This is a genomic window from Methylobacterium indicum (genome assembly GCF_017347565.1).
Classification (GTDB): Bacteria; Pseudomonadota; Alphaproteobacteria; order Rhizobiales; family Beijerinckiaceae; genus Methylobacterium; species Methylobacterium indicum.
The window spans coordinates 1,682,362-1,737,254 of the sequence record NZ_AP024145.1 but is presented as its reverse complement, the minus strand read 5'-3'; the positions used below and the strand labels follow the sequence as shown (position 1 = coordinate 1,737,254).

Below are 54,893 nucleotides of genomic sequence, written 5' to 3'. Positions count from 1 at the left end.
GACTGGCTCGGCAAGGTCGGGCTCGCGACCTTCGTCGACCGCTATCCGCACATGCTCTCGGGCGGCCAGCGCAAGCGCGTGGCGTTGGCCCAGATGCTGATCCGCGACCCCGAGATCCTGCTGATGGACGAGCCCTTCGGGCCGCTCGACGCGCAGACCCGGCAGATCATGGGCAACCTGCTGCTGGACTTGTGGGCGGCCAACCGCAAGGCGGTGATGTTCGTCACCCACGACCTCGAGGAGGCGATCGCGCTGTCCGACCGGGTGGTGGTGCTCTCGGCCGGCCCGGCCGCGAGAATCGTCGGCGAGTTCAAGGTCGATCTCGCCCGCCCGCGCGACATCAGCGAGATCCGCCTCGAGCCGCAATTCCACGCCCTCTACAAGGAGATCTGGTCGTGCCTGCGGGTCGAGGTCTCCCGCGCCTATGCGAGCGGTCCGGCGTGAGGACCATGGCGTGACGCCTCATCGGAGATTCCTGTCGTGAACCGCCCCGTGAACCGCCTGGGCCTCCTCGCCCTGCAGATCCTCGTCGGCCTGATCGGCCTCGCGATCTGGCACGTGCTGACCGTCTATCCGATCCTCGGCGCCCCCAAGCAGATCCAGTTCTTCTTCTCGACCCCGGTCGAGGTCCTGAAGCGGACCTGGATGGAGATGACCAACCCCGAGATCTGGGGCCATCTCTGGATCACCCTGCAGGAGACGGTGCTGGCCTTCGTCTTCGGCGCGGCGGGCGGCATCGCCTTCGGGTTCCTGTTCGCCCGCAACGCGCTGCTCGCCGCCGTGTTCGACCCCTACATCAAGGCGGCGAACGCGCTCCCCCGGGTGGTGCTGGCGCCGATCTTCGCCCTGTGGTTCGGCCTCGGCATCTGGTCGAAGGTGGCGCTCGGCTTCACGCTCGTCTTCTTCATCGTGTTCTTCAACGTCTACCAGGGCGTGCGCGAGGTGAGCCCGGTGGTGCTGAACAACGCCCGGATGCTCGGCATGAACGAGCGCGGCTTGCTTCGCCACGTCTACTGGCCCTCGGCGCTGACCTGGATGTTCTCCTCGCTGCACACCGCCGTCGGCTTCGCCCTCGTCGGCGCGGTGGTGGGCGAGTATCTCGGCTCCTCGGCCGGCCTCGGCTACAAGATCCACGAGGCCGAGAGCGTGTTCGACGTCACCGGCGTCTTCGCCGGGATGCTGATCCTGACCGTGTTCGTCGTCGTGATCGACACGGTCGTCACCCTGATCGAGAACCGCCTCCTGGTCTGGCGCCCGCAAGCCGGCGGCCAGGGCTGAGAGAACCGGTCGAGACACCAGAACGGGAGGAATCACCCCCAATGCAACGCCGCAGCTTCCTCGCCGGCGCCGCCGCCCTGGCGCTCGCCCCCGCCGCCCCCGCCCGGGCCGACACCGTGAAGGTCCGCATCGGCGTCGGCGGCAAGCCGCTGCTCTACTACCTGCCGCTGACGATCGCCGAGCGGAAGGGCTTCTTCAAGGAGGAGGGCGTCGAGGCCGAGATCAACGATTTCGGCGGCGGCGCCCGCTCGCTCCAGGCGCTGATCGGCGGCTCGGTCGACGTGGTGACGGGGGCCTACGAGCACACGATCCGCATGCAGGCCAAGGGCCAGGACGTGCGCGCCGTGTGCGAGCTCGGCCGCTTCCCCGCCATCGTCATCGGGGTGCGCAAGGACCTCGCCGACACGGTGAAGTCCGCCGCCGACTTCAAGGGCCGCAAGATCGGCGTCACGGCCCCGGGCTCCTCGACCTCGCTCACCGCCCAGTACGCGATGATCAAGGCCGGGTTGAAGGCCACCGACGCGGCGCTGATCGGCGTCGGGGGTGGTGCCGGCGCCATCGCGGCGATGAAGAAGGGCGAGATCGACGCGATCTCCCATCTCGACCCGGTGATCGCCAAGCTCGAGGCCGACGGCGACATCAAGGTCATCATCGACACCCGCACCGAGGCCGGCACCCGCGCCCTGTTCGGCGGACCGAACCCGGCGGCGGTGGTCTACACCAAGCAGGACTGGATCGAGCACCACGCCGCCGCGACCCAGAAGGTGGTCAACGCCTTCGCCAAGTCGCTGAAATGGATCGTCGCCGCCACGCCCGAGGAGATCGCCGACACGGTGCCGCCGGCCTACCATTTCGGCGACAAGCCGCTCTACGTGCAGGCGGTGAAGAACTCGCTCGAGAGCTATTCCCGCACCGGCATCCCGACCCAGGAGGGCATGGCGAGCGTGCTGGAGCTGGTGCGCACCCTCGACCCCGACCTGCAGGGCGCCAAGATCGACCTCGCCACGACCTTCGAGGACCGGTTCGTCAAGCGGGCGATGGGCTGAACCGAGGGTCGGCTGGAGCGCACGAGGGGCGGCCGTCGACCCCGTACGGGCTTCCAGGCCGCTCCTCGCCGTGATGGTCCGTGCCGGGGCGCATTTCGCCCGGCTGGGTTCGCTCTCGGCGTCCGAATCCTGCCGGAACGGCGTCCGATCGTCACGCGATCGGACGCCGTTCCCGCTTCATGACTGTGCCGCACCGGCCGGCGACGAGCCGGCATCCGCGTGGCCGGGCGACGTTCCGGCCGACACACCGGCGCCGGGTGCCACGACCGCCTGTTTCGGATCTCCCAGGCCGAACGCCGTCCGGTACACCGTGGGCACGAGGTTCGGAGCCGACAGGACCTTGACGAGACGCCAAACGACGCGGCCGCCATCCGGAACCTGGACGTCGACGAAGGAAGAGATTCGAGGATTGGGGATGATCGGCACGCCGTTCGCACCGAAGACATAAAACTGCCAGACGACATAACTCGGATTTTCGACCAGGGACTCGGACAGAAAATATTCACCACGCGGATACTTCAGACCACTGGTCTGACTTGCAAAGCTGTCAGTATAATTTGCAAAAAACGCGCTGACGCTCGGTTTTGCATTGGCACTCGCAGGCGCAGCGGTAGAACTAACTATATATTTGAAATTGTCGCAGGGAAGATTTGGAGGCCTGGAATTTTTGACGGCGTAATCGAGAACATCTTTTACTGTTTGTTTACCTCTATCGGGAATGTCGGACCGATTGTAGAAAATGCCGACGACGCGGAGAGAAATCGACATAGATCGCTCCTCTATATGTATGATTTCTAACACTATCCATATTCAGGATGCGGCGAAGATAGTTAAAATATAAAATCAGTCAAGCCGATCTGCCGATGTGAATTCCGAAATAGCACATTTTTAGCGTCATGTATTTATTGCTCACAATGAAATTTTTTGGAAGTCAGATTTTTGATTTTGGCAAAATCGATCGTTATTGCTTGCCTTCGTGCGTCTCCATCGAGGTGATCGCAAATGTGCCGGGTGGTTCGTCACCCTCGTCCTCGCGTCGAGGATCCGGGCTCGTTCCCGTCGCTCGATCATCTCGGACCAGACCGCCATTCGAAGTGCGATCCTTGCTGCGTGCCGGACAAATCGATCGACAGAACACGCGATCGTCTTGTTCCGGTCGCCGACTATGACCCCACGGACCTTCTCTTCGTACCCGGGACCGCCGCGGGGGCATGGAATGACGAGGGAGATATCAGGAATGTCAATCCGATCAAAAATATCCCGATATTGCGCAAACAACCATCATCATGCAAATATAAATAGCTATTTATAAATATAAATGCGGAAAATCTCGCCAAACGGTCGTCCGCCCTGGGAGCAACGAACAGAAGGCACCCGAGCCGCGTTGCGCCGCACGGATCCGCTCGAAAACCTCACGCCCCCGCCCGCGGCACGGCGTTGACCCACAGCACGGCGGCCGGCCGGTCGGGGTGCGGGTTGCGGTAGCGGTGCGGGCGCCGGCTGGCGAAGCGGAAGCTGTCGCCGGCCTGGAGCTCCACCGTCGTGCCCTCGACCGTCAGGACGAGGGCGCCTTCCAGCACCAGCCCGGCCTCCTCGCCGTCATGGACCAGGGGCTCGTCCCCGGTGCCGGCGAGCGGCGCGAGCTGCATCAGAAAGAGGCTGAGCGCGCTGTCGCCCTGCGTCAGCAGCTGCTTGGTGATGCCGGCCCGCCAGAGGGTGAGGGCCGCCCGCTCCCCGGCCCGGGTGACGAACCCCTCGGCTCCGCCCGCGCCGGGTCCGTCGAACAGGACGCCGAGACCGATGCCGAGGAGATCGGCGACGCCGGTCAGCACCCGCAGGGACGGCGAGGACAGGCCGCGCTCGACCTGGCTGAGATAGCCGATCGACAGGCCGGTCGCCGCCGCCACCGTCTTCAGCGACAGGCCGCGGGTCTGGCGCAGCGCGCGCAGGCGCTGCCCCACCGCGAGGTCGGCCGCGATCGGCCCGGCTGCCTGCCGGGCCCCTTGCCCATTCTGTGGTCCGGCCGTCGCCTGTTTCATGTGCATGAAATCGGATTGCGTGATGCAGCGAATTATGCCCTGATGTTCATGTCAATGAAATTTCGCGGCGGCATCGAAGCCGCCCGGCACGGGAGCGGGGACGATGAAGCGTCTGATGATGGCCGCGGGCGCGGCCCTGGTGCTCGCGGGGGCCCTGTCCCGGCCGGCCCTGGCTCAGGAGACCGTCCGGGTCGGCTCGACGCCGACCGGGGTGCCCTTCACCTTCCTCGACACCAAGACCAACACCATCCAGGGCGTGATGGTGGACGTGATCACGGCGATCGGGAAGGAAGCCGGCTTCTCGGTGCAGATCGAGCCGTTCCAGTTCTCGACGCTGATCGCGGCGCTGACGGCCAAGAAGATCGACGTCATCTCGGCGGCGATGTTCATCACCCCGCCGCGCCAGGAGGTGATCGCGTTCTCGGCTCCCGTCTACACCTACGGCGAGGGGCTGGTGGTACCGAAGGCCGACACCAAGGCCTACACGGCGTTCGCCGACCTCAAGGGCGAGACCGTGGGCGCCCAGGTCGGCACCGCCTTCGTCGACGCGCTGAAGAAATCGGGCCAGTTCGGCGAGGTGAAGGTCTACGACACCTTCCCGGACATGCTGCGGGACGTGAATGCCGGGCGCGTCAAGGCGATCTTCGCCGACGCGCCGATCGCCGCCTACAACCTCAAGAGCGGCAACTTCCCCAACGCCCACCTCGTCGCGTCCTACAAGCCGGTGGTCGTCGGCTCGGTCGGCATCGGCGTGCGCAAGGACGACAAGGCCCTGCTCGCCAAGATCGACGCGGGGCTGTCCAAGATCAAGGAGAACGGCGAGCTCGCGAAGATCCTGGAGAAGTGGGGCCTGCAGCCCTCCGTGAACCCGTCCTGAGCGGACGCGCGATCCCATGGACGGCTTCCTGTCCGATGCCCGCGAGTTCCTGCCGATCCTGCTCCAGGGCGTCTGGCTGACGATCCTGATCACGGCGGGCTCGCTCGTGGTCTCGACCGCGCTCGGCCTCGTCTGGGCGATGATGCGGGTCTCGGGCGTGCGCGCCCTCTCGTTCTTCGCCGCCACCTTCATCAACGTGATCCGGGGCATCCCGATCATCGTGCAGCTGTTCTACATCTACTTCGTGCTGCCGGATTACGGGCTGTCGTTCTCGGCCGTGCAGGCGGCGGTGCTGGGTCTCGGCCTCGCCTACTCGGCCTACCAGGCCGAGAACTTCCGCGCCGCCATCGAGGCGATCGACAAGGGCCAGGTCGAGGCGGCGCAGACCATCGGCATGGGCTGGGGGCTGACGATGCGGCGGGTGCTGCTGCCGCAGGCCTTCCGCACCGCCCTGCCGCCCTACGGCAACGTGATGATCATGATGCTGAAGGATTCGTCCCAGGCCTCCACCATCACGGTCGCCGAGCTGGCGCTGCAGGGCAAGCTCGTCGCCTCGGCGACCTTCAAGAACACCAGCGTCTTCTCGCTGGTCGCCCTGATGTACCTGACCCTGAGCCTGCCCCTGATCCTGATCGTGCGCCACTTCGAGAAGCAGGCCCGCCGGCGATGATCGTGCTCGACGACGTCCGCAAGTCCTACGGGGCGCTCTCCGTCCTCAAGGGCATCACCGCGCGGGTCGACCGGGGCGAGGTGGTCTGCGTCATCGGCCCCTCGGGCTCGGGCAAGTCGACGGTCTTGCGCTGCATCAACGGGCTCGAATCCTACGACGGCGGGACGATCACCGTGAACGGCCAGAAGGTCGACCGCTCCGACCGCTCGATCCGGGCCGTGCGGGTCCAGGTCTCGATGGTGTTCCAGCGCTTCAACCTGTTTCCGCACCGCACAGCGCTCGAGAACGTCGTCGAGGGGCCGATCTACGTGAAGGGCGAGCCCCGCCGGGAGGCGACCGAGCGCGGCCGGGCGCTGCTCGCCCGCGTCGGGCTCGCCGGCAAGGAGGACGCCCTGCCGCCCCGGCTCTCGGGCGGGCAGCAGCAGCGGGTCGCCATCGCCCGGGCGCTCGCCATGCGGCCCGACGCGATCCTGTTCGACGAGCCGACCTCGGCCCTCGATCCCGAACTCGTCGGGGAGGTCCTGGGCACGATGCGGGGCCTCGCCGAGGAGGGGATGACGATGGTGGTCGTCACCCACGAGATGAGCTTTGCCCGCGAGGTCGCCGACCGGGTGCTCTTCCTGGACGGTGGCGTGATCGTCGAGGAGGGCGCCGCCCGCGAGGTGCTGGGCCATCCGCAGCAGCCCCGCACCCAGGACTTTCTGCGCCGCGTGCTGAACCCGCTGTGACGAGTATTGTCCGATGACCGACCCCTTCCCCCTCGGCCCCGCCCTCTGGGCGACGACCGCCCCTCCCCCGCCGGCGACCGCGCCGCTCGCCGAATCCGGCCGGGCCGACGTGGTGGTGATCGGCGGCGGGTTCTGCGGCCTGTCGACGGCGCTCCATCTCGCCGAGGCCGGGTTGAAGCCGGTGCTGCTGGAAGCCCGCGAGATCGGCTTCGGCGGCTCGGGCCGCAACGGCGGCCAGGTGATCCCCGGCCTCAAGCACGATCCCGACGAACTGGTGGCGATGTTCGGGGCGGAGCGCGGCGAGCGCCTCGCGACCTTCGGGGCCGGCACGGCGGATGCGGTGTTCGACCTCATCGCGAAGCACCGGATGGACGTGCCGCATACCCGCACCGGGTGGATCCAGGGCGCCCACACCGCGGACGGGCTGGTGCAGGCCGAGCGCCGGGCGGAGCAATGGGCGCGGCGCGGCGCGCCGACCCGCCTCCTCGACAAGGCCGAGGCCGCCCGGCTGATCGGCTCCGAGCGCTATCTCGGCGGCTGGCTCGACGGGCGCGGCGGCGCGGTGCAGCCGCTCTCCTACGCCCGCGGCCTCGCCCGGGCGGCACTGGCGGCGGGCGCCCGCATCCACACCGAGACCCCGGTCACCGGCCTGTCGCGCCAGGGGGCGACCTGGACGGTGCGGACGGGGCGCGGCCCGAGCCTCACCGCCGAGCGGGTGGTGCTCTGCACCAACGGCTATTCGGGCGACCTGTGGCCGAATCTGCGCCAGACCATCATCGCCGCCAACTCGTTCCAGGTCGCGACGACGCCGCTCTCCGACAACCTGCGCCGCAGCGTCCTGCCCGAGGGCCAGGTCTCCTCCGACACCCGCAAGCTGCTACTGTATTTCCGCCTCGACCATACCGGGCGGCTGCTCCTCGGCGGGCGCGGCCCGTTCCGCGAGCCGAAGGGCGCCGGCGACTGGGCGCATCTGGAGCGGATCGTCCCGAAACTCTTTCCGCAGCTCGCCGGCATCGGCTTCGACCATCGCTGGTGCGGGCGGGTCGCGGTCACCCGGGACTACCTGCCCCACCTCCACGCGCCCGAGCCCGGCCTCCTGATCGACATCGGCTGCCAGGGCCGCGGCGTCGGCCTCCAGACCCGGATGGGCCAGGCCATCGCGCGGTTCGTCGCCCGGGACGATGCCGACGCCCTGCCGATCGCCCCCACGCCGATCACCCCGCTGCCGCTCCACAGCCTGCACCGGCTCTACGCTTCGGCGGTGGTCGCCTGGTATCGGCTGCGGGATGGAGGGTTGTAGGACCGGGATTTCCGGTTGTTCCGGGCACCGCATCAATCATCCCATGCCCTACGGGGCGGGGACGAGACCGTGGTTTATCTTCCGAAAGACACCCGAAGGCCGCGGATATCTGGAAACGTTTTCACGACTCTTTAAACATCTCCGGACACACCGGCCCCATCGCCGCGACCGTGCCGACCAGATGAGACTCGTGGGCCCGAAGACCGACATGACGTCCCCGGCCCGGCGCGGGCGCTCCTTCCAGATGATGGCCGTGTCCGCCGGCCTGCTGGCGGCGGTGATCGCCGGCGGCGCCGGCCTGCTCGTGCGCAACCTGCACCGTCAGGCGATCGTCGACACGGAGCGCAATCTCGTCGGGCTCTCGACCGTCCTCGCCGACCAGGCCGAGCGGGCGCTGCAGGCCATCGAGCTGGTGCAGGACAGCATGATCGGCGAGGTCCGGGCCGCCGGGATCGTCCATGAGGAAGACTACATCGCCTTCGCCAGGCGGCAGTCCCTGCACGAGGCGCTGAAGACGCGCATCACCGCCCTGCCGCAGGCGAACGCCGTCACGATCATCGACCGGGACGGCAACCTCCTGAACTTCAGCCGCTACTGGCCGATCCCGACGGTCAACATCGCCGACCGGGACTATTTCCGGGCGCTGGCGACGGATCCGGCGCTCGACCGGGTGATCAGCCGCCCGTTCCAGAACCGCGGCGACGGGGCCTGGACGATCTACATCGCCCGCAAGGTGCGGGCGCCGGACGGCGCGTTCCTCGGCCTCGTGCTCGGCGCGGTCGAGCTCGGCTACCTCGAACGCCTCTACGCGGCGATCGCCCCGGCCAGCGACTACGTGATCTCGGTCTTCCGCGACGACGGCACGCTCCTCGTCCGTCATCCCCAGCGCGAGGGCAGCATCGGCCAGACCTTCACGGGAGCGGCCGCCCTGCGCATCGCGTTCACGCGCCCGGCCGGCGGCGTGATGCGCACCGTCAGCCCGATCGACGGGCGCGACCGCATCGCCTCGACCCGGCCGCTGGCGCGCTACCCGCTGATCCTGAGCGTCAGCCGCACGGCCGAGGCCGGGCTCGCCGCCTGGCGCCGCCAGGCCGGGCTCATCGGCGCGGGCGCCCTGGTGCTCGATCTCGGCCTCGCCGGGATGGTGCTGCTCGGCCTGCGCCAGATGCGGGCCCAGGAACGTCTCGCCGAGTCGGAGGCCGCCCGGGCGGCGGCCGAGGCGCGCGAGCGCGGCGAGCAGGAGCTGAACGCCCAGCAGGCCCAGTTCGGCGTCGCCCTCGACCACATGACCCAGGGCCTGTGCCTGTTCGACCGCGACAACCGGCTGATCGTGATGAATGCGCGCTACGCGCGGATGCACGCGGTGCCGGATGCCCTGCGCCGGCGCGGCACGCCGGTCGCGGCCCTGCTCGGCCATCTGGGGGCGGATTGCGGGTGGGAGAGCGCCCTGGTGACGGCGTGCCGCCGCAGCGCCGGCAGCGGCGGCCCCGCGAATTCCGCGACGAGCCCCACGGCGAGCTTCACCTGCGACCTCGCCGACGGGCGGGCCGTGGCGGTCGTGCACGTGGCGGTCCCGGGCGGCGGCTGGCTCTCCACCCACGAGGACGTGACCGAGCAGCGCCGGGCCGAGCAGCGCATCGCCCACATGGCCGCCCACGACGCCCTGACCGGGCTGCCGAACCGCGCCCGGATGCAGGACCGGGTGGACGCGGCCTTGGCCGCACGGGCCGCGGACGAGGCGGTGAGCGTGCTCTGCCTCGACCTCGACGGATTCAAGGACGTCAACGACACCTACGGCCACGCGGTCGGCGACGACCTGCTGCGCCAGGTGGGCCTGCGGCTGCAGGAGGCGGTCGGCGCCACGGCCCTGGTCGGGCGGCTGGGCGGCGACGAGTTCGCGGTGATGCGCTGCGCCCCCTCGCATCCGGCGGGGATCGCCGCCCTGGCCGAGCGCATCGTGCGGCTCCTGCGGGTGCCGTTCGAGGTCCAGGGCCACGAGGTCGGCATCGGGACCTCGATCGGCATCGCCACGACGGAAGCCGGCGAGATCACGACCGCCGAGGTACTGCGCCGGGCCGACGTGGCGCTCTACCAGGTCAAGGCCGCGGGACGGAACGGCTGGCGCTTCTTCGACCCGGCGATGGATGCCGACCTCCAGCGCCGCCGCCAGCTCGGGACCGACCTGCGCACCGCCCTGGCCGAGGGCCAGTTCGAGCTCTACTACCAGCCCATCGTCGCCGCCGACGGCTCGGGCCTGCGCGCCCGGGAGGCCCTGCTGCGCTGGCGCCACCCGCGCGAGGGCTTCGTCAGCCCGGCCGAGTTCATCCCGATCGCGGAGGCGACGGGGCAGATCCGCCGGCTCGGCGCCTGGGCGCTGGCCCGGGCCTGCGTCGACGCCGCCGCCTGGCCGGCGGGCCTCAAGGTGGCGGTGAACCTCTCCCCGGTGCAGTTCGTCGGCGACGCCCTCGTCGAGGAGGTCGCGGGGGCGCTCGCGGCGAGCGGCCTGTCGCCGACGCGGCTCGAACTCGAGATCACCGAATCGGTCCTGCTCCAGGACGACGAGGCGACGCTCGCCATCCTGCATCGCCTGCGCGCCCTCGGGGTCAGCACCGCGATGGACGATTTCGGCACCGGCTACTCGTCCCTGAGCTACCTGCGCCGCTTCCCCTTCGACAAGATCAAGATCGACCAGTGCTTCGTGCGGGGCCTGGGCCAGGACGGCGGCGAGGAGGCCGGCAGCGGCGAGATCGTCCGGGCGACGGTCGGCCTCGGCCGGGCCCTCGGCATGATCGTGCTGGCCGAGGGCGTCGAGACCGAGGAGCAGGCCGCGATCCTGCGCGCGGCGGGGTGCGACGAGCTGCAGGGCTACCTGTTCGGCCGGCCCTGCCCGGTGGGCGAACTGCGGGGGACCGGGTCCGCCGGCGACGGCCGGGCCGCTGCCTGACCCCTCCTAATCCCGCAACGCCCGCTCGATCAGCCCCGCCGCGGCGAGCGCCCGTCCGTCGTCGCCGAAGCGGGCGATCACCTGCACGCCGACCGGCAGGCCGGCGGAGGTGCGCGCGACCGGAAGGGTGACGCAGGGCACGCCCATCAGGGTCCAGAGGCGGTTGAAGCGCGAATCGCCCGTGTGGTCGAGGCCGGCCGGCGCCGCGCCGGGCGCCGCGTAGGTCAGGATCACGTCGAGGCCGTCCTGCGAAAAAACGTCCTTCAGGCCGCGGCGGGCGTGGTGGGCGGTGCGCCGCGCCGCATCGTAGGCCGCCGTCTCGATGTCCTGCGCGGCATCGAGGGCCGCGCGCAGGCGCGGCGGCAGGGCATCGCGGTGAGTGGTGTATTCCCAGGCGAGGCTCTGCCGCACCTCGTGATCCTGGATCGTGCCGTGGACCGCGAAGGCCTCGCCGAACGAGGCCGGCAGGGCGTAGTCCTGCACGCGCGCGCCGGCCCGCTCGGCGGCACGGGCGGCCCGGGCGAGCGCGGCCTCCGCCTCCGGGTCGGGGGCGGCGCAGAACTCCTGGCGCACGATCCCGATGCGAAGGCCCCCGGGATCGCCCCGGAGCGCAATGGCCGGCCGATCGGCGAGGAGCGCCAGTGCGTGGGCGGCATCCGGGACGCTCGCGGCGAACAGGCCCAGGGTGTCCAGCGCCCAGGAATAGCACTTCACCCCGACCGTCGGCAGCAGCCGGAACGAGGGCTTCACCCCGACGACGCCGCAGAACGCCGCCGGGCGGATGATCGAGCCGCCGGTCTGGGTGCCGAGCGCCAGCGGCAGCATCCCGGCCGCCACCGCGGCGGCAGATCCCGCCGATGAGCCGCCGGGGGTGTGCCCGGGGTGATGCGGGTTGCGGGTCGCGGTCGGGTCGAGGAAGGCGAAGGGCGTCGTGGTGGTCTTGGCGAGCGGCACCGCGCCGAGGCGCTTGAGGCGCGCCACCACCGGCGCGTCGGCGCGCGGGCGCCAGCCCTCGTAGAGGGGCGAGCCCATGGCGGTCGGCAGGTCGGCGGTGTCGATGATGTCCTTGATGCCGACCGCGATTCCCGCGAGCGGCCCCGTCGTCGGGATGGCGGGGGCCGGATCGGTGCAGACCAGGGCGCCGACCGCCGGCTCGCGGGCCGCGATGGCCTCGCGCACGAGGCCGACCGCCCCCGCGGGCGTCAGCCGGCCGGACTCGATTCGGGCGCAGAGGTCGAGGAGCGAGAGCATCGGGCCGTCCGGACGGAGGGATCGTGGGAACGACTTTGTAAGCGCATTGTGGTCGTGTGTTCCAGAACACGAAGCAAGGCCCGGCGGAACTTCGAGCGCGTTGCGGCCGGGGGCCGGCTTCGGCTAAACCGGCGCCGTTCACCCGCCGCACGGCCGCCTGGGGCGGATCAGGCCGATGCGACGGGACGCCGAAAAGCCGGTCTCCTTCGCCGGCACCTTCGCGAGAGAGCCCGTGACCTGTCCCTCCGCCCTGTCCCTGCAAGCCCAGACGGTTCCGGCTCAGGCGATGCCGGTCGTGTCGCGCCTCGGGCGCCTGTTCGGCCGCGGGCGCCGGGCCGAGGCGGGGACGGCGGGAGCGGACGGCGCCGCCGAGGGCTTCGGCGGGCCCGGCATCCTGGCGGTGGCCGGCCTCAAGAAGAGCTACGGCGCCCGCACCGTGGTGCACGATGCCGGCCTGACCGTGCGCAACGGCGAGGCGGTGGGCCTGCTCGGCCCCAACGGCGCCGGCAAGACCACGATCTTCTACATGATCACCGGCCTCGTCTCGGCCGATCGCGGCACGATCAGCCTCGACGGGCAGGAGATCACCCGGCTGCCGATGTACCAGCGCGCCCGCCTCGGCATCGGCTACCTGCCGCAGGAAGCCTCGATCTTCCGCGGCCTCAACGTCGAGGACAACATCCGGGCGGTGCTCGAGGTGGTGGAGCCCGACCGCAAGACCCGCGAGCGCAAGCTCGATTCGCTGCTGGAAGAGTTCAACATCACCCGCCTGCGCAAGTCGCCCTCGATCGCGCTGTCGGGCGGCGAGCGGCGGCGCTGCGAGATCGCCCGGGCGCTCGCCTCCTCCCCCTCGTTCATGCTGCTGGACGAGCCCTTCGCGGGCATCGACCCGATCGCGGTCGGGGACATCCAGGAACTGGTGATGCACCTGAAGGGCCGTGGCATCGGCGTGCTCATCACCGACCACAACGTGCGCGAGACGCTCGGCCTGATCGACCGGGCCTACATCGTCCATTCGGGCCGCATCCTCACCGAGGGCACGCCCGAGGAGATCGTCGCCGACGAGGACGTGCGGCGGCTCTATCTCGGCGAGGATTTCCGGCTGTAGCGGGCGCAAGATAAGGAAGCACGCTTCCGGAAGAGGCGGGCCCGTTCCGACCGGCGCCCTCCGGAACAGCGCCGCGCCGGCACCGCACGACCTGCCGTGTCGTGTACCGTGCCGTGCAACTCCGCGGGCGGAACCGGTCCTCGCGCCGGATCGGCGAACCGCTCTTTCTGCGTCACCCGGTCGATCGACCCGTCTCCCTCTGGGTCGCGGCGGCCGCCCGGTCGCGACACGCCTTTTTTCCACTGGCGCCGGATCACTCCCGACGCCACCCTGGGCGCTGGGCCGGGGCCGACCCGTCACGTCCGCTTTGACGCGTGCCCCGCTTCGGTTTAAAGCTACGTCCAGCGAGATGAAGCAAGAGTCGTGCCGACCCCGGCCGGAACCGGGGCGTCGCATGTCGGGGCTGGCTGATGGGTTTGCTGCAACGGCTCGAGATGCGCCAGGGCCAGGCCCTGGTGATGACGCCGCAACTCCTGCAGGCGATCAAGCTTCTGCAACTCTCCCATCTCGACCTCGCCGCCTATGTCGATGCCGAGCTCGAGCGCAATCCGCTCCTGGAGCGGGCCGAGGCCGAGGCGCCGGAGGCCGGCGAGTCCAGGGGCGAGAGCCATGGTGAGAACTATGGCGAGGCGTCGGACGCGTCCCGGGACGGGGGCGACGGCGACGGGTTCGATGGCGAGGGCTTCTCGGGAGAGGGATCGGCCGAGCCCTGGCTGTCGCACGACCTGAACCCGAGCCGCAGCGCGATCGAGGGCGATCTCGGCACCCGCCTCGACAACGTGTTTCCCGATGACGGCCCGGTGGGCCGCGAGGCGCCGACGGGGTCCGAGGGGCTGTCGCTGACCCCCGCCCCGTGGGGCAATGCCGGCGGCAGCTTCGACGGCGAGGCGCCGGATTTCGAGGCGACGCTGACGAGCGAATCCTCGCTGCACGAGCACCTCTCGGCCCAGCTCGACCTCGCCACCCGCGATCCCGTCGAGCGGCTGGTCGGCGGCTTCCTGGTCGATGCGATCGACGAGGCCGGGTACCTGCGCGAGGACCTGGCCGGGCTCGCCGAGCGCCTCGGCGTGGGCCTGCCCGTCGTCGAGCGGGTGCTGGCCCTGGTCCAGGGCTTCGACCCCTCGGGCGTCGGCGCCCGCGACCTCGCCGAATGCCTGGCGATCCAGCTGCGCGAGCAGGACCGGTTCGACCCGGCGATGCAGGCCCTGGTCTCGCGCCTCGACCTCGTCGCCAAGCGCGACCTCGCCTCCCTGCGGCGCCTCTGCGGGGTCGACGACGAGGACCTCGCCGACATGCTGTCGGAGCTGCGCCGCCTCGATCCCAAGCCCGGCCGCGCCTTCGGGGCCGGCCCGGTCGAGGTGCTGGTGCCGGACGTGTTCGTGCGCGCGGCCCCCGACGGATCCTGGCTCGTCGAGCTCAACAGCGAGGCCCTGCCGCGGGTCCTCGTCAACCAGAGCTACTACGCCACCGTCACCCGCGGCGCGCAGACCGACACCGACAAGGCTTTCCTGTCGGAATGCCTCCAGACCGCCAACTGGCTCACCCGCAGCCTGGAGCAGCGCGCCCGCACCATCCTGAAGGTGGCGAGCGAGATCGTGCGCCAGCAGGACGGGTTCTTCGTCAACGGCGTCGCCCACCTGCGGCCGCTCAACCTGAAGACCGTCGCCGACGCGATCGGCATGCACGAATCCACCGTCTCGCGGGTGACCTCGAACAAGTCGATCGGCACCAGCCGCGGCACCTTCGAGATGAAGTACTTCTTCACCGCGGCGATCCCCGGGGCGGCGGGCGCGGCCGCCCATTCGTCGGAGGCCGTGCGCCACCGCATCAAGCAGCTCATCGACGGCGAGGCCAACGACGTCCTGTCGGACGATGCCCTGGTGCAGCGCCTGCGCGGCGAGGGCGTCGACATCGCCCGCCGCACGGTGGCCAAGTACCGGGAATCCCTGCGCATCCCTTCCTCGATCGAGCGCCGGCGCGAGCGCGCCGCGATGCCGGCGCGGTGACGGCAAGGCCCGATCGCCTCGGCCTTTAAGCTGAGCCGGCTTCGTTGACTTCGCGTCCGGGCGTTCCTAGCTCTTGAGGCGCTGGCCCCGCGCCGGAGACGTCCCCGGGACGCGGGCCGGCGAACGACGAGACCGGAGGGAGCCAATGGCAGCGTTGCGCGTGTCGGGTCGTGGCGTGGATCTGGGGGAAGCCCTGAGGACACGGGTGGAGGAGCGGATCTCCGCGGCCCTCGCCAAGTACTTCGACGGTGCCTACCACGGCCACGTGACGGTCGCGCGGGACGGCGGAGCCTACCGCACCGATTGCGTGCTGCACCTGCCCTCGGGCATCACGCTCGAAGCGTCCGGCACCGCCCACGACGCGCATGCGAGCTTCGACCAGACCGCCGAGCGGATCGAGAAGCGCCTGCGCCGCTACAAGCACCGCCTCAAGGCCCACCCGAACGGCCACGCCAAGGAAGTCGGCCTCGATGGCGGCCTGCCGGGGAGCCTGCCCGGATCCGCCGCCGTGATGGAGGCGGCCTATTCGGTGTTCGAGGCGCCGGAGGAGGATACCGGCGAGCACCCGCCGATCATCGCCGAGAGCACCCGCACCCTGCACCGGCGCACGGTGAGCGAGGCGGTGGTGGAACTCGACCTCACCGGTGTCCCCGTCCTCGTCTTCGTTCACGCTGGCACCGAACGGGTCAACGTCGTATACCGGCGGGGCGACGGCGCGATCGGGTGGATCGATCCGCCGGAACGCGGCACTCCGTGAGCGGGGAACTCCTCCTCTCCCGGAAGGCCTCCGGTCCTGGAACAAGTGCGGGGCGCCCGGGCGCTCCCCGCCGATGAGGCAGCGGTCTCGATGCCATTGCTGGAATTCCTGAAGCCGGAGGCGGTCCTCCCGGCGCTGCGGGCGCAGGGGAAAAAGCAGGTCCTGCAGGAGCTGGCTGCCCACGCGGCCCGCCATCTGCCGGGCCTGGACGAGCGGGAGATCTTCGAGACGCTTCTGCAGCGCGAACGCCTGGGCTCGACCGGCATCGGCGAGGGCGTGGCGATCCCGCACGGCAAGCTGCCGGGGCTCGATACCCTGTTCGGCCTGATGGCCCGCCTCGAGCGCCCGATCGATTTCGAGGCGCTCGACGGCCAGCCGGTCGACATCGCCTTCCTGCTGCTCGCCCCCGAAGGCGCCGGCGCCGACCACCTGAAGGCGCTCGCCCGGGTCGCCCGGGTGCTGCGCGAGCCCGGCATCATCGACCGCATCCGTGCGGCCCGCGACGCCGACGCGCTCTACGCCCTCCTGACCCAATCCCCCGCCCAGGCGGCGTGACGATGCGGATTTCCCTCCTCGCCGCGGCGTGCCTCCTCGCCGCGGCCGCCCCGGCGCACGCCGTCGACGGCACCTGCGCCCGCGACCTCCTGGTGGCGCAATCCTCGCAGAAGACCGCGATCGAGCGCCTCGAGATGCTCGGCGACAGCGATGCCGACCGCTGCCGCGGCTGGCGCCAGCACGTCGACACGATGCGCCGCGCCGCCACCGTCTACGGTCGCTGCCTCTCGGGCGCGGAGCGCGGCGAGCGCCTGGCCCAGGTCCAGGGCTCGGAGAAGGAATTTTCGGAGCTGCTGCGGACGCGCTGCAAGGGGCGGTAGGCGGCCCCTGCGCCGGCGGGCCCGGAGACCCGCGTCCCGGTTCCGTGCCTCACCGCACCAGCGGCTCGGCCACCACCTTCACCGGATGACCGCGGCTGACCAGCACCGCCGCGCTCGAATGCTCGGGATCGGTCTCGAAGCGGGTGCGGACCCAGGCGACCAGGAGCTTCGCGTATTCGGAGGCGAGGAGCCGCGCCGAGGCCGGATGGCGCCACCACTGGTCGGGGTCGATCCCCTCCGAGACGACGGGGTGCGGCACGACCCGGTGGCCGCCCTCGAGGGCGTGGTCGAGTTCCACCAGGGTGCGGGGCATGTGGTAGTTCGAAGTCACCACCGCGACGCTCTGGAATCCGTTCTCGCGCATCCAGCGCCGAATCTCGATGGCGTTGCCGATGGTGTTGCGGGCCCGGTAGTCGAGGTCGACGCAGCAGGCCATCAGGTGCTGCTGGCCGGGATTGAGCCGGGCGATCTCCTCGCGGCTGGTGCGCTCGTTGACGCCGGTGATCAGCAGCCGCCGGCCGTAGCCGCCGGCGAGCAGATCCATCGCGTCCTCGATCCGCTGGGCCCCGCCGGTCAGCGCCACGATGCCGTCGGAGGGGCCGAGGGGCAGCCGCTCGGCGCGGGCGAGGCCGGCCACGAAGGCGAGGAAGCCGAGGCCGAGGGCGAGACCGGAGGCGAGCCCGAGACCCGCGACCCCGAGGGCGAGGCGGCGGCGCAGGCTCCACCGGGCCGGGGGCGGTCCCTCGGATCCGCCGCCCGACCAGCACCAGCCCACCACGTCGCCGGTTCGCGTCGTCATTCCACGCTGCATCCGCGAGGTCATCTCACCCCTGTCGAGCATAGTGCCGATTGCGGCGACCCGGAGGCAACCGCGTCGGAGGCCGATTCGTTCACCGTGCCGGCGCGTCCCTGTGAAGAGCGGGCACGCCGACGGATCCGGCACCCGGCTATCGGCCCACGGTAGCGAGGGTCCCTGGCGTCGGGCTGTCGCCCGAGCGGCGTTCTGAAGCGAGACTGGCTCATACGGCTTCCGGAAGACCCCTTCGGGCAGCCGTATGACGAGCCGGCACGGCGCCTGAGCGACGCCGGTTTCCGCATCGCGACGCGATCAGTCGAAAATCGTTTCAGTCGAGGAAGCGCCGCACGGTGAGCCGCGAGACGACTGCGGTGACGACCGAGGCGATGACGCCGATCAGCACCACGCTGGCATAGCCGCGCCAGCCGATGGCGAAGCCGCCGAACAGGGCCTCGATCTCGTCGCCGGCCGGACCGGCGCGCCAGACCCGGGCCAGCGCCCCGCCGGCCCCGATCACCGCCAGCGCCGCGGCGGCCCCGATCGCCCCGCCGCGCAACCCCAGGCGGAAGAAGCGGCGCTGGAACTCGCGGGCAATGAAGTCGGCATCGGCCCCGACGAAGTGCAGCACCTCCACCACCTCGCGGTTGCCCGCCATGGCGCCGCGGGTCGCGAAGGTGACGGCGAGCCCGGTGGCGACGAGCACCAGCCCGACGATGGCGACGCCGACGCCGACCACCGTGTTGGCCATGGTCGAGAGGCGCGAGAGCCAGAGCGCATGGTCGTCGAGGCTCGCCACCCCGGGCAGGGATTCCGCCAGGCGCCGGCGCAAGTCGCCGAGGTCGGGCGTCCCGGAGCCCAGCCGCACCGTGATCAGGCGCGGCACCGGCAGGTCGCCGAGATCGAGCCCGGTGCCGAGCCAGGGCTCCAGCAGGCGCTCGGATTCCACCTTGGTGAAGGGCCGGGTTGCGGCGATGCCGGGGGTGGCCGAGGCGAGGGCCGCCGCCTTGGCGACGTCCGCGTCGGTGTCGCGGCCCGGGCTCGGGCGGACCTGGATCGTGACCTCCTGCGCCACCGAGCCCTGCCATTGCGCGGCGCTCGTGGCGACGATCTCGGCGCCGCCGGCGCAGAGGGCGGCGAGGAAGGTCAGGATCGCGATCACCGCCGCCAGCGCGCGGCCGGCGCTGGTGTCGGTCGGCACCAGCGGCGCGTTGCGGCGCAAGGTCGGCGGCAGGTCGGCGGCGGGCGCCTCGCGCCGCTTCCCCCGTGCCAGGGTGGCCCCGTCAGACATGGTGCGTCTCCCCGCGGCTCATCCCTCGATCCGCAGGCGGTTGTTGCCGAGCACGAACCGGCGCGCATCGACGAGGTCCATCAGGGCGAAATCGTGGGTGGCGATCAGCACCGAGGTGCCGAGGCGGTTGAGCTCGACGAACAGGCGCAGCAGGCGCCGGCCGAGCTGGGGATCGACGTTGCCGGTCGGCTCGTCGGCGAGCAGCAATTCGGGCCGGGCGATCAGCGCCCGGGCGATCGCCGCGCGCTGCTTCTCGCCGCCCGACAGGAGCGGCGGCAGGACGTGCATGCGCTCCCCCAGGCCTACCCAGCGCAGGAGTTCCACCACCTCGGCCCGGTAGCTCGTCTCGGCCCGGCCCTGGACCCGCAGCGGCAGGGCGACGTTCTCGTAGGTGGTGAGGTGGTCGAGCAGGCGGAAATCCTGAAAGACCACGCCCATGCGCCGGCGCAGGGAGGTCAGCGCCCCGCTCGAGATGCCGCTCACCTCCTCGCCGAACACCGAGACGAGGCCCCGGCTCGGCCGCACCGAGAGTAGGATCAGGCGCAGCAGCGTCGTCTTGCCGGCGCCCGACGGGCCGGTGAGGAACTGGAACGAGTGCGGCGCGATGGTGAAGCTGATGTCGCTCAGGACCTCGGGGCCGACCCCGTAGCGCATCCCCACGTTCTCGAACCGGACCACCGGCTCGTCCATTCCGCCGAGCAGGCTGTTGCCGGTGCCCCTGTCGGTTCTCGCGTCCATCCGGTCTCCATCACGGGTCCTCGGGCAGCCCAGACGCCTCGCCGGCCTCCCGCGGCCCGGCCGCTTTACCATGCATTAAGGCTGAAGCGGGAGGAGTCGTGATCCGGCCTCGGTGCCGCGCCCGACTGATTCGCCATGCTGATCGTCTGTCCCGCCTGCGCAAGCGAATATACGCTCGATCCGAGCAAGATCGGACCGGCCGGGCGCACCGTGCGCTGCGCGGCCTGCCGCGAGCCCTGGTTCGTGGCGGCCCCCGCCGCCGAGCCGACGCTCTCGCCCCCCGGCGAGGCGGTGTTCACCGCCGCGGAAGCCCCGGCGGAGCCGACGCCGTCCAAGACCCGCGAGCGCGGGGCCGGGGAGCGCAAGGCCGGGACCGCGAAATCGGGCGAGCCCGGGACCGGCCGGCTGCGTCGCCTCGCCGTGGCGGCGGCCGCGGTCGCGGCCTGCGCCGCGGTGACGGCCGCCCTGATGCCGGCCGGCCGCGCCGGCCTCGTGCGCGCCCTGCCCCAGACCGCCCGGCTCTACGCGGCGATCGGCCTGCCGGTGAACCTGCGCGGCCTGACCTTCCGGGACGTCGCCGCCTACCAGGTGCCGGAAGCCTCCGGCCCCGGCCGCCTCGTGGTCGAGGGCGACGTGGTGAGCGCCGCCAAGGAGGCCGTGGCGGTGCCCCCGCTCAGCCTCGAACTGCGCGACGAGCACGGCCAGGTCGTCTACCGCTGGCGCGCCGAGGCACCGCGCGAACAGCTCGAGCCCGAGGAATCCGCCCGCTTCCGGGCCGAGCTGCCGGGCCCCTCGGCGAAGGGCCGTCAGGTGCTGGTCCGCTTTGCCGCGGTTGACAGCCACGATTCTGCAGTCAGCCTGAAGGCTCCGACGAACCCGAAGTGAACCCCGAAGACCGATGACCCCGTCCCTGCCCCGCGTCCGCGTCCTCTTCGACGAATCCGCCATCGCGCAGCGCAACGAGGAGATCGCCCGCGCCATCGCCTCCCAGCCGCTGGAGAACCTCCTGGTGGTGGCGGTGCTGAAGGGCAGCTTCATGTTCGCCGCCGACCTGATCCGCGCCCTGCACCGGGCCGGGCTGGCGCCGCAGGTCGAGTTCATCCACCTGTCGAGCTACCGCGCCGCGACCGTATCCTCGGGTCAGGTCGCGATCCTGCGCGACGTCGAGAGCGAGGTGCGTGGCCGCGACGTGCTCCTGATCGACGACATCCTCGAATCCGGCCGCACCCTCGTCTACGCCAAGGACCTCCTGATGGCCCGCGGGGCGCGGCGGGTGCTCACCACGGTGCTGCTCGAGAAGCCCGGCAAGCGCGCGGTGACGATGGACGCCGATTACGTCGGCTTCACCTGCCCGGACGTGTTCGTGGTCGGCTACGGCATGGACGTGGCCCACGCCTTCCGCCAGCTCCCCTTCGTCGGCCTCGTCGATTACGGCGACGGCGACCCGGATCTGTTCGACACGGGGTCGGGAGCGGACGGCACGGCGATCGCCTGAGGATCGACGGTGCCGGCAAGGCCCGGAAGCGATGCGGGATTGCAACGCGGCCGGGCCTTGTTGCGGCGCACGGCGCGAAAGCGGAACCCTCGGCGCAACTGCCGCTTGACCCTGTGGCGCGCGCCTGACCACACTTCCCGTCTTCGCGCAGCTTTTCGACCCAGAGAGACGAGAGGACATGGCGCGCATCCTGCTGGTCGACGACGAGGAACCGATCCGCGGCTTCCTGAAGCGCGGGCTGGAGATGGACGGCCACACGGTCGTGACGGCGGTGGACGGCAGCGACGGTCTCGACCGGCTGGCGGAGAGCGCCTTCGACCTGATGCTGACCGACATCCGCATGCCGCTGATGGACGGCATCGCCCTGTCGCTCGCGGCCAAGCGCGACTATCCCGACCTGATCATCCTGCTGATGACCGGCTTTGCCGACCAGCGCGAGCGCGCCCGCGGCCTCGACGCGATCGTGGCCGACGTGCTGACGAAGCCCTTCACCCTCGCCGACATGCGCGCCACGGTGTCCCGCACCCTGCGCGCCGCCGGAGCGGTCGCGGCGCGCTGACGGCCCGTCACGGCCCGGCGAACCGGGCGAGCGCGAAATCGATGAACGAGCGCAGTTTCGGGGTGATCCGCCGATCGGGCGCGTAGAGCAGGTGCATCGGGCGGGAGACCGGCCGGTAGGCCGGCAGGACCGGCACCAGCTGACCCGCCGCGACGGCATCCCGCGTGAGCGCGACCGGCTGCAGGAGCAGACCGAGGCCGGCGAGCGCCGCCGTCAGCAGGGCCTGGCCGTTATTCACCAGGAGCCGGTAGGACACCTCGACCGTCTCGGGGCCCTCCGGGCCGACGAAGCGCCACTGGTCCCCGGTCGCCATGTAGGAAAAGCCCAGGCATTCGTGCTGCCGGAGGTCGGCCGGCACGCGCGGCGCGCCCCGGGCCGCGAGATAGGACGGCGCGGCGCAGAGGGCGAACTCCATCGGGCGCAAGGGACGGGCGACGAGGCCGCCCTCGGCCGGCGGTCCGACGCGGAAGACCACCTCGTCGCCCTCCTCGATCAGGTCGATCTTGCGGTCCGACAGGGTCAGCTCGACATCGACCTGCGGGTAGGCGGCGAGATAGGCCGGCAGGGCCCGGGCGAGGTCGTGGGCGCCGAAGGTGACGGGGGCGTTCACGCGGATCCGGCCCCGGGGCACCGCCTGGCTGTGGGCCGCCACCGCCTCCACCGCCTCGACCTCCGCCAGGATGATCCGGACCCGCTCGTAGAGCTCGCGCCCCGCCTCGGTCAGGCTCTGGCGGCGCGTCGTGCGGTGGATCAGCCGGACGCCGAGATGCTCCTCCAGCAGGCGCACCTGCTTGCCGACCGCCTGGGGCGACAGCCCGAGCATCGCGCCGGCCGACGAGAAGGACCCCGTCTCGACCGCCTTGGCGAAGGCCTCCATGCCGGACAGACGATCCATCGATTGCAAACCCGGCGTTTCGAATCTCGAATGCGGGCCCCGATTTATCACCGCGTCCGGCGGGTTCATACCGGGGGGCACCAGCGGGGCAGGCACATGGAGAGTCCGTCATGGCGACGACGCGCAGCGTGGTGATCACCGAGTTCGGCCCGCCGCAGGTCATGACCCTGCGGAGCGGGGACCTGCCCGCACCCGGTGCGGGCGAGGCGCAGCTGCGCCAGACGGCGATCGGCTTCAACTTCATCGACATCTACCAGCGCCGGGGAGCCTATCCGCTCGAGCGGCCGACCGGGCTCGGCTTCGAGGCCGCGGGCGTGGTCGAGGCGGTCGGGCCGGGCGTCACGGACGTGAAGCCGGGCGACCGCGTGGCGTACATGAATGCCGGCGTCGGCGCCTATGCCGACCGGCGCACCGTGCCGGCGGACAAGCTCGTGCGGCTGCCCGAGAGCGTCGGCGACGAGGCCGCCGCCTCCCTGCTGTTCAAGGGCATGACCGCGCAGTACCTGCTGCGCAAGACCCATGCGGTGCAGCCGGGCGACCTGCTGCTGGTCCATTCCGCCGCCGGCGGCGTCGGCCAGATCCTGACCCGCTGGGCGTCCGCGCTCGGCGCCAAGGTCGTCGGGACCACCGGCTCGCCGGGGAAGCGGGACGCGGCGCTCGCGGCCGGCTGCGCGGCGGTGATCGACCTCACCGATCCCGACTGGCCCAAGGCCTTCCTGGAGGCGACCGGCGGCGCCAAGGCGCGGGTGGTCTACGACGCGGTCGGCAAGGACACGCTCCTGAAGTCCCTCGACTGCGCCGCGCCGTTCGGCCTCGTCGTCTCCTACGGCGCGGCGTCCGGCCCGTCGCCGGCGATCGATCCGGAACTCCTCAACAAGAAGGGCTGCCTGTTCCTCACCCGCCCGTCGGTCTTCCCGCACAACGCCGACCCAGCCACCTTCAGGGCCAACGCCGCCGACCTGTTCGATGCGATCGCCCGCGGCCATGTCGCGGTCGATGTCGGAGCGCGGTTCCCGCTCGAGAAGGTGGTGGAGGCGCACGAGGCCGCGGAGGCGCGCAAGGTCGCCGGGGCGATCGTGCTGGTGCCGTGAGCCCCCCGTGCTCGTGACCTGAGGGGGGGCTCGCTCCTCCTATCCGCGGCCTCATCCCGAGGTGCCGCGCAGCGGCCTCGAAGGAGGGCTCCTGGACACGAAGAGCTTTCCACAGCCCTCCTTCGAGGTCGGTCGATCGAGGATCGACCGACGCCTCGGGATGAGGCCGCGGGCAGGACCAGCCGGTCGTCTCCGCCCTTCAGTTCATCCACCAGATCGCCGCGTTGAGGGCCGTCGCGTAGGACACCCAGGCGGCGTAGGGCACGAGGACGAGGGCGGCGAGCCGGTCGAGGGGCAGGACGAGCCGGATCGTCCACAGGATCATGATCAGCAGGGCGACCACCACGACGAGGCCGCCGGCCGGATCGTGGCGGGCGAAGAAGACCGGCGTCCAGGCGCCGTTGAGGGCGAGCTGGACGAAGAACGCCCACAGGGCCAGGGTGCGGGTACGCCGCAGCGACCCCGTGGCGGGGGCGGTGCCGAGCAGCCGCCAGCCCGAAAACGCGATCAGCGCGTAGAGGATCGTCCAGGCGACGGGAAACAGCCAGTTCGGCGGCGTGAAGTCCGGCTTGGCGAGGCCCGCATACCAGGTCGGGATGTTGGGCGACGTCGCCAGGCTGCCCACCACCGCGACCGCAGCGACGGGCACCACCGCGGCGGCGAGGCGCGGCCAGCGCGACAGGACGGGCCGGTCGGTTCCGGGGGCGGTCGGAGGCAGCGTTGCGGTGCGGGGCATGACGGGCTCGGGTGCTATACCGGGATGGAGGTTGCGCGCCGGCACCGGTTCTGCAAGGGCGGCGGGGGAGCAAAACGCCCCTGTTATCCCCTGGAGCCCCGGCATGAGCAGCGCCCCGCGCCACTGGTCGAAGAAGAGCCTCGCCGCGCAGGCGTTGGGCCATGTCGACCCGATCACGAAGGCGGTGGTGCCGCCGATCCACGTCGCCACCACCTACATCCGCGACCCCGATAACCAGTATTCCTCCGGCTACGTCTACGGCCGGCCCGACAATGCCACCGTGCGCGAGGCGGAGGCCGTGATCGCGATGCTGGAGGAGGCGGAGGCCGGCGCGCTGCTGTTCTCCTCCGGGATGGCCGCCGCCACGGCGGTGTTCGGCGCCCTCGATCCCGGCGACCACATCGTGGCGCCGACCGTGATGTACTGGGCCCTGCGGCGCTGGCTGTCCGAGGAGGCGACCCGCTGGGGCCTCAAGGTCGATTTCGTCGCCACCGACGACCTCGACGCCCTGAAGAAGGCCGTGCGGCCCGGCGAGACCAAGCTCGTCTGGCTCGAGACCCCGTCGAACCCGCTCTGGACCGTCACCGACATCGCGGGCGCGGCCGAGATCGCGCATGCGGCCGGTGCCCGGCTCGCGGTCGATTCCACCGCCAGCTCGCCGGTCGTGACCCGGCCGCTCTCGCTCGGCGCCGACGTGGTGATGCACGCCGCCACCAAGGTGCTCAACGGCCATTCCGACGTGATCGCGGGCGCCCTCGCCGGGGCGAAGGCCGACGCGTTCTGGGCCCGCATCCAGCGCATCCGCTCGGGCAACGGTGCGATCCTCGGGCCCTTCGAGGCCTACCTGCTGATGCGCGGGATGCGCACGCTGCACGTCCGCATCGCCGCCCAGATGGCGAATGCCGGCGCGCTGGCGCAGCGCCTCTCGGCCCATCCAGCGGTGGCCCAGGTGCTGTATCCCGGCCTGCCCGAGCATCCCGGCCACGCGGTGGCGGCGCGCCAGATGACCGGCGGCTTCGGCACGATGCTGTCGATCCGGGTGGCCGGCGGCGAGGCGGCGGCGATCGCGACGGCGGCCCGGGTGGCCTTGTGGAAGCGCGCGACCTCGCTCGGCGGCGTCGAAAGCCTGATCGAGCATCGCGCCTCGATCGAGGGGCCGAGCACCCCCTGCCCGCCGGACCTGCTGCGCCTCTCGGTCGGGATCGAGGACGCCGACGACCTCTTCGCCGACCTCGACCAGGCCCTGCGCCAGGAGTGAGGCCGAGGGGCGGACGAATCGTCAGCGGGAGCTTCTTGCGATCTCGGCGCGTTGAACCGGCGAAGCTTTTTCTTCTCCGGCGCAATGGAGATCCATCATGCCCGCCGCCCTGCCCTTCGCGCTCCTCGGCGCGCATCTCGTCCTCGTCGCGGCGGACGGCCCGCCGCGGCTGGACATCGAGCATACCTGCAACTCGCCGGGCCGCGCCTCGGTGAGCCAGGAGGCGGGCTCGGACGGCTGCCTGCGCTCCGAGCGCTCGGCGGGCGACGAGCTGCGCAAGCGCTGGGGCCAGTTCTCCGGCCCGGCCAAGACCCAGTGCTCGCAGCAATCGCGCGCTGGCGGCTTCCCGAGCTACGTCGAGATGCTGACCTGCCTCGAACTCGCCAGCGGGTCCGTGCCGGTGACGAGCCCCGCCAACCGCGCCACCGTCGGCCAGGGCAGCCCCGCCACGACCGGCAGCGTCCGCGGCCGCCCGGAGGAACGCGCCGACAGCCTCACCGCCGAGCCCGCGCCGAGCCAGCGCACCGATCCGCTCAAGGTGCTGGGCAAGCCGGCCAAGTGAGAGTGGGTTGGTGAGGTCAGGCGACGGTTCGGTGCAGTAGAGTGGCGTTGCCGGTGTCGGCAACGCCACTCTACATGCATATTCCCGATTCCTGGTCAGACAGCTTCAGATCTCCCGCGCCGGGGAGGCCTTCGCGTCGTCGGTGGCGGTGGCGAGCCAGACCGGGGCCTCGCCGCGCACCGGCGGGCGGGCGGGGGCCGGGGGCGCCGTGCGGGCGGCGGCGAGGTCGCGCAGCTCCGGGGCCTGGGCGGTGTCGTCGACCGTGAGGAAGAGGCCGCGCCGGCGCGCCGCGTGGCCGTAATCGGCCCGGCTGGTCAGCACGCTGAGCGCCGGGCTGGCGAGGAGGCCGAGGGCGACCGGGGCCATCCAGAGGGCGAGCAGCGGGTCGCCGGCATAGACGAGCGCCCCCGCGAGCAACCCGCCGGCCACCAGGGAATCGGCCTGGAGGCGGCAGGCCTCGGACCACGGCACCCGGCGGTCGTCGCGGACCTGCGTGTCCCAGCGCACCACCCGGCCGGCGAAGGTCGAGACCACGGCGCCGGCATTGAACAGGGTGAGGACCGGCCAGAGCAGCACCCAGAGCCCCTGCTCCAGGGCCGCGCTGGCGAGGAGCCGCTTCGTGCCCCCGAAGGCGGCGCGGCGCTCCGGCGACAGGAGGACGTGGCCGAGGCTGAGGAACTTCGGCAGCGCCAGCACGGCGACGCTCAAGGCGGCCAGGACCGCGGCCGCACTGCCCTCGCCGGTGAGGCCGTAGGCGAGGAGCCCGAGATCGCCGCTGCGGATCGCCTGCCAGGTGCCCAGGGCCAGGAAGGCGACCCAGACCGGCGAGGCGAGATAGGACAGGATGCCGGCGCCGAGGTGCCAGCGGCTGCCGGCGGTGAGGCCCGCCATCCCGATCACGCCGAGATGCTGCAGGTTGCCCTGGCACCAGCGCCGCTCGCGGCCGAGCAGGTCGGTGAGGTTGGTGGGCATCTCCTCCCAGGTCCCGGGCTCCTCCGGCAGGAGGCGCAGCTCCCAGCCGGCCCGGCGCAGGAACGCGCCCTCCACCGTGTCGTGACACAGGATCTCGCCGCCGAGCGGCGGGCGGCCGGGGAGCACCGGGAGTTCGGCATTGGCCGCGAAGGCGGCGATCCGCAGGATGGCGTTGTGACCCCAGTAGCCGCCGTCCGGCCCCTGCCAGGTCTCGAGCGCCCGGATCGAGAGCGGTGCGTAGAGCCGCACGGCGAATTGCTGGATGCGGGCAAACAGCGTGTCGCGTCCGGCGGCGTAGCTGACGGTCTGGATCAGGCCGACGCGGGGGTTCTCCTCCATCAGCCGCACCAGCCGGCGCATCGCGGCGCCGGTCATGAGGCTGTCGGCGTCGAGCACGATCATGAAGTCGTAGGCGTGGCCGTAGGTCTCGCAGAACTCGCCGATATTGCCGGCCTTGCGCCCGGTATTGTCCTGGCGGCGGCGGTAGCGGATCGCCGGCAGGCCCGGCCCGGCAGTCTCGCGCCAGGCGAGGATGCGGGCGAGCTCGCGCTCCTCGGCCGCGGCGATCTCCGGGTCGCGGGTGTCGCTGAGGACGAAGATGTCGAGGTCGCGCCCGTCGCCGCCGGCGCGGGCGAGAGACCGGGCCATCACCCGGATCGCCGCGAAGACGGCCGCCGCATCCTCGGCGTGGATCGCCACCACGGCCGCGGTGCGGCTGCGCCCGCTCGCCTGCGGCGCGAGATCGGCGGCCTGCCGCTCCACCGCCGACATCACCCGGGCCCCGAGACCGGCCGCGATCGCCCCGTAGAGATACTGCCAGCCGATATAGGCTTGCCAGGCCATCGCCAGGCAGAACAGCACCAGCACCGCGGCCTCGAGCGGCCCGTCCGGTACGCCGATGCTGGCCGTCGCCGCCACCGCGAGGGCGAGCGCCGTCGCCACCGTCGGCAGGGCGAGGGCCAGGCGCCGCCGGCGCAGGGCGGCGGCCTCCTGCGGGGGAGCGGGATCCGCACCGGGCACGGCCGGCACGGTGTCGTGCGACGGGGGAACGAAGGACATGGAGGGCGCGTGAACTCGGGTGACGGAAACTCTCTGAGGACCGGCGCGGGAGGCGGCTCTCGATGCCGTAACTGCGCTATCCCGCTGGTTGTCATGGAGCAATCGGTCTGAATGACGCCAGAACGATGACACCTGTTCGCCGTGCCCACCCTCGACTGATACAGACCACTAGTATCGCCGGCGAGGCCGGCCCTGGAGGAGCGCGGCGGAGGTCGCACATTATCCTGTCACCGCCCGAACACCGGCGGAGCCGTAGCGCGGGCCCTCCTCGCCCGGAACGACCGGAAGCGGGTGCTTGCCCCTCCGACAGCCCAGATCCACGGCGGTCGCGCCCGCCCCCGAAGACCTGTCGATCGGCGTCTGCGGCGAGGGGCTGTCCCGCAACGCCGGCAGGCCATCGCACGAGGAGGTCGTCCGCCGGCCCTGCTCCGGTCCGGAAGCGTCCCGGGGTCCGCTCGACGAGGAAGGAGGTCCCATCATGCCGGCGCCGACGCCGCTGCCCTGGCGCCGTGGTCTCGACCGCCGGGGGCGGCTCGCCAAGAGACGGAGCCCGTCCTTACAGCGCTCGGCCTCCATAGCTCGACGCCACGCGCGAGACGCGTTTCGGTTCCCGGAAAATGCCTGCTTCCGCCGCATGGTGACGACAGGGCCATGCGTGGCCGTCATGACAAAGGATCCTGCGGTATCATTCGTTTAACCGCATTCGGGCGAAAAGGCCTTGTCGTCCCGAGCGGCCCCGCCATCTCCCACATAGCTACGCTCAGTATCAGCGATGCCCGTTCCCGGTTCAGGACGCCCGCTTTGAGAATCGCCCTCGTCAACCCGACCTGGAGCTTCGAGAGCAGCATCGGTTCCGGGCACCGCTCGCCCCACCGGCCCGTCGCGTCCGGCGGACCGGGCGCCGAGGTGGCGGTCTCGCGGATCCGCCCTCATTCCCGCACCTTTCGCGCCCAGACCAACATTCGGGACAGCGACCCGCGGCGTGCGCCGCCGGCCTTCTCCAGGGAGACCGATCGGTTGGGCGCGCAACGGGCGACACATCTCCGCTTCGTCGACGAGACCATGCCGCGGGGGGGCGCCGTCGCGTTCCGGGAACGGACCCGGATCGACCCGCGGATGCCCGGCATGCCCGCGTGCGTCTCCGCCGCGGCCGGGGACGCGACCCGGACCCACCGTGCGCGAACGCCCCTTGCCGGAACCTCCCCGGCCTGCCCCCCGCCGGGCGAGCCGGACGGCGAGGCCTGGGAGCGGGCGCACACCCATCATCCCGGTCAGTTCGACCGCTTCGGCGACATCCCGTCGGAGCGGCCGGCCCCGTTGCGCGAGTTGGAGGCGGCATGCTGCCCAGCCTGACGGTCCCGGTCGGACGTCCCCTCCCCCATCGGGGAGCGCCGGCGCTCCACCTGTTCATGACCGTCGATGCCGTCGGCGGAATCTGGCAGTACGGGCTCGACCTCGCCGAGGAGCTGACCCGCCGGGGCGTCGCCGTCACCCTGGCGGTGCTCGGCCCCGAGCCGAGCCAGGATCAGATGCGCGCCGCCCGCGCCATCCGCGGCCTCGATCTGCGTCCGCTGGGCGTCAGCCTCGACTGGACCGCGCTCACCCGCCGCGAGGTCGAGGCCGCCGCCGCCATCGTCGCCCGCGAGGCCGAGCGGGCGGGGGCCGATCTCATCCACCTCAACAGCCCGGCGCTGGCGGCGCTCGCCGAGTTCTGCGCGCCCGTGATCGCGGTGGCGCATTCCTGCGTGGCGACCTGGTGGGCGGCGATGCGCCCCGGCCCGCTGCCGCCGGATCTCGCCTGGCGGGCGAGCCTCGTCGCGGAGGGCTACCGCCGGGTCGATGCGCTCTTGAGCCCCACCCGTGCCTTCGCGGAGGCGACCGCCGCGACCTACGGGATCGCTCCGCCGCGCGTGGTGCCGAACGGCCGGCGCAAGCCCGCCGACCGCGGCCAGCGCAGCCCGGCGGGGGCCGCCGCCTCGCCCTTCGCCTTCACGGCCGGCCGGCTCTGGGACGAGGGCAAGAACGCCCGCACCCTCGACCGGGCCGCCGCCCGGATGCGCCTGCCGCTCCTCGCCGCCGGCGCCCTCAAGGGCCCGAATGCCGCGCAATTCGCGCCCGACCACCTGCGCCCCCTCGGGCGGCTCAGCGACCAGGACGTGGCGCGCTGGCTCGGCGGCGCCCCGATCTACGCCTCCGCCGCCCGCTACGAGCCCTTCGGCCTCGGCGTGCTGGAAGCCGCGAGCGCCGGCTGCGCCCTGGTGCTCTCCGACATCCCGACCTTCCGCGAATTGTGGGACGAGGCCGCGATCTTCATCGCGCCCGACGACGATGCGGGCTTCGCCCACGCCATCGAGATGGTGGCGGCCGATCCCGCGATCCGGACGCGCCTCGGTGCCGAGGCGCGGTCGCGGGCCGAGACCTACACGGTCGAGGCGATGACGGCGGGCGTCCTCGAGGCCTATCGGGCCGTGCTCACCGGCCCGCCGCTGCGGGCCGGGATGCCGGCCTGAGGATCGTCGCCTTCACGTCGTCCCTCCGTTCGTGCCGAACCCGCGGCGACGCCCGCATCCCGCGTGGCTGCGCACGGTGGAGGAGGAGCCCGCGATGGTGGCGGAACGGATGAACGGCGTCCCGCAGACCTCGCCCCTTCCCGCTCTCCGGGGGGTCTTGGGCCGCGGGATCCGTGAACACGCTCAATCGCTTGTCGGAAGGTGTCCGACCCGCGCCAGCAGGTTCGCCATCAGGGCGATCCGCGGCCCCAGGCTCGCGAGGTCCAGGTGCTCGTCGTGCGCGTGGAGCCCCGCCCCGCAGGGCCCGAGCCCGTCGAGGGTCGGCCGGCCGAGGGCGCCGGTGAAGTTGCCGTCCGAGCCGCCGCCCGACACCTCCGGCGAGACCGCGATCCCGAGTTCCGCCGCGATGGCCTGCGCGGCCCCGTAGAGCGCCCGGTCGCCCGGCCCGGTGCGCCAGAGCGGGCGCTCGCTCGCGAGGTCGATCGCCAGGCGGTCGTCGGCCTCCCCGGCGACGATCCGCAGGATCTCGTCCCGCCGCGCGTCGTCGGCGGCCACGCACAGCATCTCGGCCGCGGCGCGCTCGGGCACGCAATTGACCCAGAGGCCGCCGCCGATCACCCCGACGCTGAGGCTCGCGCCCGGGACGCTGCGGCCCTCCAGCGCCACGACCGCGCGGGCGAGGCGATGGATCGCCGAACCGCCGCGGGCGGGGTCTCGGCCGGCATGGGCGGGACGGCCGGTCGCCGACAGCGCGAAGCGCAGGATGGCGTGGCGGCCGACGACGAGGCCGCCATTGTCGCGGGCGGGCTCGGGTACCAGGATGCAGGCGGCGTCCCTCGCCCGCGCCTCGATCAGCCCGCGGGAGCGCGGCGACCCGATCTCCTCGTCCGAGGTGATCAGGATCTCGACCGGCCGCGTGAGGTGCGGCCCGGCGCGGCGGAGCGCCTCCAGCGCCAGCACGATCCCGCCCTTCATATCGAGGATGCCGGGCCCGAAGGCGCGGTCGCCATCGATCCGCCACGGGTTGGCGGCGAGCTCGCCGACCGGATGGACGGTGTCGAGATGGCCGAGGATCAGGATCGGCGGACCGTCGAGCGTCCCGCCCCGGTCGTCGGTCGCCCGGACGGCGCCGGCCGCGGCGAGATCGGCGGTATCGGGCGCCACCGCGAGGCCGTCGGCGGCGAGCTCGGCGCGCATCAGGGCGAGACCGGCGGCGAGCGCGTCGGGGGCGTAGCTCGGCGTCTCGCACAGGACGAGGCGGCGCAGGCGGTCGAGGGCGGGGGCGAGGTCCGCCGGAGCGGGGACGGGGATCGCCGGGAGGGGATTCATGCCCGCAGCGCGGTGGCCGCGTGGGCGGCGATGTCGGCATGGGTGGCGAACCAGACGTCGCCCTTGGCCTTGGCGGCGCGGATCAGCTCCTCGACGATCCACAGCCGCGAGCGGTAGCCGATGATGTGCGGGTGCATGGTGAGCTGGAACAGCCCGCCCTCGCGGTAGGCGCCCTCGAACTCGCGCATGAAGATCGCCAGCACGTCCTCGGGCCCGATATGCGGGCGCAAGCCCTCGAACCGGCTCATCATGAAGTAGGGCGCGTCGTCCCGGATCCACTCGACCGGGACCTCGACGATGCCGGTCGGCGCGCCGTCCTCCATCAGCTCGTAGCAGGTGTCGTCGGCCATCAGGGAGGAATCGTAGAGGAGGCCCATCTCGCGGATGATCGCCAGCGTCGCGTCGGAATAGTCCCAGGACGGGGTGCGCAGGCCCACCGGGCGCGTCCCGGTGATCCTCTCAAGGGCGTCGGCGCTGCGCAGCATCAGGTCGCGCTCGGCCTCGGCCGGCAGGATCGAGTTCAGTTCGTGGATCCAGCCGTGGATGCCGATCTCGTGGCCGGCCGCCACCACGGCGCGCTGCTCGTCGGGGTAGAGCATCGCCACCACCGCCGGCACGTAGAAGCTCGCCGGCACATCGTGCGCGGCCAGCAGAGCCAGGATGCGGGGCATGCCCTGGCGGTGGCCGTACTGGCCCCAGGAGAGGCGCCCGAGGGACTTGCCGCCGTCGCGCAGCTCGTTCGTCTCGTGGTCGACGTCGAAGGAGAGCGCCACCGCGCACCGCTTGCCGTCGGGCCAGGCCGGCGCGAGGCTGCGCCCGGCCCGCACCTTGGCGACGCGCCGGCGCCAGTGATCCTCCGGCCATTGCCAGGGCTTGAGGGTGGACGGATCGACGGATGCGTCGGTCATCGGGGGCCTCCTCCGGTCAGGCAGCGGGGTTCAGGCGAGCCGGCTCTTGCCGGTCTCGGGCATGCGCGCGACGACGACGAGCGTGAGGAGCGCCATCGGGATCAGGTAGAGGGCGCCCGGCGCCAGCGGCGAGCCGGTCGCGGCGATGAGCCAGGTGGCGATGAAGGGCGCGAAGCCGCCGAACACCGCAACCGCCAGCGTGTAGCCGATCGACATCCAGGTCGAGCGCAGGTGGCTCGGGAACATCTCGGAGATCGCCGCCGGGCCGGGCCCGGAATAGAGGGCGACGATCAATCCGAACACGACCTGGATCGCCACCACCGTGAGGAAGCCCGCCCCCCCGGCGACGATCATGAACAGCGGGTAGGACAGCAGGACCGCCGCGACCGCGCTGGCGATCAGCAGCGGCTTGCGGCCGACCCGGTCCGAGAGGTGGCCGAAGACCGGCACCGCCAGCACCATCGCGACGAGGCCGATCGTGTTCGACCACAGGGCCTGCGAGGCGCTGAGGGCGCCGAACTTCTGGGTGAAGGTCGGCATGTAGGAGAGCAGCATGTAGTACGACACGGTCCAGAAGATCGTGAAGCCGAAGGCGCGCAGGCCGAGCCGCGGGCCGCTCTCCGCCGCGGACGGGGCCGGCGCGACGTCCTTGCGCGCCACCTGATCCTCGAAGACCGGCGTCTCGTCGACGCTGCGGCGGATCAGGATGCCGACGACGAGGAGCGAGGCGCCGAGGAGGAACGGGATCCGCCAGCCCCAGGCCAGCATCGCCTCCGGGGTCAGGAGCGAGGTGAGGAGGGCGGCGACGCCCGAGCCGAGGAGGATGCCGGACGCGGTGCTGACCTGCTGGAACGAGCCGAACAGGCCGCGCCGGCCCTCCGGCGCCCACTCGATGATGAAGGCGGTCGAGGCGCCCCATTCGCCGCCCGCCGCGATGCCTTGGAGGATGCGCAGGGCGACGAGCAGGACCGGGGCCGCGATGCCGATCTGGGCATAGGTCGGCAGCAGGCCCAGCCCGATCGTGCCGAGCGCCATCATCAGGAGCGTGAGGACGAGCGCGACCTTGCGCCCGCGCCGGTCGCCGAGCCGGCCGATCACCGCACCGCCGAAGGGGCGGGCCAGGAAGCCGACGCCGTAGGCCGCGAAGGTCGCGAGCAGCGAGGCGGTGGGGTCGCTCGACGGGAAGAACGCCGCCGAGATCGCCCCGGCCAGGAAGGCGTAGACCCCGAAATCGTACCATTCGAGCATGTTGCCGATGCAGGCGGCGGCGATCGCCCGCCGCGCCCGGGGATCGATGCCCGAGCGGGCCCGCCCCGCCTCCTCCGTCGCGACCGTGCCGTGCATCCCGTTCCCCACGCCTTCGTATTGCCATGCAATACGCTGCATTGCATCTTATGCTGGTTCAAGGGACGCTACGATGTCAACGGATGCCAGCAGCGAAACCGCGCGAAGCCGATTGTTTGTTCATTCCGTCGAAAAATGCTTCAGTGTCCTGGAAGCATTCCACGGTGTCCGCAGCCTGTCCTTGCAGGAGATCGGCGAACGCAGCGGTCACGACAAGAGTACGTGCCAGCGCATGGCGCACACCCTGGCGCAGCTCGGCTATCTCGACCAATGCGCGACGACCCGGCGCTACGCCCTGGCGGACCGGGTGCTGGACTTGAGCTACGCCTTCCTGCGCCATCATCCGCTGATCGAGCGGGCGACCCCGATCCTGATGGATCTGCGCCGGTCCTGCGACGCGCGGGTGGATCTCAGCCTGTTCTCGCAAGCGTCGCTGGTCTACGCGCTGCGGCTGCAGGCGAGGGCCGAGCATTACTACACCAACCTGGTCGGCCGCCGGATCCCGCTGTTCTGCAGTGCCGGCGGGCGCGCGGTGCTGGCTACCCTAACGGAACCGGAGGCCCGCGCCCTGGTGACGGTGGAGGACCGCCGGCCGCTGACCCGCTTCACCCGGACCGGGATCGAGGACGTGATGACGGCGGTGGCGGAGGCACGGCGCGACGGCTACGCGGTCGCCGCCCACGAGGTGATCGAGGACGAGATCGTGATCGCGGTGGCGCTGACCGACGCGGCGCGGCGCCCGTTCGGCGCCCTGCACGTCGCCGGCGAGGCCGGACGCTGGGGCGGCCCGGACGAGATCGCCCGGATCCTGCCGGGGCTGATGCGCGCCGCCGCGCTGGTCAGCGGCGCACCGGCGTGATCGTCAGTAGATCGCCGGCTCCGGCACCGGGGCGCCGTACTCGGTGCGCAGGAAGTCGAAGTCGCAGCCCTCGTCCGCCTGCTGGATGTGGCGCGAGAACATCACGCCGTAGCCGCGCTCGTAGCGGGGTGCCGGCGGGGTCCAGGCGGCGCGGCGCTGCGCCAGCTCCTCGTCCGACACTTCCATGTGGATCGAGCGCGCCTCGACGTCGATGCTGACGATATCGCCGGTGCGCAGGAGCGCCAGGGGCCCGCCGATGAAGGATTCGGGCGCGACGTGGAGCACGCAGGCGCCGTAGCTGGTGCCGCTCATCCGCGCATCCGACAGGCGCAGCATGTCGCGGTGGCCTTCTTTCAAAAGCTTCTTCGGCATCGGCAGCATGCCCCATTCGGGCATGCCCGGCCCGCCCTGCGGCCCGGCATTGCGCAGGACGAGAACGTGGTCGGCGGTCACGTCGAGGGTCTCGTCGTCGATCGCCGCCTTGAGGGACGGGTAATCGTCGAAGACGAGGGCCGGGCCGGAATGCTTGAGGAAGCGCTGGTCCATCGCCGCCGGCTTGATGACGCAGCCGCTCGGCGCGAGGTTGCCCTTCAGCACCGCCAGCGAGCCCTGGCCGTAGACCGGGTTCGAGAGCGGCCGGATCACGTCGGCATTGTGGACCCGCGCGCCCTCGATGGTCTCGCCCAGCGTCCGGCCGCTCACCGTCAGGCAGTCGAGGTGGAGGTGATCGCGGATCTCGTTCATCAGCGCCCGGATGCCGCCGGCGTAAAAAAAGTCCTCCATCAGGTAGGTGTTGCCGCTCGGGCGGACGTTGCCGATCACCGGCACGATGCGGCTGTAGCGCTCGAAATCGTCGAGGCCGATGGCGTGGCCGGCCCGGCGCGCCATGGCGATCAGGTGGATGATCGCGTTGGTCGAGCAGCCCATCGCCATCGCGACCGCGATGGCGTTCTCGTAGGCCTCCCGGGTCTGGATCCGCTGCGGCGTCAGGTCCTCCCACACCATGTCGACGATGCGCCGGCCGGATTCCGAGGAGAGGCGGATATGGCCGGCATCCGCCGCCGGGATCGACGAGCCGCCGGGCAGCACCATGCCGACGGCTTCCGCGATCGCCGTCATGGTCGAGGCGGTGCCCATGGTCATGCAGGTGCCGTAGGAGCGGGCGATGCCGCCCTCGATCCCGAGCCAGTCCTGGTCGGTGATCCTGCCGGCGCGGAGTTCATCCCAGTACTTCCAGCTGTCGGAGCCGGAGCCCAGCACCTTGCCCTGCCAGTTGCCGCGCAGCATGGGACCTGCGGGGATGTAGATCGCCGGCAGGTTCATGCTGGTGGCGCCGAGCAGCAGGCCCGGGGTGGACTTGTCGCAGCCGCCCATCAGCACCGCGCCGTCGACCGGGTGGGAGCGCAGCAGCTCCTCGGTCTCCATCGCCAGCATGTTGCGGTAGAGCATGGTGGTCGGCTTGACGAAGCTCTCGGAGACCGAGATCGCCGGCAGCTCCACCGGGAAGCCCCCCGCCATCAGGATGCCGCGCTTCACGTCGTCGACGCGGTGCTTGAAATGGGCGTGGCAGGGCTGGAGGTCGGACCAGGTGTTGAGGATCGCGATGACCGGCTTGCCGGTCCATTCCTCGGGGGCGTAGCCCATCTGCATCGCGCGGGAGCGGTGCCCGAAGGAGCGCAGGTCCGCCGGGCCGAACCAGCGGGCGGAGCGCAGGGACGAGGGCTCGCGGCGCTTCACCTGCGGGCCGTCCGGGATGGTGCCGGGTTCGAGGTCGGGCGGGGGGAGCGGATCGCGGGCCATTTTTTCCAGGCTCCTGTTGGTGTCGTTCGTTCGATGAATCGCGACGCCCATCCCCTCCCCCCTCTGCGGGGATCTGCCCGGAGATAAAGAAGGGGCGCGGGTTTCTCCTCTCCCCGCGGGCGGGGAGAGGGCCGTGTCACCGTCCAGGTGATACGGCAAGCGGAGGCGCGGCCGGAGCGAGGGTGAGGGGGTGTTTCCGGAGGAGCCTCACTCGTCGAGACCCCCTCACCCTCGCCCTGTGGGCTCGCCGCTCCCCCTGAACGGGGGATCGGCCCTCTCCCCGCCCGCGGGGAGAGGGGAAGCCCGCGCCTCATTTTTTCAGACACTCCTGCCTATGCGGGGAAGGATCGGGGTGTCAGTGCTGCAAGCCCCATTTCTGCACCGTCCGCCGCTCCAGCGTGCGGAAGATCAGGTTCTCGACCACGAGGCCGATGATGATCACGGTCAGCAGTCCCGCGAAGACGGCCGGGATGTCGAGGAGGTTGCGGTTCTCGAAGATGAACCAGCCGAGGCCCCCCGCCCCCGACGACACGCCGAAGACCAGTTCCGCCGCGATGAGCGTGCGCCAGGCGAAGGCCCAGCCGATCTTGAGGCCCGTGAGAATGCTCGGGAACGCCGCCGGGATCAGGATCTTGGTGACGTAGGGCAGCCCCTTGAGGCCGTAATTGCGCCCGACCATCCGGAGCGTGTTCGAGACGCCGCGAAAGCCCGAATGGGTGTTGAGCGCCACCGCCCACAAGACCGAATGGACCAGCACGAAGACCAGGCTGCCGTTGCCCAGGCCGAACCAGATCAGCGCCAGCGGCAGGAGCGCGATCGCCGGCAGGGGATTGAACATCGCCGTCATCGTCTCGAGGAAGTCGGTGCCGATGCGGGTCGAGATCGCCAGCATGGTCAGCGTCGCGGCGAGAAGGATGCCGGCGACGTAGCCCATCAGCAGCACCTTGATCGAGGTGAGCGCCCGGTTCGGGATCGTGCCGTCGAGGGTCTGCTGCCACAGCGTCGTGACGGTGTCGGAGAAGGTCGGAAAGAGCAGCGGGTTGTCGAGGAAGCGGGCATAGGCCTCCCAGACCAGTGCCAGCACGACGATGATCACCGTCTTGCGGACGAAGCCGCTGTTCCACAGGATCTCGGCGGTGCCGAGCTGGCGCTCGACCGCGCCGTCGGCGGCGGGCGCCGCCTCGCTCAGGATGATGCGGGCCGGCATGGTGGCGGTCATGGGGGGCCTCCTCTCGGGCGCGACGCGCGGTCAGTGATGGGCGGGCTCGTCGGCGAACAGCAGGTCGTGGATCTGCTGCTCGAGCTGGCCGGCGCTGCCGTCCTGGGCCGAGACCTTGTCGACGTCGCGCACCTCGGCCTTGACCCGGCCCGGATGGGGCGAGAGCAGGAGGATGCGGTTGCCGATCTTGATCGCCTCGGCGATCGAGTGGGTGACGAAGAGCACCGTGAACTTCGTCTCCTCCCAGAGCTGCAGGAGTTCGTCCTGGCAGGTGCGCCGGGTGAGCGCGTCGAGGGCCGCGAAGGGCTCGTCCATCAGCAGGATGTCGGGCTCCATCGCCATGCCGCGGGCGATCGCCACGCGCTGCTTCATGCCGCCCGAGAGGGTGTGGGGATAGCTGTCGATGGCCCGCGTCAGGCCGACCTTCTCGATATAGGCCCGCGCCCGCTCCTCCGCCGCGCGGCGGGACATTTTTCGCGCGTTGAGGAGCGGGAAGGTGACGTTCTCGAGCACCGTCTTCCAGGGCAGGAGCTGGTCGAACTCCTGAAAGACCATCATCCGGTCGGCGCCGGGCTCCTTGACCACGCGGTCCTTGATGCGGATCTCGCCCTCGCTCGGGTGCAGGTAGCCGCCCACCGCCTTGAGCAGGGTGGACTTGCCGCAGCCCGACGGCCCGAGCAGCACGAAGCGGTCCGAGGTCTCGACCCGGAAGCTGACGCGCTCGGTCGCGGTGACCAGCACGTTGGGGGTCTTGTAGCGGAGCGTGACGCCGCGGACGTCGAGGAGCGCGGTCATGGTGTCGTGTCCTCTCGAACCGGAAGGGCTCAGCTGCCGCTGAGGTCGTGGGCCACCGGCAGGTAGTAGTCGGTCCAGGCCTTGGGCTTGGTCCGCAGGGTGCCGATGCGGGACAGGTGCTCGGCAAAGCGCATCGTGCCCTGGGGCTGGAGGTTGAACTCCATCATGCCGGGCTCGGCCAAGTAGCTCAGCAGATCCTCGGCGCTGGTCTTGTCGCCGGTCACCTCGCGGTAGATCTCGACCGCCTTGGCGGGATCCTGGCGGATGAAGGCTTGCGCCTCCTCGGAGGCCGCGCGCACGGCCTGGACGATCTTGGGGTTGGCGTCGGCGAACTTCGTGGTGGTGAAGAACTGGCCTTGCGTCAGCGGCCCGCCGATGATGTCGGGCGAGCGGGCGACGATGTGGGCGCCCGGCACGGTACGCAATTCGACGTACTGGAAGGGCGGCGCCGCGAAATGGGTCTTGATCTCGTGGGTCGGGTTGGCGAGCGCGATCGCCGCGTCGGGATGGCCGAGCTGCACCGTGTTGGCGTCGAGCCGGCCGGACTGGTCGGCGCCCCAGATCTCGCCCGCCGCCATCTGCAGCAGGATCGCCTGCGTCGAGACCTTCACGGTCGGCACCGCGACCTTGTCGCCGGGGCCGATGTCCTTGATCGTCCTGATCTTCGGGTCGCGGCTGACGAGCAGCAGCGGCAGCGCCGAGGTGGCGACGATGCCCTTCACCCCGCCCCGCGTCCGGTCCCAGAGCAGCAGCAGGTTGCCGGTGCCGGTATTGACGATGTCGACGTTGCCGGCGAGCAGCGCATCGGTCTGGCTGCCGCCGCCCGTGAAGGTGAGCCACTTCGTCGTCACGCCCGGCACGCCCAGCCGCGCGGCGTGCTTCTCGATCAGCCCCTGCTTCTCGATGATGTGGGTCGGCAGGTAGATGATCCCGGGCTGGCGGGTGATCGCGATCTCGCTCTTCTGCTGGGCGTAGCCCGAACCGGAGGCGAGCAGGCCGACGGCGAGCAGCCCCGCCGCGAAGGCGCGGCGCGCGGGCGAGTGGACCATGAGCGTTCTCCCGAGGCCGCCTCTTCGCGGCGCGTGCCGGCTTGTTGTCGATCGCCGGCCTAACCCTCACTAAAATGGTAATGCATTAGTATGTCAACCCGACGCGTGCCGTGCTAAGGTTCCGCAGGGGCGGCTCCGGCGGCCTCGCGTCTTCACTGGTTCCGACCGTCATGAATGCCGTCTTCGCCGGCGCACAGCGCCTCCGCGACCGCTCGCGCCACGCCGCTCCCCAGGTCTTCGAGCTGATCCGGGACAAGATCGTCTCGCTCGATCTCGCCCCCGGCACGGTGCTGTCACGCCCCGAATTGCAGGCGAGCTTCGGGTTGAGCGCCACCCCGATCCGCGACGCGCTCCTGCGGCTCCAGGAAGAGGGCCTGGTCGACATCTTCCCGCAATCGTCGACGGTGGTGAGCCGCATCGATCTCGCGGCCGCCCGCCAGGCGCAGTTCCTGCGCCGCGCCGTCGAGCAGGAGGTGGTGCGCACCCTGGCCGGGACGCCCGACCGGGCGCTGCTGACCCGCCTCCAGGCCTTCGTGGCCGAGCAGGCGATCTTCGCCGAGGAGGGCGATTTCGCGCGGCTCTCGGCCAGCGACGAGGCCTTCCACCGCGCCCTGTGCGAGGCGGCATCCGTCCCCGACCTGTGGGACCTGATCCGCCGCCGCAGCGGCCATATCGACCGCCTGCGCCGCCTGCACCTGCCGGTGGAGGGCAAGGCGCAGCAGATAGTGGCAGACCACCGGCGCATCGTGGCGGCGCTCAGTGACGGTGCGCCCGAGGCGGCGCAGGAGGCGTTGCGCGATCACCTGTCGAAGTCGATCGCGCTCGGCGACGAGATCCGGGCGCGGTGGCCGGCCTATTTCGCCTGACCCACGCGCGCGCTTGTGCAGGGGCCTGTGCAGGGCAAGTGCCGCGACGCGGAACGCGCTTCCGGCTCTCCGTCCGCCAGGATCGATACTCGAGCGGCGCGGCCACGAGCGGGACAGTCGAGGGCGGGACGCCGGCTTTGCCGGTGCCGCCACGACCGGGCGGTCCAGGATCGACCCGATGCCGCCGCCGATGGGCGCGTCACCCGCAGGTGTGAGCAGTCGTCGACGCGCGCGCGCGAAGCCGCGCATCGAAGCTTCGGGCCAGTTCGGCGAGGCTGATCGCCCCCAGCCGCGCGATCAGCAGCGCCTCGGCCTCGCGCAGCGTGCCCTCCACCGCCTCGTTGACCACCTTCTCGACGGCGCAATCGGGGTTCGGATGATCGCTGCCGATCGCAAAGATCCGCGGGCCGCCCACCGCGTGATGCACGTCGAGAAGCGACACGTCCGCCAGGTTCGCGGCGATGGTCCATCCGCCGCCGTGTCCCTTCTCCGATGTCACGTAGCCCGCCTCTCGGAGCCCCGCCATCGTCCGGCGGACGACGACGGGATTCGTTCCCAGCATCCGCCCGATCGCCTCGGACGTCATCGGCCCGTCGTGGCGTGCCATGTGAAGGAGAACGTGGAGCGTTCGTGAGAGACGGCTGTCGGTGCGCACCCGGCGATCCTCCACGCCCCGGCCGAGATTGGCAAGCGCCGGCTCTTACGATACTTATGAAGTTACATGATATCGGAGGCCAGGTGATGCGAGAGCTCGAAAACCCCGGTCGGTGGGACAAGGTCGCCCAGCATTACGAGACGACGGCCCATCCGTTCACGGCGCGCTTCGCCGAGGCGGCGCTGGCGACCGTGCCGCTGACGCCAGACAGCCGGGTCCTCGACGTCGCGACGGGGACGGGGGCGCTCGCGCATGCGGCGGCGCGGACGGGTGCACAGGTGACCGCCATCGATTTCTCGCCCGGCATGGTCGCCCGCGTGGCGGCGGCAGGGCGGCCCAACGTCGATGCGAGGGTCATGGACGGACAGGCCCTCGCCTTGCCCGACGCCGGCTTCGATGCCGTGTTCTCGACTTTCGGCGTGATCCTGTTCCCCGACTGGCGCAAGGGGCTGGCCGAGATGGCACGGGTGACACGCCCCGGCGGCGACGGGGTTGTCGCGACGTGGCAGGAGCAGGGTGCTTCGACGTTCCTGCTGCTCGGCCAGATCCGCCGGACGCTGTTCCCCGAGCGCGAGAACGCGGCCATGCCCGCAGGGGTGGTGGCCCTGGGCGATCCGGACCGGCTGGCGCGCGCAATGATCGCGGCCGGCTATCGCGCGCCGCGCATTCACGATGTGACCTTCGACTATCACCTCGACGTCGCGACTCTGGACGATCCCGAGACCGTCTTCGGCATGTCGCCCGACTGGATCGAACTGAGCGACGGGGAGAAGGCGGCCGTCATCGCCGAAGCGCGGCGCATGGCCGGCGACCGGGCCGTCCTGCCGATCCCGTCGACGGCGCTGATCGGTGTCGCGAAACGCTGAGGCGCAGGCCTTCCCGAATGGACCCCGGTGCTCCCGGCACCCGGGACCGGGCGGGCTGGACGGCTAACCCCGCCCCACCACCGTCCGGATCGCGAAGCTCGACTGGATCCGCGCCACGCCGGGAAGGCGCGACAGCACCTCCTTGTGCAGGCGCTCGTAATCGCCGGCATCCGCGACTTCGATCCGCATCAGGTAATCGGACAGGCCGGTCATCAGGTAGCAGTCGCGCACCTCCGGGCAGCGGCGCACCGCGGCCTCGAAGCGGTTGAGCGATTCCTCGGTCTGCCGCTCCAGGGTGATCTGGGTCAGCACCACCATGTGATGCTCGTGCTCGTCGGCCTCGATCAGGGCGGTGTAGCCCCGGATGGTGCCGTTCGATTCGAGCAGCCGCAGGCGGCGCAGGCAGGCCGAAGGCGACAGGCCGACCTTGGCGGCGAGATCCGCGTTGCTGATGCGCCCGTCGTCGCGCAGGACGCGCAGGATGCGCGCGTCGATCTCGTCCCGTCCCGCCACCGCGCAAGATCCTGTTGTTGAGCCGCAGATCGTTGCGCCTTGTAGCACAGTCTCGCAGACCCTGCGACGATGCGGCGGGACATTCGACGATCCTTGCGCGACACTGACCTCCTCGACCGGGCGCCGGGTCGGGCAGAGGCAAGTCGGGCGCGACAGGGATTTTCGGCGATGCGCGTTCTGATCCTCGGCGGCGGCGTGGTCGGCGTCACCTCGGCCTACTACCTCGCCAAGGCCGGCCACCAGGTCACGGTGCTCGATCGCCAGCCGGGTGCGGGCCTCGAGACCAGCTTCGCCAATGCCGGCCAGGTTTCCCCCGGCTATTCGGCGCCCTGGGCCGCCCCGGGCATCCCCGTCAAGGCGATGAAGTGGCTGATGATGCGCCACCGGCCGCTGGTGCTGTGGCCGAGCCTGGAGCCGAAGCTCTACGGCTGGCTCGCGCGTATGCTGGCGAACTGCACCGAGGATGCGTATCGCCGCAACAAGGGCCGGATGGTGCGGCTCGCCGAGTATAGCCGCGACGTGCTGCGCGACCTGCGCACCGAGACCGGCATCACCTACGATCACCGCGAGAAGGGCACGCTCCAGCTCTTCCGCACCCAGAAGCAGCTCGACCATGTCGGCGACGACACCGGCGTCCTCGACGAGTACGGCGTTCCCTACGAGGTGCTGGACCCGGCGGGCTGCATCGCGGCCGAGCCGGCGCTGGCCCGGGTCGGCGGCAGCTTCGTCGGCGGCCTGCGCCTGCCGGGCGACGAGACCGGCGACGCGCATCTCTTCACCCAGCGCCTCGCGGCGATCTGCGAGAGCATGGGCGTCACCATCCGCTACGGCGCGACGATCACCAGCCTTCGCCAGGAAGGCGGCCGGATCGCCGGCGTGGGCCTCGCCGGCGGCGAGGTGCTGACGGCGGACCGGTACGTCGCCGCCATGGGCAGCTACACCCCGATGATGCTCAAGCCGCTCGGCATCGAGATTCCGGTCTATCCGGTGAAGGGCTATTCCCTGACCCTGCCGGTCACCAATGCCGAGGCCGCCCCGGTCTCGACCGTGATGGACGAGACCTTCAAGGTGGCGATCACCCGGCTCGGCGACCGCATCCGCGTCGGCGGCACGGCGGAGCTCGCCGGCTTCAGCCAGGCCCTGCGCGGCCCGCGCCGGGCGACCCTAGAGCGCTCGGTCCTCGACCTCTTCCCGCAGGGCGGCGACGTCTCGCAGGCGAAGTTCTGGACGGGCCTGCGCCCGATGACCCCGGACGGCACCCCGATCGTCGGCGCCACGGCCTACGACAACCTCTTCACCAATACCGGCCACGGCACGCTGGGCTGGACCATGGCCTGCGGCTCGGGCCGGCTGCTCGCCGACCTGATCGGCGGCCGGGCGCCGGAGATCGACCACCAGGATCTGGCGGAATCGCGCTACGCCAGGGCGGCGTGAGGGCTTCACTCTCCTCGACGGTTCCCGACACCCCCCGGGTCGTCCCGGGGTCGTGATAGCGGAGCCCGGGATCCGGAACCGCGGATGACCCGGAAAGGGGCGGACGGCGTTCCGCCTCATCGGCTCCCACCCGAGCCTCTGGATCCCGGGCTCCGCTTCGCGGACCCGGGATGACCCTGTGGAGCGGGAACGTCGGAGCCCGTTCGGCAAGCGACGACACCGAACCGCGACAACCCCCTCCCCCGCCCTAGATCCCGCGCCTGAGCGGGAGAACCGGCGCATGCCATGGGTCGCAGGGGTAGACGGGTGCCCGGGCGGCTGGGTCGCGGTCTTCGGCCCGCGCGACGGCGACGGCTCCGAACCAATCCGCACCCGCGTCCTGCCGAGCCTCGCGGCGATCTGCGACGCGCCCGAAGCGCCGGCCATCGTGGCGGTCGACATTCCGATCGGCCTGCCCGACCGGGTCGGGCCCGGAGGGCGCAGGGCGGAGGTGCTGGTGCGGGCGTTGCTGGGCCCGCGGCGCGCCTCGGTCTTCCCGACCTCGGCCCGCAGCGTCGTCTACGCGCCCGACTACACCGCGGCCATCGCCCTGTCGCGCCGGCCCGAGACCCAGCCCTTCGCCCCCTCCCCTCCCGCCAACGCCATCTTCCCCCGCATCCGCGAGGCGGACGCCCTCCTGCGCACCCGGCCGGAATTGCAGGCGCGGGTCTACGAGGTGCATCCGGAACTCGCCTTCCAGGGCCTCAACGGCGGCACGCCGCTGCCCGAGCCCAAGCGCAAGCCCGCGGGCGCGGCCCTGCGGCGCGACCTCCTGACCCGCGCCGGCCTGCCCGCCGACCTCCCGGTCCCCAAGGGCGCCAAGCCCGACGACCTCCTCGACGCGCTGGCGGCCTTCGCCGTGGCCCGGGCCATCGCCAAGGGGCGCGGGGTGCCGTATCCCGATCCGCCGGAGCGCGACGCTCACGGCCTGCCGGCCGCGATCTGGACGCTTCCCATCCGCGAGGCCCATGGATGACCGATCCCATGACCGCTCCCCTGACCGCTCTGCCCACCCGCGACATCGCCCGCGCCCTGGTGCTCGACCCGGCCGGCCGCCTCCTGCTCATCGCCTACGAGGCCTCGCGCGACGTCGATCCGGGCCGGCCGGGGGACCGGACCTTCTGGTTCATGCCCGGCGGCGGCATCGAGCCCGGCGAGACGCCGGAAGAGGCCTGCCGGCGCGAGCTGGAGGAAGAGATCGGCGTCAAGGATGCGCCGCTCGGCCCCCAGGTCGCCCGCTGCGACGGGGCCTTCACGCTGTTCAACAAGTCGCGCTTCGCCCGCGAGCGCTACTTCGTGGTGCGGCTGCCCGACGACCGGGTCGATACCAGCCGGCTCGCCGAGACCGAGGACAACCCGGTCTACGGCACGCGCTGGTGGTCCCTCGACGAGCTCGCCACCACCCATGAGCGCGTGGAGCCGCAGGGACTCGCCGAACTGGCCAAAAGGCTCGTGGCCGGCGAGGCGATCCCGGAGGTCGTGACATTGTCCTGGGGGCCGGGCGCGGCGTAAGCCTGCCGTAGAACTCGTCCAAGGAGATTGCGATCATGGCCGACGATCTGTCGTTTCCCCCGGCGCTGGCGGAAGGCTACCGCGCCTTCCTCGACGACCGGTTCGTGCGCGAGCAGGACCGCTATGCCAGCCTCGCCGAGGGGCAGAGCCCCGAGATCCTGATCATCAGCTGCTGCGACAGCCGGGTCTCGCCCGAGGTGATCTTCGACGCGCGGCCGGGCGAGTTGTTCGTCGTGCGCAACGTCGCCAACCTGGTCCCGCCCTTCGAGACCGGCGGCGAGTACCACGGCACCTCGGCGGCGCTCGAATTCGCCGTGCAGGCGCTCAAGGTGAAGCACATCGTGGTGCTGGGCCATGCCCGCTGCGGCGGCGTGCGCGCCTTCGCGGACGATGCCGCGCCGCTCTCGCCCGGCGACTTCATCGGCCGCTGGGTCTCGCTGATCCGCCCGGCCGCGGAAGCGCTCGGCGACGAGCCGCGGGGGCCGGACTATCTCGAGCAGCTCGAATTCGCCACGGTGACGAACAGCCTGCGCAACCTGATGACGTTCCCCTGCGTGAAGATCCTGGTGGAGCGCGGCAAGCTGCAGCTCCACGGCGCGCATTTCGGCATCGCCACCGGGCAGCTGCGGGTCCGCGATCCCGAGACCGGCGAGTTCCGCCTGGCCGAGCCCGGACGGGCCGCCGCCCAGACCAAGCTGATCCGTTGCCAGGACGAGGCCGGCAGCGGCGGCTGAACCATCCACCGGGGGAGGACGCATCGAAACCCGCCCTCCCCGGCCCGGCCCGGCCCAACGACCTCAACCTCGACCTCGACCTCGACCTCGACCTCGACCTCGACATATCTGCTCTGCTTAGTTCGAAAAAACACCTCGACTATGTATTTTGATATAACGCCGTCTTGCAATACATTATGATTCTTTAAACCTGTTTGGGCTTATTATCCTATCAGGCCCAGTATACTTCACTCGATCGCCGCCGCTGCCCCAGGGTCGCGCGATGCATTCGACAGGGGCCCTCCGAAAAGATCGGGCCGGGGCGTTCGATCGACTGCGAGGAAAGGTCATGTCGGCCATGCTGACGATTCGAACGAAGCTCATTTCGACCATCGGCCTGTTCCTGATTCCGATCACGCTGCTGTCAGGCCTGTTCGTGATCCAGTCGCGCAAGGATATCGATTTCGCCAGCCAGGAACAGGCGGGCGTCGCCTACCTGCAGACCGCCTGGCCGATCCTGCGCTCCAGCACGCAATCACGGATCCCGGCCGCGACGACGGGCGACGACTGGCCCGCCTTCGCGGCGGCACAGGAGCGTTACGATGCCGCGATGGGAACCGGCGAGGCCGCCCGCGACCTCGGCCTCGCCCGCCGGAATGGCGCCCCGGCGATCGTCGACGCGGCCCGCACCCTCATCACCCGGATCGGCGACGGCTCCAACCTGATCCTCGATCCCGACCTCGATTCCTTCTACGTGATGGACGCCGTCGCGGTGAGGCTGCCGGACGTGCTGCAGCAGGCCGGCACCCTGGCGGCCCTGGCGATCGAGCTGCGCGGCAAGCCGGCGCTGACGCCCGGCGACGCGGCGCGGTTCCTGATCGAGCAGGGCAAGCTCCGCGCCAGCGCCGAGGGCCTTCAGGCCTCCCTCAAGGCGGCGTTCAAGGCCAATGCCGGCGGCGCCGTCCAGGGCGCCCTCGCAGCCCCCGCCGCCGCCATGGCGGCGGCGTTCGAGGCGCTCGACCGGCCCGTCGCCGCCCTTGCCGAGGCCCATGCGGCGGGCCGGCAGGCCACGGCCGACCTCGCGCCGTTCCAGCGCGCCGCGGCCGACCTCGTCACCCGCGCCGACGGGTTGTGGTCGGACAGCGCGGTCGCGCTCGACCGTCTCCTGGCGGCCCGGATCGCCGGCCTCCAGAACCGCCTCGTGGCGGCGCTCGGGGTCGCCGGTTCGGTCACGGTGCTGGCCTTCCTGCTCGCCTTCCTGCTGACGCGCTCGGTCGTGCAGGGCCTCGCGGGCCTCGACCGGCGGGTCCGCGCCCTCGCCGACCAGTCCCTCGACGCCGACGTGCCGGAGGCGGGCGGCGGCGACGAGATCGCCGCGCTGGCGCGTGCCATCGTGCACTTTCGCGATCGGACCGTGGAGAGGATTGCCCGGGCGAGCGACGACGAGCACCGCCGGGAGATGGTCGAGCAGGAACGCCGGTTCATGGCGCAGCTCGCCGCCCGCATCCGCGACACGGTCGGCGGCGGCGTGCGGCACTTCCAGGAGGTCGCCGTCACGATGCAGGACGCGAGCGCGGGCGTGCAGGGCCGCGCCACCGACACCCGCGAGCGGCTGTCGCGCTCGGTCCAGGACCTCAACGGCACCGCAGCCGAGGTCGCCGGCGCGGCGAGCGCGGTGACGCAGCTCTCGGCCTCGATCAACGAGATCGCCGGCCAAGCGGCGCAATCGACCGCGGCGATGCAGGATGCGAGCGCGCAGGCGACGGCCGCCCGCGCCCTCGCGGTGCAGCTCTCGGAGCTGAGCGACCGCATCGGCAGCATCACGGGCCTGATCCATTCCATCGCGGGCCAGACCAACCTGCTCGCCCTCAACGCGACGATCGAGGCCGCCCGCGCGGGCGAGGCCGGCAAGGGGTTCGCGGTGGTCGCCGCGGAGGTCAAGTCGCTGGCCGGCCAGACGACCCGGGCGACCGAGGAGATCGACCGGCAGGTCGGCTCGCTGCGGGCCGCCTCCGGCAGCGTGCTCGGCGCCGTGGACGGCATCGCCACGACGGTCGGCGCGATCAGCGGCATCGCCACCTCGATCGCCTCCGCGGTCGAGGAGCAGAACGCGGCGACCGGCGAGATCACCCAGATGATGCAGACGGTGGCGAACCGGACCCAGACGGTGATCACCGGCATCGCGGTCCTGCCGGGGCTGGCGCGCGAGACCGACGCCCTGGCGACCCGGCTCGCCGCGATGGCGGCGGACCTGAGCGGCGAGGCCGGCCTCGTCAACGGCGAGATCAACCACCTCCTGATCGAGATCGCCGATCGGCGCGGCCGGGAGCGCTTCCCGGCGGCGGCGGAGGTCGAGGTGACGGTCGCGGGCCTGCGCCACCGCTCGACCCTGCAGGACGTGAGCGCGACGGGCGCGCGCCTCACCGCGTTCGGCGCTCCGCTACCGGTCGGCGCGGTGGTGACGGTCGAACTCGGCGGCGTCTCGCATCAGGCCCGGGTGATCTGGAGCGACGAGGGCCAGTTCGGCATCACCCTGTCCTCCGGCCCGCTCGACGCCCGGACGCTCGCCGCCCTGAAGGCGCCCGGGGAGGCCGCGTTGCCCGCCCGCAAGGCCGCGTGAGGCGCCGGCCGCGGCCCGTTCAGTCCGTCCGCCCGATCCGGGCCGCCAGCGCCGGCGCCAATCCGTGGCTCGGCTTCGCGTCGGGCCGGCGGAAGGTGCCGGCCGTCGCCTTGCGGGGCCGCTGCGCCGCCACCGCCTCGGCGAGCTTGACCGCCGCCACCACCTGATCGACCACCGGGACGGGCAGGCGCTCGCGCACCCGGGCGGCGAGGCCCGACAGGGGCGCGCCGGCAAAGATCAGCACGTCGGCGCCGTCCTCCTCGACCATCGCGTGGGCGAGGTCGATCAGCTGCGCCTCCTTTTCCGCCTGGACGCCGGACAGCGTCGCGAAGCGCCCCTCCAGCGCCCGCACCCCGGCGCAGCGCTGCCCGAGGCCGTGGGCGGCGACGGTCTCCTCGTACCAGGGCACCAGGGCGCGGGCGAAGGTGACGAGGCCGAAGCGGCGGCCGAGCAGGCAGGCCGACAGCATCGCGGCTTCCGCCAGGCCGATGACGGGATGGTCGAACAGCTCGCGGGCGCCGAACAGGCCCGGATCGCCGAAGGCCGCGATGATCGCGGCATCCACGGGGGGCGCCTCGGCCAGCATCTCCAGCGCGATGGCGCCGCCGATCTGCGCCTCGGCCCGGGTCGCGATATAGGGCACGCCCCGGGGCGCGGTGGCGGTCAGGATCTCGGTGCCGGGGGCGGCGGCCGCCGCGCCGGTGACGCGCATCAGCTCGGTCACGTCGCGGCTGGTATTGGGGTTGAGGAGCAGCAGGCGCATCGGGGGCATCTTTCGGGGATCAGGCGGCGTGCCGGGCGAGGCCGGCGATCAGGGCCGTGCCGGTATGGCCGACATGGTCGGCGAGCAGCCGGCCGGCGCCCGCCGCGTCGCGGGCGTCGAGGGCTTCCAGGATCGCCCGGTGCTCGGCGACCGATTCGTCCCAGCGCGCCCGGCTGTCGAGGGCGCGGCGGCGGGCGATCTCGGCCCGTGCGTGCAGGGCCTCGTGCGCCTCCCGCAACGGGGCGTTGCGGGCACAGGCCACGATCAGGGCGTGGATCTGCTGGTTGAGGGCGAAGTACGGTGCGAGGGCGCCGGCGGCGTGGTGCGCCTCCATCTCGGCCTGGAGCCGTCGCAGCCGGTCGAGCTCCGCCGGGGTGATGCGCAAAGCCGCGAGTTCCGCCGCCGCCCGCTCGATGGCGGCAATGGCCTCGAACAGCTCGGTCACCGCATCCGGCCGCAGCTCCGCCACCAGGGGCGAACGGTTCGGGCGCAGTTCCACCAGGCCCTCGACGGCCAGCAGCTTCAGCGCCTCGCGCAACGGCGTGCGCGAGATGCCGAGCGCCGCCGACAGCTCGGTCTCGACGAGCGCGCTGCCGGCCGGCAGCGTGCCGGCGACGATCAGGGCGCGCAGGCGCTCCACCGCCTGGTCGTGCAGGCCGCGCCGCGGGCTCAGGGCCGCGGGCTCCAGCAGCACCGGTTTGCGCGGGCGCCCGCGGGGGCGTCGGACCGGATCCATGCGTGTCCTCTCCCTCATCCTCTGAGTTCGACCATAGCCGCTCCGATCGGCATCGGGCGCATCAATTCCAGGCAATTCTGCTGCCGTCATCGCCATTTGGCATGAATTGCATGCAGAGCACCAAAAATGCGTTGCGCCGCCGTCCGGCCCGTCACACCCTGATCCCGCGGCACCCGGAACGCCGCGTTCGAGCGGCCGTCGGGCCCGAGCATCGACGCCGCCGCCCCACCGCGAGGTCTCTCCATGCGCCGTTCCCTCGGCCCCCTGCTGGCCGCCGCCCTGTGGTCCGTCACGCCCGGGTTCCTCGCCCCCGCCTCCGCCCAGGAGGCGCCGGTCAAGGTCGGCTACGCCAAATGCGCCCATTGCCTGCCGGTCGCCCTGCTGCCGGGGCTCGCCAAAGGCACGACGATCGACGTCACCGGCTTCAATTCCGGCAACGACGTGCTGACGGCGCTGATCGCGAAAAGCCTCGACGTGGCGCAGGTGACCTACCTCCACTACGTCACCGCCCTCGACAAGGGCTTCGACATCGTGGCGGTGGCCGGCGAGGTGAATGGCGGCTCGGACTGCCTGTCGTCGAAGGCGCTGAACCTGAAGGCCGACGACTGGGCCGGGTTCAAGGCGGCGGTGGAGAAGGCGAAGGCGGCGGGCACCCCGCTCAAGGTCGCGGCCTCTCGCGGCAACGCGCAGGATATCCACATGCGCGGCGCCTTCCTCAAGCAGGGCATCAACCCGAACAAGGACGTGCAGTTCGTCAACATCCCGAACCCGTCCGACCATCTGGCCGCGATGCAGCGGGGCGAGATCGACATGGTCTGCTCGGTCGAGCCCTTCGCCTCGCAGATCCGCATGGCGGGAGCGGCCACGCATTTCGTGCTGCCCTACGACCAGGCGGCCGGCAACCTGACCAACCTTATCGTCACCCGCTCCGACGTGATCGCGAAGAACCGGGCCGGGGTGCAGGCGGTGGTCGATGCCGACGTCGCCCTGGTCGAGAAGCTCAAGGCCGATCCGGCCATCTGGGTCGACGTGATCAACCAGAAGACCGGCCTGTCGAAGGAGGTCGCCACGGCGGCGATCCAGAATGCCGAGCCGGACTACCGGATGCACCGCGCCAAGACCCAGGCGATCGCCGCGATGATGCGGGACCTGAAATACATCAGCCGCGACGTCTCGGCCGACGTGGACACGCACATGGACTTCTCGTTCCTCGAGGCCGCTACCAAGAAGACCCGCGATGGCCTCGGCTACTGAGACCGCGCCGCTCACCCCCGCGGCCCCCGCCCGCCGGCTGCCCCGGCGCCTCGTCGCCTTCGCCGAGCGGGCGGCTCTGCCGCTCCTCCTCGTCGCCGGCTGGGAGGCGTTTGCCCGCTCCGGCGCCCTGCCGGCGGCCCTGCTGCCCGCGCCCACCGCCGTGCTGCACGCGCTCGGGGACTGGCTGTTCGGGATCGACGAGAGCACCCAGACCTATTCCGGCCATTGGGTGCCGGACGCGCTGGCGAGCCTGACGCGGGTGGCGGCGGGCTACGCCATCGCGGCGCTCTCCGCCATCGTCATCGGGGTCGCGATCGGCTGGTGGCGGCTGGTGGAACGCACCGTCGAGCCGACCTTGCAGATGCTGCGGCCGATCCCGCCGGTCTCGTGGATCCCGCTCGCCATCATCTGGTTCGGCATCGCCGACAAGCCGGCGATCTTCCTGGTCTTCCTCGGCGCGTTCTTCCCCGTCCTGATGAACACCATCCACGGCGTGCGCGGGGTCGACCGCAACCTGATCCGGGCCGGCGCCATGATGGGCGCCTCCGAGCGCCAGCTCCTCACCGACATCGTGCTCCCCGCCGCCCTGCCGTCGATTTTTTCCGGATTGCGCATCGCCATCGGCTCGGCCTGGATGCTGACGGTGACCGCCGAGATGGTCGCGGTGAAGAGCGGGCTCGGCTACGTGCTGTGGGATTCCTACTACTTCCTGCGCTACGACATCGTGCTCGCCGCGATGATCTCGATCGGCCTGCTCGGCTATCTGTCCGATCTCGGCCTCAAGGCGCTGATGAGCTCGGTTCTGCACTGGCAGAAGGGCACGACGGTGCAGGGGCGGTGAGCCGTCCCTCCCCTTCCCGACGGAGGATCCCATGAGCGCGATCGACCTCGCCGACGTCCAGAAAGTCTTTCACGATCGCGACGGGCGCGACCTCGTGGCGGTGGACCGCACCCGGGCCACGATCGAGGCGGGCGAGTTCGTCTGCCTGCTCGGCCCCTCGGGCTGCGGCAAGTCCACCCTGCTCAACATGATCGCGGGTTTCGAGGCGCCGACCTCCGGCGAGGTTCGCGTCGCGGGACGGCGGGTCGAGCGGCCGGGCGCCGATCGCGGCGTGGTGTTCCAGCAGCCGACGCTGATGCCCTGGCTCACCGTGATCGACAACGTCGCCTTCCATCTCAAGCTGAAGGGGGTGGCGAAGGTCGAGCGGCACGAGCGGGCCAAGACCTATCTCGACCTCGTCGGGCTCACCGGCTTCGAGCGGCACTATCCCGCGGAACTCTCGGGCGGGATGAGCCAGCGGGTCGGCATCGCCCGGGCGCTCCTGATGAACCCGGCGGTGATCCTGATGGACGAGCCCTTCGCGGCCCTCGACGCCCAGACCAAGATCGAGATGCAGGAGGAGCTGGTGACGATCTGGCAGCGGGTCGGCGCCACGGTGGTGTTCGTCACCCATTCGGTCGACGAGGCCCTGGTGCTGGGCAACCGCATCGCCGTCATGAGCCGGCGCCCGGGCCGCATCCGCGAGTTCATCCCCTTCGATCTGCCCCGGCCGCGGGACGTGACGAGCCCGGACTTCAACGACATGAAGCGCCGGGTGCTCGGGATGATCCGCGAGGAATCGAGCCGGAAGGTCGCCGCCTGATGATCCGCCTCGGCATGCTGACCCCGTCCTCGAACACCCGGCTCGAACTGGCCACCGCCGACCTCCTGCGCGACACGCCCGGCATCACCGCCCACTTCGCGCGCTTTCGCGTCACCGAGATCACCCTCTCGACGGCGGGGCTCGGACAGTTCGACGAGGCGCCGATCCTGTCGGCGGCCGGGCTCCTCGCCGATGCCAAGGTCGATGCGATCGCCTGGAACGGCACCTCGGCGGCCTGGCTGGGCTTTGCCCGCGACGAGGCCCTGTGCGCCCGGATCACGGACCTCACCGGCATTCCGGCGGCGACGGCGGTGCTCGGTTTTCGCGAGGCCTTCACCCGCGCGCGTATCCGGCGGGTCGGGCTCGTCACGCCCTATACCGGCGACGTGCAGGCGAGGATCCAGGCGAATTGGAGGGCGGCCGGGTTCGATTGCACGGCCGAGCGGCATTGCGGCCTGTCCGACAACTTCTCCTTCGCGGAGGTGCCGGAGCGGGATGTCGCCGCCATGGCCCGGGCGGTGGCGGCGGAGGGCGCGCAAGCCGTGGCGATCGTCTGCACCAACATGGCGGGGACGGCGCTGGTTGAGGAACTGGAGGCCGAGCTCGGCATCCCGGTCTTCGATTCGATCGCCGTTACACTGTGGGCGGCCTTGCGCGCGGCGGGTGCCGATCCCGGCCGGATCACCGGCCGGGGCGGGCTATTTCGGCTCTGACACTCTGCTTGAGTTCGCACGACCGACATCGAACCCTCTCGGTCATCCCGGGGCCGCACAGCGGAACCCGGGATCCATAACCGCTGACGTTCAGGATAAAGCGGAACGGCTTCCTCTCATTTCTTCCATGCCAGCGTTTATGGATCCCGGGTTCTCGCCTTCGACGAGCCCCGGGATGACACTGAGAGGTGTTGTCGTGCGCGTCCGGTTTTTGGACACGTTCAATCGGAAAAGATCCTGCACTCGAAAAAGGTCCCGACCTCAGCGGTCGGCCTTGCTGCCGCTGACCGTGAGTTCGATGTACCGCCGGGTCGTCGGCCGCACGAGGTCGGCCATCTTCTGGGCCATCGCCAGTTCTTCCCGCAGCGACATCTCGAAGGCCGGCAGCCGGGCGCCCTGGCCGGCAGCCTCCGCCAGGGTGATCA

The 54,893-nt window shown here is 71.3% G+C and carries 54 protein-coding genes and 1 pseudogene (2 of these 55 only partly in view); 34 read left to right on the top strand and 21 right to left on the bottom strand.

The features are described 5' to 3' along the window. The 3 genes in view from miv_RS08090 to miv_RS08080 are tightly spaced (at most 48 nt apart) and all read left to right on the top strand, a layout consistent with a single transcriptional unit that may run on beyond the window. On the top strand, positions 1 to 444 hold the 3' portion of the coding sequence (locus miv_RS08090; RefSeq protein WP_058617981.1) for an ABC transporter ATP-binding protein. It extends 384 nt beyond the left edge of the window; 444 of the gene's 828 nt are visible here — the last part of the coding sequence; its start codon lies off the left edge, out of view; the stop codon is at positions 442 to 444. Between the two features lie 48 nt (positions 445 to 492). Then, positions 493 to 1,278 (top strand): ABC transporter permease, encoded by a 786-nt coding sequence (locus tag miv_RS08085; RefSeq protein WP_048428685.1) that lies wholly within the window; start codon positions 493 to 495, stop codon positions 1,276 to 1,278. Between the two features lie 41 nt (positions 1,279 to 1,319). Further along, entirely contained in the window at positions 1,320 to 2,324 is a 1,005-nt protein-coding gene (locus miv_RS08080) for an ABC transporter substrate-binding protein (protein ID WP_207182199.1), read from the top strand. A gap of 177 nt (positions 2,325 to 2,501) precedes the next feature. Here miv_RS08080 and miv_RS08075 read toward each other — a convergent pair whose 3' ends face one another. Together miv_RS08075 and miv_RS08070 are read right to left on the bottom strand one after the other, a co-directional pair. Continuing rightward, positions 2,502 to 3,092 carry a hypothetical protein gene (locus miv_RS08075; RefSeq protein WP_207182197.1) on the bottom strand — a complete coding sequence of 197 codons (591 nt, stop codon included), beginning with the start codon at positions 3,090 to 3,092 and terminating at the stop codon, positions 2,502 to 2,504. Positions 3,093 to 3,736: 644 nt separating this feature from the next. Beyond that, a complete protein-coding gene (locus tag miv_RS08070; RefSeq protein ID WP_207182195.1) occupies positions 3,737 to 4,363 on the bottom strand; it encodes a cupin domain-containing protein in 627 nt (208 codons plus the stop codon). 103 nt (positions 4,364 to 4,466) lie between these two features. Here miv_RS08070 and miv_RS08065 point away from each other — a divergent pair, with 103 nt between their 5' ends. From miv_RS08065 to miv_RS08045, 5 genes are all read left to right on the top strand, one after another. Then, positions 4,467 to 5,240, top strand: a complete 774-nt coding sequence (locus miv_RS08065) for an ABC transporter substrate-binding protein (RefSeq protein ID WP_207182193.1) — start codon at positions 4,467 to 4,469, stop codon at positions 5,238 to 5,240. Positions 5,241 to 5,256: 16 nt separating this feature from the next. Beyond that, entirely contained in the window at positions 5,257 to 5,910 is a 654-nt protein-coding gene (locus miv_RS08060) for an amino acid ABC transporter permease (protein ID WP_207182191.1), read from the top strand. Further along, entirely contained in the window at positions 5,907 to 6,638 is a 732-nt protein-coding gene (locus miv_RS08055; protein ID WP_207182189.1) for an amino acid ABC transporter ATP-binding protein, read from the top strand. Before miv_RS08060 ends, miv_RS08055 begins: the two co-directional genes overlap by 4 nt. 13 nt (positions 6,639 to 6,651) lie before the next feature. Beyond that, positions 6,652 to 7,938: an NAD(P)/FAD-dependent oxidoreductase gene (locus miv_RS08050; protein WP_207182187.1), complete on the top strand. Its 1,287-nt coding sequence runs from the start codon at positions 6,652 to 6,654 to the stop codon at positions 7,936 to 7,938. Between the two features lie 208 nt (positions 7,939 to 8,146). After that, positions 8,147 to 10,882 (top strand): bifunctional diguanylate cyclase/phosphodiesterase, encoded by a 2,736-nt coding sequence (locus miv_RS08045; RefSeq protein ID WP_244748914.1) that lies wholly within the window; start codon positions 8,147 to 8,149, stop codon positions 10,880 to 10,882. Between the two features lie 6 nt (positions 10,883 to 10,888). Here the strand turns inward: miv_RS08045 and miv_RS08040 are convergent, their stop codons facing one another. Beyond that, positions 10,889 to 12,133, bottom strand: a complete 1,245-nt coding sequence (locus miv_RS08040; RefSeq protein WP_207182184.1) for an amidase — start codon at positions 12,131 to 12,133, stop codon at positions 10,889 to 10,891. A gap of 286 nt (positions 12,134 to 12,419) precedes the next feature. Between miv_RS08040 and lptB the strand changes: the two genes are divergently transcribed. From lptB to miv_RS08015, 5 genes are all read left to right on the top strand, one after another. Continuing rightward, positions 12,420 to 13,241 (top strand): LPS export ABC transporter ATP-binding protein, encoded by an 822-nt coding sequence (lptB, locus tag miv_RS08035; RefSeq protein ID WP_048430656.1) that lies wholly within the window; start codon positions 12,420 to 12,422, stop codon positions 13,239 to 13,241. Positions 13,242 to 13,651: 410 nt separating this feature from the next. Further along, complete coding sequence (gene rpoN / locus miv_RS08030) at positions 13,652 to 15,247, top strand: RNA polymerase factor sigma-54 (RefSeq protein ID WP_048430645.1); 1,596 nt, start codon at positions 13,652 to 13,654, stop codon at positions 15,245 to 15,247. A 145-nt stretch (positions 15,248 to 15,392) separates the two neighbouring features. Continuing rightward, positions 15,393 to 16,004 (top strand): ribosome hibernation-promoting factor, HPF/YfiA family, encoded by a 612-nt coding sequence (gene hpf, locus miv_RS08025; protein WP_048430646.1) that lies wholly within the window; start codon positions 15,393 to 15,395, stop codon positions 16,002 to 16,004. 90 nt (positions 16,005 to 16,094) lie between these two features. Further along, positions 16,095 to 16,559 carry a PTS IIA-like nitrogen regulatory protein PtsN gene (ptsN, locus tag miv_RS08020; protein WP_048430657.1) on the top strand — a complete coding sequence of 155 codons (465 nt, stop codon included), beginning with the start codon at positions 16,095 to 16,097 and terminating at the stop codon, positions 16,557 to 16,559. 2 nt (positions 16,560 to 16,561) lie between these two features. Further along, positions 16,562 to 16,879 carry a hypothetical protein gene (locus miv_RS08015; protein WP_058620015.1) on the top strand — a complete coding sequence of 106 codons (318 nt, stop codon included), beginning with the start codon at positions 16,562 to 16,564 and terminating at the stop codon, positions 16,877 to 16,879. 49 nt (positions 16,880 to 16,928) lie between these two features. On the opposite strand, the gene miv_RS08010 is transcribed toward miv_RS08015, so the two are convergent. The 3 genes from miv_RS08010 to ftsE all read right to left on the bottom strand — a co-directional run bounded on the left by miv_RS08010 (position 16,929) and on the right by ftsE (position 19,701). Continuing rightward, positions 16,929 to 17,678 (bottom strand): YdcF family protein, encoded by a 750-nt coding sequence (locus tag miv_RS08010; protein ID WP_089504181.1) that lies wholly within the window; start codon positions 17,676 to 17,678, stop codon positions 16,929 to 16,931. A gap of 325 nt (positions 17,679 to 18,003) precedes the next feature. Further along, positions 18,004 to 18,963, bottom strand: a complete 960-nt coding sequence (locus tag miv_RS08005; RefSeq protein WP_207182182.1) for a cell division protein FtsX — start codon at positions 18,961 to 18,963, stop codon at positions 18,004 to 18,006. 18 nt (positions 18,964 to 18,981) lie between these two features. Continuing rightward, positions 18,982 to 19,701, bottom strand: a complete 720-nt coding sequence (ftsE, locus tag miv_RS08000; RefSeq protein WP_048430649.1) for a cell division ATP-binding protein FtsE — start codon at positions 19,699 to 19,701, stop codon at positions 18,982 to 18,984. Between the two features lie 135 nt (positions 19,702 to 19,836). Between ftsE and miv_RS07995 the strand changes: the two genes are divergently transcribed. The 3 genes from miv_RS07995 (at position 19,837) to miv_RS07985 (ending at position 21,755) form a co-directional block, all read left to right on the top strand. Further along, complete coding sequence (locus tag miv_RS07995; protein WP_207182181.1) at positions 19,837 to 20,586, top strand: zinc-ribbon domain-containing protein; 750 nt, start codon at positions 19,837 to 19,839, stop codon at positions 20,584 to 20,586. Between the two features lie 13 nt (positions 20,587 to 20,599). Beyond that, the gene (hpt, locus tag miv_RS07990) at positions 20,600 to 21,196 is read left to right on the top strand and encodes a hypoxanthine phosphoribosyltransferase (protein ID WP_207182180.1); all 597 of its coding nucleotides are present in this window, start codon (positions 20,600 to 20,602) and stop codon (positions 21,194 to 21,196) included. A gap of 178 nt (positions 21,197 to 21,374) precedes the next feature. Further along, positions 21,375 to 21,755 (top strand): response regulator, encoded by a 381-nt coding sequence (locus miv_RS07985; RefSeq protein ID WP_048430652.1) that lies wholly within the window; start codon positions 21,375 to 21,377, stop codon positions 21,753 to 21,755. A gap of 7 nt (positions 21,756 to 21,762) precedes the next feature. Here the strand turns inward: miv_RS07985 and miv_RS07980 are convergent, their stop codons facing one another. Beyond that, the gene (locus tag miv_RS07980) at positions 21,763 to 22,650 is read right to left on the bottom strand and encodes a LysR family transcriptional regulator (RefSeq protein ID WP_207182179.1); all 888 of its coding nucleotides are present in this window, start codon (positions 22,648 to 22,650) and stop codon (positions 21,763 to 21,765) included. A 110-nt stretch (positions 22,651 to 22,760) separates the two neighbouring features. On the opposite strand from miv_RS07980, the gene miv_RS07975 reads away from it, so the two are divergent. Beyond that, positions 22,761 to 23,741: a quinone oxidoreductase family protein gene (locus miv_RS07975; protein WP_207182178.1), complete on the top strand. Its 981-nt coding sequence runs from the start codon at positions 22,761 to 22,763 to the stop codon at positions 23,739 to 23,741. Positions 23,742 to 23,940: 199 nt separating this feature from the next. Here miv_RS07975 and miv_RS07970 read toward each other — a convergent pair whose 3' ends face one another. Next, positions 23,941 to 24,477, bottom strand: coding sequence for a TspO/MBR family protein (locus miv_RS07970; RefSeq protein WP_058620011.1), 537 nt, complete (start codon positions 24,475 to 24,477; stop codon positions 23,941 to 23,943). Positions 24,478 to 24,580: 103 nt separating this feature from the next. On the opposite strand from miv_RS07970, the gene miv_RS07965 reads away from it, so the two are divergent. Both miv_RS07965 and miv_RS07960 read left to right on the top strand, forming a co-directional pair. Continuing rightward, positions 24,581 to 25,735: a trans-sulfuration enzyme family protein gene (locus miv_RS07965; RefSeq protein ID WP_207182177.1), complete on the top strand. Its 1,155-nt coding sequence runs from the start codon at positions 24,581 to 24,583 to the stop codon at positions 25,733 to 25,735. Between the two features lie 97 nt (positions 25,736 to 25,832). Continuing rightward, positions 25,833 to 26,297 carry a hypothetical protein gene (locus miv_RS07960; protein ID WP_048431197.1) on the top strand — a complete coding sequence of 155 codons (465 nt, stop codon included), beginning with the start codon at positions 25,833 to 25,835 and terminating at the stop codon, positions 26,295 to 26,297. Positions 26,298 to 26,402: 105 nt separating this feature from the next. Here the strand turns inward: miv_RS07960 and mdoH are convergent, their stop codons facing one another. After that, complete coding sequence (gene mdoH / locus miv_RS07955; protein WP_207182176.1) at positions 26,403 to 28,328, bottom strand: glucans biosynthesis glucosyltransferase MdoH; 1,926 nt, start codon at positions 28,326 to 28,328, stop codon at positions 26,403 to 26,405. An 801-nt stretch (positions 28,329 to 29,129) separates the two neighbouring features. Between mdoH and miv_RS07950 the strand changes: the two genes are divergently transcribed. After that, positions 29,130 to 29,681: a hypothetical protein gene (locus miv_RS07950; protein WP_207182174.1), complete on the top strand. Its 552-nt coding sequence runs from the start codon at positions 29,130 to 29,132 to the stop codon at positions 29,679 to 29,681. Then, entirely contained in the window at positions 29,666 to 30,838 is a 1,173-nt protein-coding gene (locus miv_RS07945; RefSeq protein ID WP_058620007.1) for a glycosyltransferase family 4 protein, read from the top strand. Before miv_RS07950 ends, miv_RS07945 begins: the two co-directional genes overlap by 16 nt. Before the next feature lie 183 nt (positions 30,839 to 31,021). Here miv_RS07945 and miv_RS07940 read toward each other — a convergent pair whose 3' ends face one another. Genes miv_RS07940 through miv_RS07930 form a run of 3 tightly spaced genes read right to left on the bottom strand, consistent with a single transcriptional unit; the run spans position 31,022 to position 34,419 of the window. Further along, positions 31,022 to 32,167: a M20/M25/M40 family metallo-hydrolase gene (locus miv_RS07940; RefSeq protein ID WP_207182172.1), complete on the bottom strand. Its 1,146-nt coding sequence runs from the start codon at positions 32,165 to 32,167 to the stop codon at positions 31,022 to 31,024. Continuing rightward, entirely contained in the window at positions 32,164 to 33,075 is a 912-nt protein-coding gene (locus miv_RS07935; RefSeq protein ID WP_048427164.1) for a polysaccharide deacetylase family protein, read from the bottom strand. The genes miv_RS07940 and miv_RS07935 overlap by 4 nt, the downstream gene beginning before the upstream one ends. 30 nt (positions 33,076 to 33,105) lie before the next feature. Further along, a complete protein-coding gene (locus miv_RS07930; protein WP_058619226.1) occupies positions 33,106 to 34,419 on the bottom strand; it encodes an MFS transporter in 1,314 nt (437 codons plus the stop codon). Here miv_RS07930 and miv_RS33890 point away from each other — a divergent pair. Together miv_RS33890 and miv_RS07925 are read left to right on the top strand one after the other, a co-directional pair. Beyond that, a pseudogene (locus miv_RS33890) lies at positions 34,322 to 34,630 on the top strand (hypothetical protein); the annotation flags it as partial. The gene miv_RS07930 and the pseudogene miv_RS33890 sit on opposite strands and share 98 nt — an antisense overlap. A gap of 21 nt (positions 34,631 to 34,651) precedes the next feature. Next, entirely contained in the window at positions 34,652 to 35,278 is a 627-nt protein-coding gene (locus miv_RS07925; protein WP_053220846.1) for an IclR family transcriptional regulator, read from the top strand. A gap of 3 nt (positions 35,279 to 35,281) precedes the next feature. Here the strand turns inward: miv_RS07925 and araD are convergent, their stop codons facing one another. The 4 genes from araD to miv_RS07905 form a co-directional block, all read right to left on the bottom strand. Further along, positions 35,282 to 37,078 carry an L-arabinonate dehydratase gene (gene araD / locus miv_RS07920; RefSeq protein WP_082172059.1) on the bottom strand — a complete coding sequence of 599 codons (1,797 nt, stop codon included), beginning with the start codon at positions 37,076 to 37,078 and terminating at the stop codon, positions 35,282 to 35,284. Positions 37,079 to 37,433: 355 nt separating this feature from the next. Continuing rightward, positions 37,434 to 38,297 carry an ABC transporter permease gene (locus miv_RS07915; protein ID WP_244276563.1) on the bottom strand — a complete coding sequence of 288 codons (864 nt, stop codon included), beginning with the start codon at positions 38,295 to 38,297 and terminating at the stop codon, positions 37,434 to 37,436. Positions 38,298 to 38,327: 30 nt separating this feature from the next. Next, positions 38,328 to 39,092: an ABC transporter ATP-binding protein gene (locus tag miv_RS07910; protein WP_207182170.1), complete on the bottom strand. Its 765-nt coding sequence runs from the start codon at positions 39,090 to 39,092 to the stop codon at positions 38,328 to 38,330. 29 nt (positions 39,093 to 39,121) lie between these two features. Next, positions 39,122 to 40,141: an ABC transporter substrate-binding protein gene (locus miv_RS07905; RefSeq protein ID WP_207182168.1), complete on the bottom strand. Its 1,020-nt coding sequence runs from the start codon at positions 40,139 to 40,141 to the stop codon at positions 39,122 to 39,124. A gap of 170 nt (positions 40,142 to 40,311) precedes the next feature. On the opposite strand from miv_RS07905, the gene miv_RS07900 reads away from it, so the two are divergent. Then, complete coding sequence (locus miv_RS07900; protein WP_207182167.1) at positions 40,312 to 41,007, top strand: GntR family transcriptional regulator; 696 nt, start codon at positions 40,312 to 40,314, stop codon at positions 41,005 to 41,007. A gap of 199 nt (positions 41,008 to 41,206) precedes the next feature. Here the strand turns inward: miv_RS07900 and miv_RS07895 are convergent, their stop codons facing one another. Next, the gene (locus miv_RS07895) at positions 41,207 to 41,662 is read right to left on the bottom strand and encodes an Rrf2 family transcriptional regulator (protein WP_048427170.1); all 456 of its coding nucleotides are present in this window, start codon (positions 41,660 to 41,662) and stop codon (positions 41,207 to 41,209) included. Positions 41,663 to 41,748: 86 nt separating this feature from the next. Here miv_RS07895 and miv_RS07890 point away from each other — a divergent pair, with 86 nt between their 5' ends. After that, complete coding sequence (locus tag miv_RS07890; protein WP_207182166.1) at positions 41,749 to 42,528, top strand: class I SAM-dependent methyltransferase; 780 nt, start codon at positions 41,749 to 41,751, stop codon at positions 42,526 to 42,528. Positions 42,529 to 42,591: 63 nt separating this feature from the next. Here miv_RS07890 and miv_RS07885 read toward each other — a convergent pair whose 3' ends face one another. Beyond that, positions 42,592 to 43,041 (bottom strand): Lrp/AsnC family transcriptional regulator, encoded by a 450-nt coding sequence (locus miv_RS07885; RefSeq protein WP_048427172.1) that lies wholly within the window; start codon positions 43,039 to 43,041, stop codon positions 42,592 to 42,594. Positions 43,042 to 43,209: 168 nt separating this feature from the next. Here miv_RS07885 and miv_RS07880 point away from each other — a divergent pair, with 168 nt between their 5' ends. The 5 genes from miv_RS07880 to miv_RS07860 all read left to right on the top strand — a co-directional run bounded on the left by miv_RS07880 (position 43,210) and on the right by miv_RS07860 (position 49,359). Continuing rightward, positions 43,210 to 44,475, top strand: coding sequence for a D-amino acid dehydrogenase (locus miv_RS07880; protein ID WP_048427173.1), 1,266 nt, complete (start codon positions 43,210 to 43,212; stop codon positions 44,473 to 44,475). A 280-nt stretch (positions 44,476 to 44,755) separates the two neighbouring features. Beyond that, positions 44,756 to 45,490, top strand: a complete 735-nt coding sequence (locus miv_RS07875) for a DUF429 domain-containing protein (RefSeq protein ID WP_207182165.1) — start codon at positions 44,756 to 44,758, stop codon at positions 45,488 to 45,490. Next, entirely contained in the window at positions 45,487 to 46,026 is a 540-nt protein-coding gene (locus miv_RS07870; protein ID WP_207182164.1) for an NUDIX hydrolase, read from the top strand. Before miv_RS07875 ends, miv_RS07870 begins: the two co-directional genes overlap by 4 nt. 35 nt (positions 46,027 to 46,061) lie before the next feature. Continuing rightward, complete coding sequence (locus tag miv_RS07865) at positions 46,062 to 46,760, top strand: carbonic anhydrase (RefSeq protein ID WP_048430172.1); 699 nt, start codon at positions 46,062 to 46,064, stop codon at positions 46,758 to 46,760. Between the two features lie 337 nt (positions 46,761 to 47,097). Next, positions 47,098 to 49,359, top strand: coding sequence for a methyl-accepting chemotaxis protein (locus miv_RS07860; RefSeq protein WP_244748913.1), 2,262 nt, complete (start codon positions 47,098 to 47,100; stop codon positions 49,357 to 49,359). Between the two features lie 19 nt (positions 49,360 to 49,378). Here miv_RS07860 and miv_RS07855 read toward each other — a convergent pair whose 3' ends face one another. Both miv_RS07855 and miv_RS07850 read right to left on the bottom strand, forming a co-directional pair. Further along, a complete protein-coding gene (locus miv_RS07855) occupies positions 49,379 to 50,122 on the bottom strand; it encodes an aspartate/glutamate racemase family protein (protein WP_207182162.1) in 744 nt (247 codons plus the stop codon). A gap of 19 nt (positions 50,123 to 50,141) precedes the next feature. Next, on the bottom strand, positions 50,142 to 50,858 hold the full coding sequence (locus miv_RS07850; protein WP_207182161.1) for a GntR family transcriptional regulator: 717 nt from the start codon (positions 50,856 to 50,858) through the stop codon (positions 50,142 to 50,144). A gap of 243 nt (positions 50,859 to 51,101) precedes the next feature. Here miv_RS07850 and miv_RS07845 point away from each other — a divergent pair, with 243 nt between their 5' ends. The 4 genes from miv_RS07845 to miv_RS07830 are packed head-to-tail and all read left to right on the top strand — an operon-like array spanning position 51,102 to position 54,468. Then, the gene (locus miv_RS07845; RefSeq protein WP_207182160.1) at positions 51,102 to 52,112 is read left to right on the top strand and encodes an ABC transporter substrate-binding protein; all 1,011 of its coding nucleotides are present in this window, start codon (positions 51,102 to 51,104) and stop codon (positions 52,110 to 52,112) included. Beyond that, the gene (locus miv_RS07840; protein WP_207182158.1) at positions 52,096 to 52,953 is read left to right on the top strand and encodes an ABC transporter permease; all 858 of its coding nucleotides are present in this window, start codon (positions 52,096 to 52,098) and stop codon (positions 52,951 to 52,953) included. The genes miv_RS07845 and miv_RS07840 overlap by 17 nt, the downstream gene beginning before the upstream one ends. Positions 52,954 to 52,984: 31 nt before the next feature. Then, positions 52,985 to 53,755, top strand: a complete 771-nt coding sequence (locus tag miv_RS07835; RefSeq protein ID WP_048431369.1) for an ABC transporter ATP-binding protein — start codon at positions 52,985 to 52,987, stop codon at positions 53,753 to 53,755. Continuing rightward, positions 53,755 to 54,468 carry a maleate cis-trans isomerase family protein gene (locus tag miv_RS07830; RefSeq protein ID WP_244748912.1) on the top strand — a complete coding sequence of 238 codons (714 nt, stop codon included), beginning with the start codon at positions 53,755 to 53,757 and terminating at the stop codon, positions 54,466 to 54,468. Before miv_RS07835 ends, miv_RS07830 begins: the two co-directional genes overlap by 1 nt. Before the next feature lie 261 nt (positions 54,469 to 54,729). Here miv_RS07830 and miv_RS07825 read toward each other — a convergent pair whose 3' ends face one another. Continuing rightward, on the bottom strand, positions 54,730 to 54,893 hold the 3' end of the coding sequence (locus miv_RS07825; RefSeq protein ID WP_048431368.1) for a ferritin-like domain-containing protein. 346 nt of this gene lie beyond the right edge of the window; 164 of the gene's 510 nt are visible here — the last part of the coding sequence; the start codon falls outside the window, past its right edge — the gene reads right to left on this strand; its stop codon occupies positions 54,730 to 54,732.

Coding starts and splice junctions, on each gene's coding strand:
- miv_RS08080 (WP_207182199.1), top strand. CDS start 1,320: ATGCAACGCCGCAGCTTCCTCGCCGGCGCCGCCGCCCTGGCGCTCGCC.
- miv_RS08075 (WP_207182197.1), bottom strand. CDS start 3,092: ATGTCGATTTCTCTCCGCGTCGTCGGCATTTTCTACAATCGGTCCGAC.
- miv_RS08070 (WP_207182195.1), bottom strand. CDS start 4,363: ATGAAACAGGCGACGGCCGGACCACAGAATGGGCAAGGGGCCCGGCAG.
- miv_RS08065 (WP_207182193.1), top strand. CDS start 4,467: ATGAAGCGTCTGATGATGGCCGCGGGCGCGGCCCTGGTGCTCGCGGGG.
- miv_RS08060 (WP_207182191.1), top strand. CDS start 5,257: ATGGACGGCTTCCTGTCCGATGCCCGCGAGTTCCTGCCGATCCTGCTC.
- miv_RS08055 (WP_207182189.1), top strand. CDS start 5,907: ATGATCGTGCTCGACGACGTCCGCAAGTCCTACGGGGCGCTCTCCGTC.
- miv_RS08050 (WP_207182187.1), top strand. CDS start 6,652: ATGACCGACCCCTTCCCCCTCGGCCCCGCCCTCTGGGCGACGACCGCC.
- miv_RS08045 (WP_244748914.1), top strand. CDS start 8,147: ATGACGTCCCCGGCCCGGCGCGGGCGCTCCTTCCAGATGATGGCCGTG.
- miv_RS08040 (WP_207182184.1), bottom strand. CDS start 12,133: ATGCTCTCGCTCCTCGACCTCTGCGCCCGAATCGAGTCCGGCCGGCTG.
- lptB (WP_048430656.1), top strand. CDS start 12,420: ATGCCGGTCGTGTCGCGCCTCGGGCGCCTGTTCGGCCGCGGGCGCCGG.
- rpoN (WP_048430645.1), top strand. CDS start 13,652: ATGGGTTTGCTGCAACGGCTCGAGATGCGCCAGGGCCAGGCCCTGGTG.
- hpf (WP_048430646.1), top strand. CDS start 15,393: ATGGCAGCGTTGCGCGTGTCGGGTCGTGGCGTGGATCTGGGGGAAGCC.
- ptsN (WP_048430657.1), top strand. CDS start 16,095: ATGCCATTGCTGGAATTCCTGAAGCCGGAGGCGGTCCTCCCGGCGCTG.
- miv_RS08015 (WP_058620015.1), top strand. CDS start 16,562: ATGCGGATTTCCCTCCTCGCCGCGGCGTGCCTCCTCGCCGCGGCCGCC.
- miv_RS08010 (WP_089504181.1), bottom strand. CDS start 17,678: ATGACGACGCGAACCGGCGACGTGGTGGGCTGGTGCTGGTCGGGCGGC.
- miv_RS08005 (WP_207182182.1), bottom strand. CDS start 18,963: ATGTCTGACGGGGCCACCCTGGCACGGGGGAAGCGGCGCGAGGCGCCC.
- ftsE (WP_048430649.1), bottom strand. CDS start 19,701: ATGGACGCGAGAACCGACAGGGGCACCGGCAACAGCCTGCTCGGCGGA.
- miv_RS07995 (WP_207182181.1), top strand. CDS start 19,837: ATGCTGATCGTCTGTCCCGCCTGCGCAAGCGAATATACGCTCGATCCG.
- hpt (WP_207182180.1), top strand. CDS start 20,600: ATGACCCCGTCCCTGCCCCGCGTCCGCGTCCTCTTCGACGAATCCGCC.
- miv_RS07985 (WP_048430652.1), top strand. CDS start 21,375: ATGGCGCGCATCCTGCTGGTCGACGACGAGGAACCGATCCGCGGCTTC.
- miv_RS07980 (WP_207182179.1), bottom strand. CDS start 22,650: ATGGATCGTCTGTCCGGCATGGAGGCCTTCGCCAAGGCGGTCGAGACG.
- miv_RS07975 (WP_207182178.1), top strand. CDS start 22,761: ATGGCGACGACGCGCAGCGTGGTGATCACCGAGTTCGGCCCGCCGCAG.
- miv_RS07970 (WP_058620011.1), bottom strand. CDS start 24,477: ATGCCCCGCACCGCAACGCTGCCTCCGACCGCCCCCGGAACCGACCGG.
- miv_RS07965 (WP_207182177.1), top strand. CDS start 24,581: ATGAGCAGCGCCCCGCGCCACTGGTCGAAGAAGAGCCTCGCCGCGCAG.
- miv_RS07960 (WP_048431197.1), top strand. CDS start 25,833: ATGCCCGCCGCCCTGCCCTTCGCGCTCCTCGGCGCGCATCTCGTCCTC.
- mdoH (WP_207182176.1), bottom strand. CDS start 28,328: ATGTCCTTCGTTCCCCCGTCGCACGACACCGTGCCGGCCGTGCCCGGT.
- miv_RS07945 (WP_058620007.1), top strand. CDS start 29,666: ATGCTGCCCAGCCTGACGGTCCCGGTCGGACGTCCCCTCCCCCATCGG.
- miv_RS07940 (WP_207182172.1), bottom strand. CDS start 32,167: ATGAATCCCCTCCCGGCGATCCCCGTCCCCGCTCCGGCGGACCTCGCC.
- miv_RS07935 (WP_048427164.1), bottom strand. CDS start 33,075: ATGACCGACGCATCCGTCGATCCGTCCACCCTCAAGCCCTGGCAATGG.
- miv_RS07930 (WP_058619226.1), bottom strand. CDS start 34,419: ATGCACGGCACGGTCGCGACGGAGGAGGCGGGGCGGGCCCGCTCGGGC.
- miv_RS07925 (WP_053220846.1), top strand. CDS start 34,652: ATGGCGCACACCCTGGCGCAGCTCGGCTATCTCGACCAATGCGCGACG.
- araD (WP_082172059.1), bottom strand. CDS start 37,078: ATGGCCCGCGATCCGCTCCCCCCGCCCGACCTCGAACCCGGCACCATC.
- miv_RS07915 (WP_244276563.1), bottom strand. CDS start 38,297: ATGACCGCCACCATGCCGGCCCGCATCATCCTGAGCGAGGCGGCGCCC.
- miv_RS07910 (WP_207182170.1), bottom strand. CDS start 39,092: ATGACCGCGCTCCTCGACGTCCGCGGCGTCACGCTCCGCTACAAGACC.
- miv_RS07905 (WP_207182168.1), bottom strand. CDS start 40,141: ATGGTCCACTCGCCCGCGCGCCGCGCCTTCGCGGCGGGGCTGCTCGCC.
- miv_RS07900 (WP_207182167.1), top strand. CDS start 40,312: ATGAATGCCGTCTTCGCCGGCGCACAGCGCCTCCGCGACCGCTCGCGC.
- miv_RS07890 (WP_207182166.1), top strand. CDS start 41,749: ATGCGAGAGCTCGAAAACCCCGGTCGGTGGGACAAGGTCGCCCAGCAT.
- miv_RS07880 (WP_048427173.1), top strand. CDS start 43,210: ATGCGCGTTCTGATCCTCGGCGGCGGCGTGGTCGGCGTCACCTCGGCC.
- miv_RS07875 (WP_207182165.1), top strand. CDS start 44,756: ATGCCATGGGTCGCAGGGGTAGACGGGTGCCCGGGCGGCTGGGTCGCG.
- miv_RS07870 (WP_207182164.1), top strand. CDS start 45,487: ATGACCGATCCCATGACCGCTCCCCTGACCGCTCTGCCCACCCGCGAC.
- miv_RS07865 (WP_048430172.1), top strand. CDS start 46,062: ATGGCCGACGATCTGTCGTTTCCCCCGGCGCTGGCGGAAGGCTACCGC.
- miv_RS07860 (WP_244748913.1), top strand. CDS start 47,098: ATGCTGACGATTCGAACGAAGCTCATTTCGACCATCGGCCTGTTCCTG.
- miv_RS07855 (WP_207182162.1), bottom strand. CDS start 50,122: ATGCGCCTGCTGCTCCTCAACCCCAATACCAGCCGCGACGTGACCGAG.
- miv_RS07850 (WP_207182161.1), bottom strand. CDS start 50,858: ATGGATCCGGTCCGACGCCCCCGCGGGCGCCCGCGCAAACCGGTGCTG.
- miv_RS07845 (WP_207182160.1), top strand. CDS start 51,102: ATGCGCCGTTCCCTCGGCCCCCTGCTGGCCGCCGCCCTGTGGTCCGTC.
- miv_RS07840 (WP_207182158.1), top strand. CDS start 52,096: ATGGCCTCGGCTACTGAGACCGCGCCGCTCACCCCCGCGGCCCCCGCC.
- miv_RS07835 (WP_048431369.1), top strand. CDS start 52,985: ATGAGCGCGATCGACCTCGCCGACGTCCAGAAAGTCTTTCACGATCGC.
- miv_RS07830 (WP_244748912.1), top strand. CDS start 53,755: ATGATCCGCCTCGGCATGCTGACCCCGTCCTCGAACACCCGGCTCGAA.